This is a genomic window from Vreelandella janggokensis (assembly GCF_031451615.1).
Classification (GTDB): Bacteria; Pseudomonadota; Gammaproteobacteria; order Pseudomonadales; family Halomonadaceae; genus Vreelandella; species Vreelandella janggokensis.
On record NZ_JARWAJ010000002.1, the window covers coordinates 1 to 57,671 of the forward strand.

Here is a 57,671-nt window from a genome sequence, read left to right on the forward strand (position 1 = left end):
GGACCTGTTACCGCTCGACTTGCATGTGTTAGGCCTGCCGCCAGCGTTCAATCTGAGCCATGATCAAACTCTTCAGTTTACAATCATTGTGATCCTTACTTGTCACTCGAAAGTAACAAAAGCGGATCAAACTTGGCTCAAGGTTTTCAAACGTTCTCTCAAGATCCGAAGACCTTGGACGAGTCGCTTGCCTTGATAATTGGTGATTTATCACCCTCATCGGCAAGCGCCCACATGAATTACCTGATCACATTATTAAAGAGCGTTTCGCTTGCGGGCCTCAAAACCTGACGTGGCCGCTGCTAAGCGAGGAAGGCGTATTCTACGCACTTTCCAATGTTTGTCAACGGCTGTTTGGCAGAAGCGAAGGAAATGCTTAACTCAACTTTCTTTCCTGCTATTTGCCTAACTTACTGACAAACCGAGGTTTTTATACCTCATTCACCGCTGGCAACGCTGGGCGTCCCCGGCAGCGGATGCGTACTTTACGGCTTTGCTGACGAGGACGCAAGGGATTATACGAAAAAGTTTTATGGCTAGACACTATCCGCCGTGAAAGCGCTTCGGCGACAAGCCAATTGGCGGTTACACTAACGGCATTTACTTTATTGCCGAGGTCCGTGATGAGCCAGCGTCAGCACCTGTTAACTGTCGATTCATTAAATCGCGAACGCGTTGACCATTTACTGCGCATTGCCGCACGTATGGAGCCGATTGCACAGCGCCGCCAGGTTACCCGTGTTTTAGAGGGGGCAGTTCTTGGCAACCTGTTTTTTGAGGCCAGTACGCGTACCCGCGTGAGCTTCAATGCCGCCTTTTGCCGGCTGGGCGGCAGCGTGTGCGACACCACCGGCTTTACCTTTTCGTCGATGGCCAAGGGAGAGTCGCTGTACGATACCAGCCGCGTGATGAGTGGGTATTGCGACGCCATTGTCATGCGCCACCCGGACCAGGGGTCTGTGGCAGAATTTGCTGCGGCGACAAATGTCCCTGTGATCAACGGCGGCGATGGTCCCGGTGAACACCCCAGCCAAGCGCTACTGGATATCTACACCATCGATAAAGAGTTTCAGCGCTTGGGTAAATCACTGAGCGGTGCCCACATTCTGCTCACCGGCGATTTAAAGTACGGCCGTACCGTGCACTCTCTGATCAAGCTCTTGTCACTCTACGGACCGCTACGCATTACCCTGGTATCGCCGCCGGGCCTTGAAATGCCTGCACAACTGGTAGACCTCGTCACATCTCGTGGCCACCGTATTGAACAGCGCAACTCGCTGGCCAGCGACTTCTCGGATTTGGATGTGGTGTACGCTACCCGGATTCAGAAGGAGCGCTTTACCGACGAGATGAACGAGAGTTTTCAGGGCCTTTCGAATGACTTTATGGTTAACCGCGATTTCCTGGACCAGCGCTGTGGCGACAACACCATCGTCATGCATCCGCTGCCCCGCGATAGCCGCCCTGGAGCAAATGACTTGAACGTGGATCTAAACGGCGATCCTCGGCTAGCCATCTTCCGCCAAACCGATAACGGCATTCCCATGCGCATGGCCATCTTCGCAACGCTACTTGAGGTTGACGAGCTGGTTGAAAAGGAAATGCGCCCCGTACGTTGGTTTGTCCCCGCCCAGACGGGCACGCTCGACCGTTAGCCTACCGTCAGCGGGATATGCGCCCACCGGGAAGTCCTTCCTGGTGGGCAAACCAGCCTTCCAGAATCAACACCGCGGCGATACCGTCGACACTCTCTTCACGGTAGTTGCCACGGTGTCCCGCCGCGCGGGCGATGTGCTTCGCTTCCTGGGTAGAGCCACGCTCGTCGACCATTTCACAAGGCTTACCGAAGCGCCCGTGAAGTCGATTACCGAACTTGCGCGCGCGAAGGCTCATGGCCGACTCGGTGCCATCCATATTGAGCGGCAAGCCGACAACAAATAGATCGGGTTGCCACTCCTTGACAAGGCGCGTCACCAGCTCCCAATCGGGAATACCGTCGCGTGCGGTGAGAGGAGCAAGCTCACGAGCACTGTTCAGCATCTCATTGCCGACAGCCACGCCAATGCGCCGTGTACCAAAATCAAACGCCAGCACAAGGCGCTGACCGCTTTCAGTCATTATGCTCAACCATCAGGCGTGGCCTGCATCACGGGTCATCAGGTTAAGATCCACCCCGAGAATGCCTGCCGCCGCGGCGAGGCGTTCGGCAGGTGGCGTATCAAATAGTACGGATGCCTGACCCTCCACCGTCAACCAGGCGTTTTCTTTTAACTCTTCTTCAAGCTGCCCCACTTCCCAGCCGGCACAACCCAGGCAGACCAGAAACTGTTCAGGGCCTTCACCGTTCGCCAATGCCTGCAAGATATCCATCGACGTCGTGAGCGAAATGTTGTCTTCAACCTGAAGGCTGGAATCCCATGCCTGACTATCCCCGGTATGGAGAATAAAGCCGCGATCTTTATGCATCGGCCCACCGTAATACACCGGCGAGTTGCGGTAGGGGCTATTATCTCCCTCTAATTCCAGTTGCTCGAAGAGCGCATCGAGGGTGATCTCCAAGGGGCGGTTGGCAATCACACCCATGCAACCATTGTGATCATGGTCGCACAGGTAGATCAGGCTCCCCGCAAAATTGGGATCGTCCTGGTGCGGCATCGCCATCAAGAAATGATGCTTTAAACTTTGCATGCGTCTCCTGCGGCCAACTGACAACATCAGCCAGCCTAAAAAATCAGTAAATAAGTCGCGACAGAGCAATAAAGAGCCGCTTATGCAGCAAGGCGACGTTCTATGGCGTCCAGCAGCAACCCTGCGATATCCGTGCCACGCTGATCGTCGATTTCGCGCACGCAGGTGGGGCTTGTCACGTTAATCTCGGTAATATAATCGCCGATCACATCCAGACCGACGAACATCAATCCTTTTTCGCGGATCATGGGCTGCACTTGCTCAACAAGCCACTGGTCTCGCCTGGTCAGCTCGCTACTCACGCCGCGCCCACCGGCAGCCAGGTTACCGCGTGTTTCCCCCGCTGAAGGAATGCGGGCCAGACCATAGGGTACCGGTTCGCCATCGACTAGCAGAATCCGTGTGTCGCCTTCCTTGATGGCGGGCAGATAACGCTGCGCCATGATCTGGCGCTGGCCGCGCAGGGTAAGCTGCTCGATCACGGCACCGATATTGCGCCCCTCGGGACCAATGTGAAAGATACCGGTACCGCCCATGCCATCCAATGGTTTGAAGATCACATCGCCATGCTCGGCGTGAAAGGCGCGCAACACGTCGGCCCGGCTGGCCACAAGCGTCGGCGCGCAGCACTGCGGAAACTGCTGGGCAAATAGCTTTTCATTACACTGCAACAGGGCATCTGTCGGATTGACAATCAACACGCCCTCTCGTTCAGCAAAGCCGAGCAGATGAACCGCGTTGGTAAAATCCGCATCCACCGGCGGGTCTTTGCGCATCAATACCGCGTCAAGCTCATTGATCGGCCGGGCTGAGGGTTCACCCAGTTCATACCAATGCGCGGGATCTCGATAAACCGTCAGCGGTCGCATGCGCGCGTATGCCTGCCCTGCATTCAAGAAAAGATCTTCCTGCTCCATGTAATGCAACGTATAGCCGCGGTCCTGGGCCGCCCATAGCATCGCCATGGTGGTATCTTTCTTGTAAGCGATGTCGCTGATGGGATCCATCACGACACCAAGGTGCAATGTTGACTGACTCATCGGGGCACAATCCATACATGAACATATAGGTGGGCAGTATGCCGCACTGCTTCTCAGGCTCCAACCGCGAGACGTATTACTCGCTGAGCGCACCGGGCACTAGGCGTATGGCGTTAGGCTCAAGCTTAATCAGCTGTTGCTTGTAAAGTCGCCCAATCGCCTGCTTGTAGGCGCTCTTGCTCACACCCAGCCGCGCCTTGATATCGTGAGCGGTACTTTTATCCCCCAATGCCAGGTAACCGCCGCTCTCGCGCAGCGCCTTGAGCACTTGGTCACCTACCACGTCCAAGCGGGCAGCGCCGGGCGGCAGCAGCGAAATATCCACCCGTCCGTCTTCACGACGCTGCTTGACATACCCTGTTAACGACTGGCCGCGACGCAGCGGCTGGCTGATATCGTCCTGGTAGATCAACCCCCAATAGCGGTGATTGACGACGACTTTCATGCCCAGATCGGTGCGGTCGGCGACCACTACGGCCACTTGGTCACCCGTATCCAGTGCCCAGGCATCATCGGTTAAAAACCGATCCAGGCGCATGGTGGCCACGGGCCGCCCCTGATCGTCGCTATACAGCATAACCAACACGCGTTTGCCGGGGTCGGGGCGAAAACGCTGCTCGCTGTAGGGCAGCAGCACATCCTTGGAGGGCCCCCAGCGCAAAAAGGCGCCAGTGTTGTTCACCGCGGTAACGGTTAAGTAGGCCACTTCACCCAGTTGAGCAGATGCATCGCTGGCGGGTCGGGAGGAAGAGTGAGGCTCACGGACCATGGGTGCCGTCCTTACAATAAATAGGCTTTCATTATGGGGGCTTGGTAACGCAAGGCAAAGTAGTAGAGAGGAAGGCTTACAAATCGCCTAGGTAATGCTGAAGAAGGGTTAACGCCACCACCGGCGCCGTCTCCGTACGCAAAACCCGTGGGCCGAGTGTTAGCGGTTTAAAGGCAGCATTTTGGGCGGCATCAATATCACTCTCGCTCAAACCGCCTTCCGGGCCGATAAGCAATGCAGCCGACGTGGGACGGTCTTGGCGATCGAAGGCATGGCCAGTCGCCAGATGCAGCATTAAACGCAGCGGCTCCTGGCGCGCCTCAAGCCATGCCTTGAGGGTGATGGGCGGGTTGACCGGCGGCACGAACGCACGCCCGCTCTGCTCACAGGCGCTGGCAGCCACCGCCTGCCAATGGGCCAGCTTTTTGGCTTCCCTGTCGCCTTTAAGGCGCACATCACCCCGCTCGGTATACAGCGGAGTGATGGCAGACACGCCAAGCTCGACGGCCTTCTGAATGGCATAATCCATCCGGTCGCCTTTGGAAATTGCCTGGCCTAGATGCACGGCCAGCGGCGATTCACCGTTACCCGGCCAAACAGCCTCAATACCCACCGTTGTCTGCTTGCGGCCTACGTCGACAAGGCGCACACCCGCCTCATGGCCATTGCCATCGAACAGCACCAGGGGCGAGCCTTCACCCAACCGCAACACCCGTGTCACATGTCGCGCAGGGCCTTCCGGGAGCACCACCTCATCGCCTGGGCGAAACACCCCGGGGACATAAAGGCGCGGCATTTTCCCGTGCCGGGCGTACCAGTCGGTCGCCAACATCATTTAGTGCGTATTCGCTTCAGCCTGGTCAGCTTGTTGTTTCTCGCGTTGCTTACGCTGCGCGTACATCGCTTCAAAATTCACCGGCGCCAGCATCAGCGGCGGGAAGCCACCACGGTTGACCAGATTATCCACGCATTCGCGGGCGTAGGGGAACAGCAGGTTCGGGCAGAAGGCACCCAAGGTTTGATCCAACTGGGCACCTTCGATACCGGAGATACGGAACAGGCCTGCCTGCTCAACTTCCGCCAAAAAGGAAGTCGTACCGGTTTCTTTGTCGTTAACCTGCGCCGTCACTTTAACGACCACTTCATACTGGTCATCGGCAATTTTTTTGCTACTGGTATTAAGGTCGAGGTTGACCTTGGGCTTGAACGCGTCCTGGAACACCGACGGCGAATTGGGCGCTTCAAACGAAATATCTTTTACGTAAATACGTTGCAGCGAAAATTTGAGCTGCGTTTTGTCGTCGGCTTGCGCGCCAGCCTGCGGGGTGTTGTTATCTTCCGCCATGTGAGAACTCCTCGTTGTTGATGCAATAGTCAGTGCAATCGTTCATGCAATAAGTAACGTGCGTATCGACGCTTACTTTTTAACCACCGGAAGGCCGTCAGCCTGCCACTGCGCCATGCCACCTTTTAATTTAAAGGCGCGTTCAAAGCCTGCTTTCGCAAGCTTCGCCTGGGCAGCACCTGAACTTTGTCCATGTTTACACGCCACAATGATCGGCTTGTCTTTCACTTTATTCAGCTCATTCATGCGGCTATCAAGGCTGCTCTGGGGCATATTCCGCGCACCGGCAATATGCCCCGTTTTAAAGTCTTTACTTTCACGGATATCCAGTACAACGGCGTCTTCACGGTTAATGAGCTGCGTGGCCTCAGTGGCCGTTAGCGCATGGGTTGAGGCGCTGCGTGTTTCGTACACAATCCACGCAATCAGCGCCAGCACAAACGCCCCTACCAATAGGGGGTGATTCATTACGAATTCGAACAGCTGATCGATCATCGCGACACAATCTCTTGGTCAATACAGAAAAAAGCGGCATTGCCACCATTAGAACGCGACAAGTATACACGTCTGACGCCAGCGCGCGCAGGCCGCGAATAAAAACGAGCACCAGCGCGGCCATGCGTGAAACGTCAACAGGCCCTATTCATGACGCTCAGCCACTGGCTGCGTTATGATGCCCCAAGCATGCATTAGTCGCGACCCCGATTGGCTTTATGCCGTCCGGTTCGCCACTCATCAGGAGAAATTTTATGGACACTGCAAGCACTCCCCGCCCCGTCGCGTTAATTATTTTAGACGGCTACGGCCACAACCCCGACAACGCGCACAATGCAGTAGCTGCCGCCAACACACCGGTAATGGATAAACTCTGGGCTGACCGACCACATGCCTTTGTCCACACGGATGGGCGCCACGTCGGGCTACCTGACGGGCAAATGGGGAACTCCGAAGTGGGCCACATGAACCTGGGTGCCGGCCGCATTGTTTACCAGGACTTTACCCGCATCACCAAGGCAATTGAAGACGGCGACCTGGACACCATTGACGTGCTGACCCTGCCCATCGACGAGGCAGTGACCAACGGACGTCCCGTTCACCTGCTGGGGCTGCTTTCGCCCGGTGGCGTTCACAGTCACGAGGACCACTTTATCGCCATGGCGGAGCTGGCGGCCCGCCGCGGCGCCCAGCGTATCTATGTTCACGCCTTCCTGGACGGCCGGGATATGCCGCCACAAAGCGCGTTGCGCTCCATAGAGCGTGCCAACGCCCGTCTGGCTGAGCTGGTAGGGGCTGACAACGGCTTTGTTGCCTCGATCATCGGTCGCTTTTACGCCATGGATCGCGACAACCGTTGGGAGCGTGTTGAGCAAGCCTACCGCCTGCTCACTGACGGCCACGCCGACTACTATGCCACCAGCGCTGAAACGGCGTTGCGCGATGCCTACGACCGTGGTGAAACCGATGAATTTGTGGCCGCCAGTAGCATTCCGCTGAGTGACGGCTCCCAAGACAAGGCCATCACATTACAGGATGGCGACGCGGCAATATTCCTTAACTTCCGCTCGGACCGCGCTCGCGAACTGACCCGCGCCTTCGTCGAGCCTGACTTCAATGGTTTCGAGCGGCGCGTCTGTCCCAAGCTCGCGGGCGATGGGCTGGTCATGATGACCCAGTACGCCGCCGATATTCCCGCACCAGCCGCCTTCCCGCCCTCGGACCTGAACGACACTCTGGGGGAAGTCGTGGCCAAACGCGGCTTGAAACAGCTGCGCATCGCCGAAACTGAAAAATACCCCCATGTCACCTTCTTCTTTTCGGGCGGCAATGAAGCCGAATATGAAGGCGAAGAGCGTATTCTCGTCCCCTCACCGCGCGACGTGAAAACTTACGACGAAAAGCCCGAAATGAGCGCCGTCGAGATTACCGACAAGTTGGTTGAGGCCATCGATAGCGGCCGCTTTGACCTGATGGTATGCAACTACGCCAACGGCGATATGGTGGGCCACACCGGTGACTTTGACGCCGCAGTAAAAGCCATAGAAACCGTCGATACCTGCGCGGGACGCGTGGTCGAAGCCATTGAGCGCGCGGGCGGGGCCTGCCTGATTACCGCCGATCATGGCAACGCCGAGCAGATGGTCCACCCCGAGACCGGCGCACCGCAAACCGCCCACACCACCTTTATGGTGCCACTGGTTTACATTGGAGAACGTCCAGGGGCGCTGGAGGATGGACGGCTATGTGATCTTGCCCCGACGCTTTTGCGCATGATGAATCAAGAGGTTCCTCAAGCGATGACCGGCCACCCATTGATCACCTTCGGTTAATCCGCTTGATGCGACGACTTGTCAGCATAGCGGCTGGGATAGCGCTGTTATACGCTACGCACAGCACTGCCCAGCCCAGCGAAACCCAGGCACGCCAGCAACTGGATAACCTCGGCCAGGCGATCGAGGCGCTTTCCGAGCGCTTGAGCGAAACCGATGAAGCTCGCGAAGGGGCCAAACGCGAGCTGCGCGAGGTTGAAACCGAGCTCGCCGAGACCCATCAACGGCTCGATCAGCTACAAAGCGAGCGCCGCAAGCTCAATGAGGAAACCAATCAGCTTCGCAAGCATCGCGACCGCCTTGAGGCAGACCGCGAAGTTCAATCAGATGCCCTCGGCCAACAGCTGGCAGCGCTTTACCGGTTGGGACCGACTCCCCAACTCAAACTGCTGTTAAATCAGGGCGACCCCGCCGAACTTGACCGCATGCAGGCTTACTTGAATCGGCTTACCGAGGCGCGTCAGCAGCGCATGGCCGAGATAGCCCGGTTGGATAGTGCGCTGGCCGACACCCAACAAGCACTTGCCGAGCGCGAGGACCGACTGGACGCTCTGTCCGAAGAACTGGAAGCCGAAAGTGCACGGCTCGCCGAACGCACCCAGGAACGTCGCGGCGTCGTAAACAGCCTAGATGACCGCTATGGCAGTGAAGCCGAGCGTCTGGCCGCCCTGAATGATGACCGAGAGCAGGCCGAACAGCGACTGCGCGAGATTCAGGCCGAGCTGGCACGCCTTGACGAGCCTGCGCCGACGACCCATATTGCCCGTACTCAGGGGGATCTGCCCTGGCCGGTCCAGGGCGATATCACGGCGGCTTTTCAGCGCCGTGATGGTGTCCATTACAACGGCATCGTCATTCAGGCCACGGCAGGCACCTCGGTTAGCGCCGTGCACCCTGGTCGTGTGGTGTTTGCCGACTGGATGCGTGGATTTGGCAATTTATTGATTATCGACCATGGTGATCAAATCATGACGCTCTACGCCCACCTGCAGCAGTTCACCGCGCGCCCCGGTCAGCAGATCGAGCGCGGCGACGAGATTGGTCGGGTTGGCGATAGCGGTGGTCAGCCACGTAGTGCGCTTTACTTTGAAGTCCGCAGGCGTGGTGAACCAATTAACCCACAACGTTGGATTGCACGCCGCTGACGGGATAAGCTGGGTAATTCTTGTTGTCATTGGGGTAGCGGCGCGCGCTGCCCACCAATATCGTTTCGCGGAGTCTGCATGACGCTATCTGTTACCGAGGGATCGGCCCTTGCCAAACGCCTCTTGGCAACCCTGCTCCCTATCGCTTTACTTTCGGTCCCGTTACCGCTTCTGGCTCAGCCCAGTAGTGACAGCGACGGGACAGTTGATAACGTCAGCGACGACCTGCCGCTTGAAGAAATCCAGACGTTTGCCGAGGTATTTGAGCGCATCAAGCGCGCCTATGTCGAAGACGTCGAAGACCGCACTCTACTCCGCAACGCCATGCGCGGCATGCTGAGCGAGCTGGACCCTCACTCCGCCTATCTGGATAAAGAAGAATATCAAAGCCTGCGCGAATCCACCGAGGGCGAGTTCGGCGGAATCGGCATCGAAGTGGGTATGGAAAACGGCCAGCTTATGATCATAACGCCGATCGACGATACCCCGGCCTCAGAGGCGGGGCTGATGTCCCGGGATATCATCATCAGTATCGATGGCACCCCCACCGAGGGCATGTCCCTGCAAGAGGCCGTGACCTTGATGCGTGGCGACCCCGATACAACGCTGGACATTTCCGTGCTAAGGGCAGGCGAAGAGTCCCCTCGCGAGTTCACCCTTACCCGCGAGATTATCCGTAGCGAAAGCGTCAAACACGAGTTGCTGGAAACCGGCTATGGCTATTTACGCATCAGCCAGTTCCAGTCACGCACGCCTGAGCAGGCCAGGGAAGCCCTGCAGCGCATGGCCCGTGAACAGCCGCTGGATGGCCTGGTGCTCGATTTACGTAATAACCCCGGCGGGGTTTTACAGGCCGCCGTTGGCGTGGCGGACCTGTTCCTGGATGAAGGGCTGATTGTCTACACCGAGGGTCGCATTCCCGACAACGAGCTATCATTCTCCGCCTCGGCTGATACGCCAGCAGAGGATGTGCCGCTTGTCGTGCTGATCAATGGCGGTAGCGCCTCCGCCGCGGAGATTGTCGCCGGTGCCCTTCAGGATCAGCGCCGCGGCGTGATCATGGGCACCGACAGTTTCGGTAAGGGATCGGTACAGCAGATCATGCCGCTGGGCAATGGTGAGGGGTTGAAGCTTACCACGGCGCTTTACTATACGCCGCAAGGCCGTTCCATTCAGGCCCAGGGCATCGAACCCGACGTTGATGTGGTTCGCGGGCGCCTGGAAGTCGCCGAAGGCAGGCGCGAAATCCGCGAATCCGACCTGGAAGGCCATTTACAGTCCCAACAGGCCCCGCGTGACCAGGAAGAGGTGTCACAGCGCCTGCGCGAAGACTACCAGTTGAGCGAAGCACTTAATCTGCTCAAAGCGCTGAACGTGGTCGACCGCCGCCGTCATTAACGGCACGAAGCCGGCAAGCGGCCGCGTTCGCCGGTGGCTTGCCGCATTACCATGCGCTTCAGCGGAGTAAGCCGGTGCAAGCCGCTCATGCCCAGGTTACGTACCAGCGTCAGTGCCGGATCATGGCTGCCGAACAGGGTTTTAAAGCCTTTCATTAATGCCAGCATGGCGCGGTTGTCACCGCGCCGACGGCGGGCATAGCGGCTCAAGGTGCTTAGCTCACCCCACGGTGCCCCCCGCCGCCAGGCCGAGGTGACCTCGTCGGCTAAAACGGCGGCATCCATCAACCCCAGGTTAGCCCCCTGCCCCGCCAGGGGATGAAGGCTATGGGCCGCATCACCCACCAGTGCAAAATGCGGCTGCACGTAATGCACTGCATGGCGTTGGACCAACGCAAAACGGTGCGCTTTATCGCAGACGCTCACCGCGCCCATTCGCTCCCCCAGGGCGTGACCCAGGGCTTCCCCCAACGCCTCTCGGGAAAGCTGGCACAGCGCTTCGGCATGCGCGGGGGTGGTCGACCACACAATCGAGCAGTAATGAGGGTCCCCCTCCACCGTCAGCGGCAAAAATGCCAACGGACACCCGTCGATAAACGCTTGCCGCGCGGTATCACCATGGGGATAGCCGCAGCGCACCGTGGTGACCAGCGCCTCCTGGCCCATCGCCTCGCTGACCACGTCGATGCCCGCCATGTCGCGCAAGACCGAACGCGCACCGTCCGCCGCAACGACCAACGGCGCATGCAGCGATTGGCCATTCGCCAAGCGCAACTGACGCCCCGACGTTGAAGCCTCCAGGGCATCTACCGGCGTGCCGAAAAATATGTTGACCCGGCCCTGGTCTTGAAGCGTTGTGTGCAACGCCGATAACGTCACGTCATTCTCGACGATATGCCCCAACACGGACACGCCCGCTTCGTCGGCGGAAAAGCTTATCTCGCCGCTACCCTCGGCGTCCCATACCTGCATATAGCGATAAGGGGTCACCCGGGCATTAACCATTAATGGCCAGGCCCCGATATGGGTTAACAGTCGCTGCGAGACCGGTGTCAGAGCACTCACCCGGGGCGACGGCAAACCGCTCACCTCGTGCAAGGGGGGCTGTGCTTGCGCTTCTACCAGCGCCACCTGCATGCCGGCGTCGGCCAATAGCAAGCTCAACGTCGAGCCCACCATGCCGGCGCCGACAACGATGGCGTCGAAGCCGTTCTCCACCGGTACACCTGACTCATTGGATGTCTGCATAACACTCCTTCTGCTGGCAGCCCCGGGGGCACTCAACGCTCCAGTCCCATCGCCCGGCGCGCCAGACCTTTACGTAATGGCCCGATGATATTGAGCCCCACCAGGCCGGCGGCTCTGGCATGGGGTAAAAAGGGTAAGTTCATGCCAAACAGGCGAATCAGGCCATCACTAAAACGAATCACATTGGCTCGGTCCTGAGCGCGCTGCCGCTCGAACGCCTGAAGCGTGGTCATGTCACCCAACGGCCGCTTCGCCAACTCGCCTTTCTCAAGTGCCTCGACCAGGTCCATTACCCCACGAAGGGCCAGATTAAAGCCTTGACCGGCCACCGGGTGCAGCGCATGGGCTGCATTGCCCAGCACCGCAAGCCCAGGCCGAACGGGCTCCTCGGCAGTGATTAAGGTCAATGGATAGCTGTGGCGCTGGCCCACTCGGGTAAAGCGCCCGACCCTGTCGCCAAAGGCCGTTTGCAACTGCGCCAGGAAGTCTCCATCGGATAGACCCAGGCGCCCTTGTTCATGCCCGGTGGAATGCGTCCAGATCAGCTCCATCGTCTGCCCTGGCAAGGGTAACAGAGCGATAGGCCCGGCCTGGGTAAACCGCTCATAGGCCACGCCCTGATGTGGCTGGCTAACGCCCACATGAGCAATCAGCGCCGTTTGCTGATAGGCCTCGCGACGGCTGCCAATGCCAAGCTGCTCCTTTAAACCCGACCGCCCGCCGTCCGCCAGCACTGTCAGGGCGCCGTGGAGCCGACTGCCATCAGACAGCATCAAGTCGTGCCCTTGGGGCGTAGGCGTGATGTTGTCGACCTTGGCCGGGCAGTGCCATTCAAGGGGTAATGCATTCAGCCGCTGATGCAGCACGCGCCCCATCCAGGCATTGGGAATCACGTGACCCAGCGCATCCACGCCCAGTTCATCGGCACTGAGCCGGGTTGCCCCGAGCCGCCCCCGTTCACTGATATGGATACGCTTGATGGGCGTTGCCTCGGTTTGCATGGCCTCCCATACGCCCAGCTGACGAAAGCGCTGGGCCGAGCCTTCCGCAATGGCACTGGCACGAGCGTCGAAACTGGGTTGCCAGGCCTCATCAAGTGATTTGGCCGGTAACGGCGCCGCTTCGATAATGGCGACTTTCCAGCCGTAACGCTCAATCAAGGGCGCCAGAGCACAGCCCAGACTTGCGCCGACTAATCCGCCCCCCACAATCACAATGTCATGGGTTACCGTTTGCCCAGACGCTTGCATTGACTCTCTCCCGCTGGTGACACAGGACCACGCTTATTGCGTAACGTAAATTACATAATGCACTGCAACGACTTAATCAGGCGCCATGAGAGCTTCAATATCGGCTACCCGTTTAGGGACCTGGTGGGTCAGTACCTCACGCCCCTGCGCGGTAACCACCACGTCATCCTCAATACGGATGCCGATACCGCGGTACGCGGCCGGAATGTCAGCTTCATCGGGAATATAAAGCCCCGGCTCAACGGTCAGCACCATACCGGGCTCAAGTGGACACGGGGTTTCTGCGTCCAGGCGATAGGTGCCCACATCATGCACATCCAGCCCCAGCCAGTGCGATGTCGAATGAAGATAAAACCGCCGGTAGCGCTGCTCGTCGATGCAGGTTTGCAGATCGCCTTCCAGCAGACCCAGTTCCATCAATCCAGTGGTCAAGTCAGACACAACGCCCTGATGGATTTCGGCGAGGGTGGTGCCAGGCTGAACAGCCGCAACAGCCCGCTCCTGGGCATCAAGCACCACCTGGTAAAGCACTCGCTGAGCATCGCTGAAGCGCCCGGAAACCGGGAAAGTGCGGGTAATATCGCCCGCGTAAAGGTCAAACTCGGCACCGGCATCGATCAACACCAGCTCGCCGTCTGCAAGGGGTGCACTGTTCTCAATGTAGTGCAACACGCAGGCATTGGCACCGCTCCCGACAATCGTGCTGTAGGCGGGTCCGCTGCCACCCTGCCAGACAAACTCATGCTCCAGCTCAGCCTGAAGCTGATATTCGCTTAACCCAGGGCGCGCTACCTGCATGGCGCGCACATGAGCACGGGCAGAGATTGACGCGGCGTGCCGCAACAGGGCGATTTCCGACTCGCTCTTAATCTGACGCATGGCATGTATCAGCGGGCTAATATCCATCCAGCCTTTCAGCATGGGATGACCGCGACGTTGACCCGCCTTGGCCTGGGACAGGGCGTCTTCGGCAATATCGAGGGCATCGCCCTGATCAAGCGGTAAATAGAGCCACTCACGACCCGCTAACAGCTCAAGCAACAATGTCTCGCGTTCGGCGTTCTCGAACGCCTGATCGACGCCATGCATTGTCACGACTCCCTGAGCGCCCAATCGCCGCCCTGTCCAGGCTTCCATGGTGGGGTCACGGTCCTGGCAGAACACCACGCTTTGCCCCGCTTCGCGCCCGGGCAACAGCACCAGCAGGGCATCCGGCTCGCCAATACCGGTCAGGTAGTAGAAATCGCTGCTTTGCCGGAACGCATACTCACTGTCATGAGAACGCGTTACCAACGATGCGCCGGGCACAATAACGGCGGCATTCGGCGGAAGTTGGGCCATGAGGGTCTCGCGCCGCTGGTGGTATTCCGCTGACGGGATAGCCGGAGGGCGAGGCAGTACATCAGGCAACATAGCGTTTTCCAAAACAGATTAATGAACAGGGGTATCAGTTTGCTCGACCTGCGGCTGACCGGGGTGTTGCTCGGTATACAGCAGCATGGCAGCCATCCGCGCGTGCTCGGTCAGCGCAAAGAGGTCATTTTCATTTTCCGGGGAATCATCGATATCCGTCTCGATCTGGCCTAACCCGGCAAGGTCTTCTACCGCTTCACGCAAGGTTTGCGACCAATGCTTTCGCTGTGCGTCATCGGCCACTTCGTCGACCACTTCCATGAAGCCTAGCGTCCACTCCTTCAGGCCCTGGGCCTGCTCAGCCAGGCTGAACAGCTCATCCGGCAACAGGGGCGCATAGTTCATATCACTGGCGCTTAGCGCCTCCAGGGTTTGCCGTCGCCAGCCCAACAGACGTTCAGCACTCGCCGAATCGCGTGGCTGATCCACCCCCAGGCTTAAGCAGACCTCTTCCAGCCAAGCCTGGGCATCCATATCACGCAGCGCGAGCAGTGCGCATAACCGGCCGTCCAGAAAGGCGGGCGACTGCATACTCCCGTGCAACAAAAAAACATCGGCGATATCCGAGAAATCCTGGCGTTCGTCTATTAGCGACATCGTCTTCACTCGTTGATGGGTTTAGGGTCGCTCGGGCTTGCGCGTTGACCCCGCGCAAGCGGCTCTCTTATAGTGAGCGACATCGTCCTTCCTATGCAGTGATGTTAACGCATTGGGCATCCTTTTGACCCGTGCCGGAGCCTGTCATGAGTAACACTAAACGGCCTACTACCGAAATCAGCCTGTTAGGGCGTGATTACGTGATTGCCTGCGACCCCGGTGAAGAAGCCAAACTAGAACGGGCCGCACGCTACCTGGACCGCGCCATGCAAGGGATTCAAGCCCAAAGCAGCCTGCTGGGAAGCGAACGTATCGCGATCATGGCGGCACTTAACATTACCCACGAGCTGCTTGAAGCCATGGACGAACATCGCGCCGGAGAAGCCAGCCTGAACCGGCTTAACGAGCGGCTGGAGCACGCTTTGTCACAAACCCGCACGCCGTAAAGACCGTTTAACGCATGCCTTTGGCATTGGGCCCCGCTCTGTTAGGATGATGACGTTCTCTGGGGTGCGCGCCAGTCGTTACAGTCCCTCGAGCCTATGCGTAATACCTAGGGGGCCAAATGCTAGCCAGGCCCGTGTGCATGTCCGTGCGTCGGAAAGCCTGACGGCTTGGCTGCGGCCACCCACCTGAACCAGTAGGTTCAGGGCCAGAACGACAGCGGCACTCTGGGGAACACTAATGATGAACAGCCTCCACAGCGCTGAAGAAAAACGCGCTTTGCGACGTGAACTGCGTCGGCGGCGTCAATCGCTCTCGCTGCGTGAACAACGCGAAGCAGCCCACCGTCTCTGTCAGCAGCTTAAGCGCCTTCCCGAAATTCACCGCGCAAGACGCATCAGTCTTTACTTACCTGTCATGGGTGAAATCGACCCGACCCCGCTACTTCCCTGGTTGCGTCGACGAAGAGTGTCGGTTTATCTACCCGTTTTACGGCCATTCAGTGCCAATACGCTCTGGTTTGTCGCCTACCATGCCAACACGCCGATGATCAAAAACCGCTTTGGCATCGCCGAGCCGGATACCCGTTTTGCGGCCAAACATCAGCGTCGTTTGCCCGCATGGGCGTTGGATACAGTGATCTTACCGTTGGTCGGCTTTGATGCCCGGGCCAATCGCATGGGCATGGGCGGCGGCTTTTACGATCGCAGCCTTGCCTTTATGCGCCGCCCTGGCCCCAAACCGACGCTGCTGGGTGTTGCCCACGCTTGCCAACAGGTAGATACCCTCCCTGTTGAGCCCTGGGACATACCATTAAACGCCGTGGTGAGTGACCAGCATATCGTTCGCCCAGGATAAGCTACCTAAAAAAATGGGCTGGCCCGTAAGGGCCAGCCCATTGAGCCGGTGACGCTTTCGTACCCCAGCGCTACGGCTTAACCTCCCGAAAGCGCCTGCGCGTAGCCGGTGGCTAATACCCCGAGCGCAAACACAATCATCAGTGTCAGTACCATATCGGGTTTCTTACGCCGCATAGTGCTTCTCCAGCCCCTTTAAAGTTGTCAACTTTAAGGCGTCATCCTGGTTACCTGTCGTTGATGAGCAGCCTAATACTGCCCTGATGACGCCCTTCATCAATATCGCCTGTGACTATAGGGCCAATAGGCTATCGTTGACAACGGCTTAACCCCCTATATGACATTAAAAAATAAACGCACACTGTTTCTTAACAAACTGACTTGTGAAGGGCTGCGCTGTAAGTAACCGCTCACATATTTGGCGACGCAAGATCAAGCCATGAACAGCCGGTAGGCGGGGTTATCGCTTTCCCGCCAATAGCGGTAGCCAATCGCATCCAGATGCTCGGCGACGTGAGAGCGGTCACCGTTAGGTACCTGCATACCCACCAGAACACGGCCATAAGCGGCCCCGTGGTTACGATAATGAAACAGCGAAATATTCCAGTCATGGGGCAGTTGGGTGAGAAAGTTCATCAGCGCCCCTGGACGCTCAGGAAATTCAAAGCGATACAGCTCTTCTTCAAAGTATTCGCTGGGGCGGCCGCCACTCAAATGACGGATGTGTAACTTGGCAAGCTCGTTATCGGTCAAGTCCTCGACCTGATACCCCCCGTCCCGAAGCTTGTCGATGACCAGTTGGCGATCTTCGCCGCCGGGTTTAACCTGCACGCCGACAAAAATATGCGCTTCGCTGTTATCTGCGTAGCGGTAGCTGAACTCCGTGACCATGCGTTTGCCAAGCGTGCGGCAGAACTTTTTAAAGCTGCCTGGCTTTTCGGCAATCGTTACCGCCAGGATCGCCTCCCGCTGCTCGCCAAGCTCGGTCCGCTCGGCAATATGCTGTAGACGGTCAAAGTTGGTGTTGGCGCCGGAATTGATGCACAGCAGGGTTTCGCCTTCCGCGCCGGTTTGCTGAATATATTTTTTCAACCCGGCCAGCGACAGCGCGCCCGAGGTTTCCGCGACGGCGCGGGTATCTTCAAAGATATCTTTGACAGCGGCGCACATTTCATCGGCGGTAACGGTAATCACATCGTCGATAATGTCTTTCACCAGCGAAAAGGGCACTTCGCCAATCTGCGCCACGGCAACACCTTCAGCAAAAACACCCACCTGGTCCAGCACTACCCGTTCACCGGCCTCCAATGCCGCTTTCAGGCAGGCGCTATCTTCGGACTCAACACCGATCACCTTGATATCCGGGCGCAGATATTTAACGTAGGCAGCGATCCCGGCAATCAGTCCACCGCCGCCAACCGGCACGAAAATAGCATCAAGACGCCCCGCCTGCTGGCGCAGGATTTCCACCGCGACAGTGCCCTGGCCGGCGACAATATCAATATCATCGAAGGGGGGAATATAGGTATAGCCGTGCTCCTTGATCAGCTCCTGGGCATGCTCAGCGGCGGCAGCAAAGGCATCCCCCTTGAGGACTACCTTGGCGCCCCGGGCGCGGACCGCCTGTACTTTAATCTCGGGGGTAATCCGTGGCATCACGATCACCGCTTTGACGCCCATCAATTTGGCGGCCATGGCAAGCCCCTGAGCATGGTTGCCCGCCGACGCGGCGATCACGCCTTTGGCTTTCTGTTCTTCGCTGAGCTGGGCCATCTTGTTGTAGGCCCCACGGATCTTGAACGAGAAAACCGGCTGCAGGTCTTCGCGCTTGATTAAAATCTGGTTATTGAAACGACGCGACAAAAAAGGAGCAGGTGAAATGGGCGTTTCACAAGCGGCTTCGTAAACGTGGGCCTGGAGGATCTTTTTGACGGTAGCTTCAAGCATGCGGAAAATTCCAAGAAAGAACATAACCCTGACGGGTGCGGGGAAAGCTCCTATTGGTAGCAGATTACGCCGTTCGACGTCCAGCAGCGTTTTGATCGGCAGGCCGCGTTTAGGCCGTTATAATGGGCACCGAGTCCAATATTCCCTGCGAAAAGGCATACCATGAACCAAGACGAACTCAAGGCCGCCGTCGCCGATAAAGCGATCAGTGAAATTGAACCCTGGCTGGAAAAAGACACCGTGCTGGGAATCGGCACCGGCTCGACGGCCAACCTGTTTATCGACCGCTTAAAGCCGCTACGTGATCAGTTCAAGGGAGCGGTGGCAAGCTCTGAGGCCAGTGCCAAACGCTTGGAAGCATTGGGCATCGAGGTGTTCGAGTTGAATAGCGTTGGAACACTGCCCTTTTACATCGACGGCGCTGACGAAGTGAATGCTCACTTACAAATGACCAAAGGCGGCGGAGCGGCACTCACCCGGGAAAAAATCGTGGCTGCCTGCGCCGAGCGTTTCATTTGCATCGCCGACCAATCCAAATATGTCAGCCAGCTTGGGCACTTTCCACTGCCGGTGGAAGTCATTCCCATGGCACGCTCCTACGTTGCCCGCCAACTCGTCGCCCTGGGGGCTGAACCGGTGTATCGGCAAGGCGTGGTTACCGACAATGGCAACCAGATTATCGACTGCTATGAATTCATGATCGACGACCCGGTCGCCATGGAAGCCACGCTCAACGCCATTGTGGGCGTGGTCACCAACGGTCTATTTGCCGACCGAGGAGCCGACATCCTGCTATTGGGTAACCCGGAGGGCGTTGATCGGATAGCGCTACGCTAGCGACGGAGGTACGAATTCGCACAGCCCGTCCAGCGTCCGCTTGAGGGCGCCCTGCTGAGCACTGATGACCGCCAGGCCGGCCCGGCCTTTTTGCTGCGCCTTGCCGGGATGGTCAAAATAATCAAGCAACGCTTCGGCAAGGGCGTCGGGGCTATCCACCAGGGCGAGGGCACCGGCGGCTAACAGCGGCTCGGCCACATCAGTAAAGTTTTCGATTGAGGGCCCGCTCAGCACAGGTCTGCCCAGGGCAGCGGGCTCCAGCACGTTTTGGCCGCCCAGCGGCACTAAACTGCCTCCCACGTAAGCCACACTGCCCGTCGCATAGAGCAGCGCCAATTCCCCCAGCGTATCCGCCAGGTAGACTTGGGTCTGCTCCGTTACGACTTGCTCTTCGCTGCGACGGCTGAGCAACCAGCCCTTATCGCGACACAGGTAGGCAACCTCATCAAACCGCTGGGGATGGCGGGGTACCAGAACTAAAAGCGCGTTTGGATGGCGTCTACGCAACTGAGCATGCGCCTCTAGTAATAGCGTTTCTTCACCATCACGGGTGGAACCCGCTACCCATACCGGGCGTCTACCCCACTGACGATGTAAGTACTCACCTTCCTTGAGGGCGTCATCTTGAGAGTGAATTTCAAATTTCAGCGATCCCACCACGCTGGTTACCTCAGCAGGGCATCCCAGCGCGTTAAAGCGCTCGGCATCTTCCGATGACTTAGCCGCCAGCCAGCTAATGTTAGCCAAGGCATTAGCCATCAAGGGTTGCCAACGCCGATAACGTTGATAGGCGCGGGGGGATAAACGGCCGTTGACTACCGCTACGGGGACTCCCTGGCAACGGCAGGCGTGTAGCAGGTTGGGCCAGAGCTCGGTTTCAAACAGCATCGCCATCGCGGGTTTTACCCGATCGACAAAACGTCTGGCCGCGCCTGGGTAGTCGAGCGGCAGGAAGCGGTCAACAAGCCGCCTCTGTTCGCTTTCTGGTTGGTCATGGATGAGTGCCTGGGCCTGCTGAGCGCCCGTGGCGGTCATGGTAGTGATCAGCAGGCTGTGCCGGGGATAGCGCTCCAGCAAGCCCTCTATCAGCGGGCGGGCAGCACGCACCTCGCCCACCGAGGCGCAGTGCAACCAGAGGCGCGGCGCTGAGGGCAGTGGATCAAGACACATACCAAGGCGCTGCAGGCGTGAGTAAGTAGGTACTTGCTCCCGCCAGATACGCCACATGATCAATGGCGAAAGGGCATACAGTGCCGTTGAGTAAGCAAGCCGAGGCCAGTTGGGTGCCGCCATTAGCGCTCACGATCCAAGATCGAACTGATCATCGCCGTGGTTGAGACACCATCTTCAAAGCCCAGTACTTTCACCTCACCGCCATTGGCAATCACCGCTTTACCGCCGGCAATATCCTCTGGCCGATAGTCGCCGCCTTTGACGAGGATATCCGGCAGTACGGCTTCGATGAGTGTTTGTGGGGTATCATCGTTGAAGGGGACAACCCAATCCACCGCCCCCAACCCGGCCAACACCTGCATACGGCGATGGAGTGGATTAATCGGCCGCGTCGGGCCTTTCAGGCGGGCGATGGAGGCATCGTCATTGACTGCCACAATCAACCGATCCCCCAACCGTTTTGCCTGTTCAAGATAGGCCACGTGGCCCGCGTGTAAAATATCGAAACAGCCGTTGGTCATGACCACGCGCTCGCCCCGGGTTTGGGCAGCGTGTACGGCCTCAATCAGTTGGGTTGGCTCAATCACCCCGAATTCAGCAAGCTTATCGCCGTGCAGGGCAGTATAAAGCTCGGCGATCGACAACGTTGCCGTACCCGGCTTGGCCACTACCAACCCTGCCCCCAGATTGGCCAGCATCATGGCCTCGGGCAGCTCATGGTTTGCCGCCAATGCCAACCCCATCAGGCCAATCACAGTATCGCCGGCGCCCGTCACATCAAAGACTTCCTGGGCACGAGTAGGCAAATGCAGCGGTTCATGCCCTTCCCGAATCAGCGTCATGCCTTTTTCGCTACGCGTGATCAATAGCGCTTCAAGCTCAAGTTCAACGCGCAGCGCCTCGCCACGCTGAGCGAGCTCCGCATCCGTCCTGCATGGGCCGACGATTGCTTCAAACTCGGTCAGATTCGGCGTTATCAGGCTGGCGCCACGGTATTTGCTAAAATCGCTGCCTTTGGGATCAATCAGCACCCTTTTACCCTGGGCTCGCGCCGAGGCAATCAGCTGTTCCACCTGGTTCAACGTGCCCTTGCCGTAGTCGGACAGAATCATCACGTCGCAATCGGGCAGCGCCTGCTCCACTTGAGCCAGCAAGTCTGTGGTATCGACACCTTCCAGACGCTCCTCGAAGTCCAGACGCAGTAACTGTTGGTTGCGACTCATGACTCGAAGCTTGGTAATCGTGGGTATCTCTGCACTACGCTGAAAGTGAGTGCTTACATTGGCAGCAACTAATTGACGCGAAAGCAGCTCAGCATTTTCATCTTCGCCCACCAGTCCTGCCAGGCCGACCTGTGCCCCTAATGCCGCGATATTCAACGCAACGTTCGCTGCCCCGCCGGGACGATCATCCGCATCCTCGACGCGCACCACCGGTACAGGCGCTTCCGGCGATATGCGCGAGGTGCCACCGTGCCAATAGCGGTCTAGCATGACATCGCCCACTACAAGAACGCGGGCATGCTCCAAGGCGTTTAAATCAACTTTCATCCGTGGTTCCTGTTGTTGGGCGCGCCGCCGTATGTGTCAGCAGTGCCTCTAACTTGGCGATCACGTTATCGGTTTTGATGAGCCCCATGGCGTCGGCGTGGCGAACGCGCTGCCCCCAGCTTACCTCTTCCACCAATTTTTGCTGGTAAGTGTAAAGCGCCTCCGGGTAGGCATTAACGGCAAAATCACGCCATAGATAGGGCGCCGCACGCTGAGGATTGGTCGTCGCGTAAAGCCCGAGTGTCGGGGTCCCCATGGCGTTGGACATATGCGCAGGACCGGTATCCGGCGAAACCACCGCGCGCGCGCCATCAACCAACGCTAAAAGGCCTTTTAACGACGTCTGGCCAATGGCATTGATCACGCTGTCTGGCTGGCAGAGCGCTTCAATTTGCTCTCCAACCTCACGCTCAAGGGAGCTGCCTCCTCCGGTCAACACGCTTTTCAGGCCGTGTTGTACCCACGCATATTCAATGACGCTTGCGTACCCTTCCACCGACCAGTTACGAAAATTGCGAAGCCGCACGTTACTACATGGATTGATCACCAGATAAGGCGCTTCACCGCTGATCAAGCGCGCTTCATCATAAGCGGCAGAGGGTACCGGCAAATTCCACTCCAGCGGTCCCTCTTCGACACCCATCAAACGCGCGAAATCCATGAAGGATTCCAGCACATGAGGGTTGGTCCTGGGCGCAATATGTAGCTGGGTAAACCGGTGCTGGGCATCTTTGGCCCGCGCCTTGTCGTAGCCCACACGCACATTGGCCTTCAGCCCAAGCGATAAAATACTCGCCCTAATGGCTTGCTGCATATGCAAAAGCACATCAAAACGCGTATCCGCCAGCTCGCGCCATAGGGCGCGCATCCCCTTGAACCCCGTCGATTTGTCGTACACAACAAACTCGACCCCGGACAAGCCGGCCAGTAAACTGTATTCACCCTTGCCGATGATCCAGGTAATGCGCGCTTGTGGCCATTGGCGCTGCAACGCTCGCACGGTGGGCACAAGGTTGCAGACGTCTCCTAACGCCGAGAGGCGCAGAATCGCAATATGGTTAGGTTGAGCAGGCAGAGAGGGCTTCATGCGCTTAGCGGCACTCCGGCAAGGAAATAATCTGATTTTACATGATGCAGACAGTTTATGTGACGCTGCCACGTCACACCAACCCGATCCCGCCCTGTTCAGCGCTGAGTACTGGCGATCCCGCGATTTAGTGGTCGGCGAAGCCCCTGGTCGGGGCAGCAGCCTTTTTTTACAGGCCTCCCCTGAAGAGCAATGGGTTTTACGCCCTTACCGGCGAGGCGGTCTAGTCGCCAAACTAAGCCAAAAACGCTATTTCTGGCTAGGTGCTGAGCGCACCCGCGGCTTTCAGGAAATGCGCCTCACGGCCAATTTGTTCGAGCAGGGTTTACCTGTTCCTCGACCTATCGCCACCTGCGTGGTTCGCCATGGACTCAGCTACGAAGCCGCCTTGATCACGCAACGCATCACCGGCGCAAAAGCGCTCGCCGAGTTGATCGTCAGCCACCTGGCAGATGAAGCGCTCTTGCAACGCGTAGGTGCCATGATTCGACGCTTTCACCGGGCCAAGCTTGATCATGTCGATCTGAACGCCCGCAATATTCTGGTCGATGCCAACGGCACGCCATGGCTGATTGACCTGGACCGCTGTCGGTTGCGCCAACCGGGGAAGTGGCAGAGCGCCAATCTGGAGAGGCTTGAGAGGTCCATTCACAAGTTTGATTCCAGTCTATCGATCTCCTCTATTCTGCAAGGATATCGCGCTACGAGTTGATCAAACGCGGCCGTATTGATCCTCGAAGCGAATAATATCGTCTTCACCCAAGTAGCTGCCGGACTGTACCTCGATCAATTCGAGAGGCAGCGTGCCGGGGTTTTTCAGCGCGTGAATCTGGCCGATGGGGATATAGGTCGACTCGTTTTCACACACAAGGTAGGTCGCCTCTCCGTTAGTCACTTCCGCCGTGCCGGATACCACTATCCAGTGCTCTGCTCGGTGATGATGCATCTGTACCGAGAGCTTGGCACCCGGATTCACCGTAATACGCTTGACCTGATAACGCTGGCCCCTATCAACCGATTCGTAGCGCCCCCAGGGACGATAGACAACGCGATGATTGTTGAACTCGTCGCGACCTTCAGCCTTGAGTCGCTCGACGATTTTTTTAACGTCTTGCGTCTTATGCCGATCAGCGACTAATACCGCATCCTTGGTTTCGATAATGACCAGGTCTTCCAAGCCTATCGCAGCCACCAGGCGACTCTCGGAACGCAGCATGGTATTGCGAGTATCTTCCTGGATAACATCACCATGATAGCTGTTACCCGCCTCACACTTATCGCTTAACTCCCATATGGAAGCCCAGGCTCCCAGATCGCTCCAGCGCGCCGCCAAGGGCACGACGGCGGCATGCTGTGTTTTCTCCATCACGACATAATCGACCGAGATGTCCTCGCATCGGGCGAAAGCCTCGTTGTCGATGCGCGTAAAATCCAGGTCATTCTCTAGCTGAGCCATTGCCTGATGGCAGGCATGCAGCATATCGGGGTGGAAGCGCTCCAGCTCTTGCAGGTAGCAGCTCGCTCGAAACAGGAACATGCCGCTATTCCATAGATATTCACCACTTTCCAGGTAAGCAGTCGCCGTCGCCGCATCAGGCTTTTCGACAAAACGCCTGACACCAAAGCCCTGCCCCAGTGATGTCCCCTGCTGAATATAACCGTAACCAGTTTCTGGGAAGGTGGGTACCACACCGAAGGTGACCAAATAATCAAGCTCTGCGAGAGCCTGCGCCTTCTTGATACTGTCATGGAACGGCACAATATCCTGAACCTGATGGTCAGCCGCCAACACAAGCAGTAAAGGGTCATCGCCGTCTTGTGTCGCGGCAATGGCCGCCAATGCAATCGCGGGCGCCGTATTGCGCCCGACCGGTTCCAGCAATATGAGACGATTATCCGACCCTATCTGGCGTAACTGTTCTGCTACCAGAAAACGGTGTTCCTCATTGCATATGACGATGGGTGATTGTGTTTCAAGCCCGTCCAGACGCCCTAGCGTCTTTTGCAGCATGGTAGGCCCACCATCCAGTGACAGGAATTGTTTGGGATGCAATTGACGCGATAATGGCCATAGTCTCGACCCAACACCACCCGCCAGGACAACAGGCAATAATGACATATCAGAATATTCCTAGGGTTATGAGGGCGCCACAGTATTGATTGCCGGGGCTCGAAAAGGTTCGGGGGTATCAAAGGTCTTACTTTTCGTACCAGGCTCAAACCTGCCTGCCGAATGAAACATACCGGATCTTGTTAATTGCCAACATGGGTAAGATGCCTATTGAACCTGAAAGATTCCAATCAAAAATACGGTCCAAGTAGCCACCACAGCGAGCAATCGCCGTCATGTAAAAATCAATATCGTGTCGCATATCCTGCCTAGTTGAAGACATTGAACGGTCGAGCAAGGCTCTTCAATATCTGTGAAAACCGTTTCTGGTGAGTCACTTGGGAACTGACGTCAAAGCATAGTCAGTCATGATATTCCCAGAGCGCAATACTGTTAGCGAGTCGAAGAGCAGCGGTGAGTTGCATCTTCTCAATCCGGCATTCTATTTTCAGGGTCTTGAAGAATGTCTCTATGTTCCAGCGTTGTGCATACGAGTTTATTTTTGTACTGCATCGGCCTGGTTAGCGAAGAGGCGATAGACGACCTTTGATTCGCCCAGTCCTGGAATGCCATGGGTAGGGAGCTATCTTGTATATCTTCAATATCTCCCAAGGTCACCCTAACCTTCGGTTCCATCGTGCATAACCCAGATCACAGCCAGACGTTTCCTACTCCACCCAGCTTTCCATATTTGTGACTTTCCCAACGCTGTTGAAGATACTCAGCAGCGAAATAAAACCGACTATTATTAATACAAATAAAACTAATATAACTGAAAAATTGTGGGTAATTGAAAGGTTGGTGGAGGGCTTATCTGTCAGCTCGATGATCACCCAGGTGATCTCAATATCAGGCACCTGAGTCTGCAAATTTTTTACAACCGGTATGGCATGCGTTGCATAACCTAACGCAGGCAGCCGCATAATGAAGATGAGATCGAGCATACGTGCTTCGCCTTTCGTACCATGAGGTTGCCCGGCTACTTATCAATTGCAAGCTGAGCTCAACCGGTAAAGATATACATTGGGTTAAGCCCGCCATGGTTGGCTTTCATATCCATTACAGCTATCGGACAGTAAGCCGATCTAGGATGGCCAGATAAAGTTTTCAGGGGGTTGATCAGGATCAAGGGGACCAGGCTCGGTTTCCGGCTCACAATGCTGCAGTGCTTCCACCACACGCTCAAGCGCTTCAGCGCCATGCGCATTCTGGGTTACTTTCTCCCACCACTCTCTGTGGACAGCTTTCACTTTCACCGGCACTGTCGGCAAGTCAAGATATTGCGCCATAGCAAGCCGATGTAAACCACGGTTTATTTTTATCAAACGACCATCTCGGCTTACCGCTACGCCTAATTCATCCTTACCTCTATCCCGATTAAAACCATTACGCTTCATATCATTCATAAAATTCAGGTAAACACTAAGATAGCCAAGAATGCGCTCTTCCGAGTCAAGGAGAAAACCTTGCCGATAGGAAGACAGGGGACTCCCTTTATCCGAGCGGGCCTTTAAGCGCTGAAATGTATCGCTCTCAGTTAGGTCATCAGAATGCACATTCAAATCGCTAATGAAACGGTAACGCGAGCCATGGCGCAGATCCCCTCGTTGCAGATCCCAATCACCGTCCCAAATAAACGCCGAAGATGAAGGACGCTTGCGCTTCGGAATTCCCCTCCAATCCCGAATTTTTATCAACTCACGCGGCCTTACGTGAATTATCAGACTATCAGCCAGTTCCTGCTCGACTGGCCGACGCGGTAGGCCCAACTTTTCCAACACAATGCCACCTGGCAGGCATCGCTTCCATATACCAAGAGTCATTCGCTCCACAGGAGCGCCGACCCACGCCTGAAAGCCCTCACGAACCGCCACCTGCACACGAGCACGCTGCACCTGCCAATACATTCGAGCATCAGTTAATGGCAAAAACTCTGGATCTCCTCCCGTTGGTACTGGCAATCGACGTGACACTACTTCCTCCATCTATAAACACAAATACTTGGATTGAGTCTTCAATGTGATTTTTATAACCAGTCTTTTTCTACAGCTGAATTAAACTAATTTAAAATTTTTAAAATTGCAATCCACACGTCCGCTGGTGTGATAGAAGAAATACTTTCCTCTGATGCTAAATATAAACTGTTATCTCTTTCCAGAAACCATTCAGGAAGATATTTTTTAAAAACAACGACTTGTTTTACACCATATATATGCGCAATATGCGAAGGTCCACAGTCATTACTAATAAAGAGCCTACAACCTCCAATCAAACCGAACAAAACTTTAACACTCGGATTATGAAAAACGCAAAAACCTAAACTCTCAAGCTTATCTTTTTCTTCTACTTCTTGAGGACCTGTCAAGAACAAAATTTCGCCAATGCCAGAAAGCGAAATACGTCTCGCTAATTCTACATAATATAACAAAGGCCATTTTTTTTCAGCACCTCCTGCCCCAGGAGCAACTATTATTTTTCCCATCATTTCCTTATCATAAGGAATTTTTTCCCTTACATATGGTTCAGCATCCAATGAAGATGGAATGTCTAGTAAAGATAAGAAGAGATCTGACCTATATAAAGACTTATTCATTTTTTTTGAATATGTATATAGCGCTCCAAATTTTCGAAAGCCTATTCTATTGGGTATACGCAACTTTAACATTTGGAAGGCAGTTCTTATACTGGAAGGCCGCAAGTTAAAACCGACATCAAAATCGTATTTCTTTCTTAAAATTGAAACATCATCATTTTCTATAACTTCAAGCACATCTAAAAACCCGGCTTCCAAGAGAAACTCTGCTCCTAATGTTTTAGAGACTCCTACTAGAACTGCGTTAGGGTATTTCTCTTTAATGGCCGCTAAAAATGGAATATGGACTATATACGCTCCAAAAAAAGGCCTGTTATGCAAAAAAACCACCACACACTTAGATATTAAGCAAATCTTCATATTAAATAATCCTAGCCATCTGATAAAACTAGTTATCCGTATAGACCTTAATATACTTCCAAAAAACACCATTGGCATTCGCCACAGCTATTACTAAACCTCTCCAACCATCCATAAAGCCAAGCTTGATAAAATAAGTACGAATAAAAGCAAAAAAAGATTTAAATAATATACTAGCGGGCGAGTACTTTTTCAGCTTACCAGATTTTGATCGAAGAGAAGAATATCGATTTATTTTTTCAAGGAACTGAGATAAATCTGTAACAGCTTCATGTTCAATGCAGCCAGGAAGACGATAAGTGCTCGCCTTACTATCAATCTTTACTGACTCATGAACCATTGCATCGTTGAAATTATATTCACATCTATTAAACAACCTAACTAGCCAATCGTTTCCCCATCCAGAATACCGTACAGGACGTCCTAACATCCAATTTTCGCGAAGTATTTCTCCAACATCAGATAAGCGTGCGTTTGAAATCCATTCACCTAAAGCATCAATGAGTAGCTTATTCGGTTTTTCATCCGCATCTACTGATAAAATCCAATCGTTTTTAGCTAATGATACCGCATGACGCTTACTTAAACCGAACCCTAAAAAGTCTCCTTGATGCAATGATACATTAGTGTAGCGAGAAGCTATTTTTAAAGTATCATCTGTTGAACCGTTATCATAGATGACAACTTCATCAAAATCACAGAGAGAGTCTAGCGCCGTAACCAAGGTTGCAGACGCATTTCGGGTAATGATAACAACGCTCACCCTTATGGACATCATCAGTAAATCCTTTTTCCAAGCAGAAACAATGTTATGATATCATCAAAACATTAAGTACGGTGGAGTCTTACTTGCACATTATACACGCTAATTTGGCAAAGGGCTTTCGCGGTGGTGAACGACAAACGGTGCTCCTCATTAAGGAGCTTGCAGCCAACGCGAACATCTCTCGTCAGACCCTCGTTTGTCAGCCCGACTCCCCGATGCGCGGTGAGTTGTCCGGTGTCCCAAAATTGCGTATCGTCGCAGCTAAACACCAGTTAATGGGACATCATGCTACAGGTAAAGCCAAAATTGTCCATGCTCATGAGGCAAAAGCAGTACACTGGGCTTGGTTGCATCGGGTGTTATATAAGAGTGAATATATAATCACTCGTCGAGTCGATACTCCAATTAAGCGAAAACCTACCAACCTAATTTTTTATAAGAAAGCACATTCTTGTGTTGCGATTTCCAATATAATTGCAAATGAACTGACTTCATTGACCTCAAAGCATATACCCATTATTCCAAGTGCTTTTACACCTTCATCCCCAAGCCTCGAAATAGCCCAATCGCTTAAGCATCAGTATCCAGGCCGATTTATTATTGGTCATATTGGCGCTGTCGTTGATCGCCACAAAGGTCAACGCATTCTCATTGAGGCAGCAGAATTATTAGAAAAAGAATATCCAGAATTGTTATTCATCTTTTTTGGGAAGGGTGAAGATGAAAGTGCACTTCGAAAAGAGAGTAGTCACTTGTCAAATGTTAAGTGGATGGGATTTAAATCAAACATTTTAGATTATATTGAAGCATTCGATCTTTTTGCATTTCCATCACGTAACGAAGGACTAGGGTCAATTTTACTTGATGTCATGAATGCAAAAGTGCCTATAATTGCTAGTAATACAGGCGGAATTCCGGATATTGTAAAACATCAAAAAACCGGAATATTAGTTCAACCTGATAACGCAAGAGCATTTAAAGAAGCTATTGTTATGCTATATAAAGACGAAGACCTAGCAAACCATATTTCCGAAAACGCCTTCCTTAGGTTAAAGAAATATAGCTCAAAAAGCATGGCTGACTCTTACTTAAATATTTATTTAAAATAGCTTCCTCTCTACTACAGCGACATATTTATTGAAAAGCAGCTCTTATTGAAAAGAACATTATATAATTTTGAGGCCAATATTTGTAGCCAACAAAATCTGCGTCACTTCCACTAAAGTTTTCATAAAGTCTCTAAATATTTAAATGGCGTACAATCACTAACAATGACCACTAACTTTTATCATTTTATTGCCTTCATATGCTGTTAAAGGTGCAACATCTATACTAAGGTGATATATTTTGTTAAGTCTCTATTACCTCATAGCCTTTTCGCTCTCTCAATGCACTACCGAGCCAGCTATGCCTGTAGCCTACATCATCACAGGAGACGCATGATCGCGTTTATACGTCAAAAGCCTTCGGCGTGTTTGCCCATTACGATGACAGGCCTCTCCCTTGGCTATGCGATCACCGTGCTGACACGCCTGCCCTGGTGGACCCTGTTCCTGTTTGCCATTACCTGGTTCGCCGTCGGTATAAAGTTACGCTGGGGACGGCCTCTCAATGCACGTTATCGTAACGTATGGCCGTGGTCGCTTGCGCCGTTAAGTCTATGGGGTGTTTATATCTACCTGGCAGACAGCTTCGGTAATGTCGACTTGGGGGCTGTTTTTTTCCATCTCCAGGCAGGCATGGCTGAGCATGGCGGTGCAGGCAAGATGATTACCGCCCTTGTTTATACACTGAGCATGCTTGCTGTATTGGCTTCTGTCACCTGGCTGTCCCGCCATGATCAACGTTGGCGATTGATAGAACGCTTTCTGGCGATTGGGCTTCTCGCCAGTAATCCTTTGCTTTTCGGGCTGGGCCAGCGCAGCGCGGCAGTGGTGGCCGACAACGCTGATTGGCTGGATCAGCGCTATGTAGCCCCACCTACATCTAATCAGAAAGAAGCCCCTAACTTGCTTGTACTTTATTTGGAAAGCATCGAGCGCACTTATGATGCCACCCAGTTTGGCGATGCTTACGATGACCTTAACCGCCTCGGTGAACGGGGCGTTGTCTTTGAGGGTATTCAGCAAATGGAGAATACCGGCTGGACCATGGCCGGTATGATCGCCAGTCAATGCGGTGTTCCCCTGATGCCAGCGGGGCTTCTCCACGACAGTCAGTTCGAACCATTGAAGAGTGTTGTTCCAGGTATTGACTGCCTGGGCGATATTCTAGCCGCCCAAGGATACCGACTCAGCTACCTGGGTGGGGCCAGCACGGAGTTTGCTGGCAAAGGCTTGTTCTACCGCGGCCATCAGTTTCAACGCGTTCAAGGCAAGGAAGAGCTCGTACAGCGACTCGATGACCCGGACTACGTCAACAGTTGGGGAATCTACGATGACAGCCTTTATAACATGACAGTTGAAGAAATTCGTCGGCTTGACGAAGCAGATAACGGCCCCTGGGGGGTAGTGACGCTGAGTATTTCAGGCCATGCCCCCAACGGATTTCCCGCTCAGCGCTGTCGCGAACGTCAAGGCTCTTTTGATGAGCAAGACATTCTTTATTCAGTTGAGTGCTCTGCCTGGCTGGCACGCGATCTGATTAATCGCCTGAACAATGAAGGGTTATTGGATGACACCGTCGTGGCGATCATGAGTGATCACCTCACCATGCGCGTATCAGTATGGGACGAGCTGACCACGATGGATCGTGAAAACACCTTCATGCTACTGGGTGACCATTTGCCTCCCCAGCGAATTCAGCGAAATGCCACCATGCTGGATGCCTTCCCCACGATTCTTGAGGCTCTCGACTTCACATTGGATGGACACCGAGCGGGGCTGGGCGTCTCGCTGCTGAGCGATCAGGAAACCCTGGTGGAGCGTCATGGCCTGGATACTTTGAACGAGCACTTACGAGAGGAAACCGCCCTGCAGCACCGACTGTGGGAGGGGCTGGCACCCCAGCGTCAGGAACCCAGTCCCTCTCCACAGGAGCAGGTGATTGAAACGCCGGCAGACCGAACCGATGAAGTCGACATTATGCGTTAACGATCACTTTTTCGCGCTGCCGGTCGGCCAAAATTGCCTGATAGACGGATTCTACGTGTAACTTATTCAAGCAGTTAGTATGGCCCAATGGGCAGGTACGCTCAAAACATGGGGAGCAGGAAAGTTCAAGATAATGAATCACCGCATTATCGGTAAGCGGTGGTGTGTAAGCAGGCGAAGAAGAACCATAAAGCGCATGTATCCGCACACCGACTGCGGCCGCTACGTGCATAAGACCCGAATCATTGGTCACGACCTGGCGACAGTCGGCAAGCAGGTCCACCGCATCTGCCAGGGCCGTTTTACCACATAGATTGTGGGCCTGGGGGAGCCCTTTCACAATCGTGTCAGCGCCTTCATGGTCTTTGGGACCGCCAAAAACACGTATTTCATAGCCATCGGCAATGAGCTTTTGAGCTAATTGTCGAAAGTAGTCGAGTGGCCACTGTTTCGCCGGTCCATATTCAGCCCCCGGCATCATGCCTATCGCCGGACGGGATGAAAGCATATTGGCCAGTCGTAAATTGACCAGATTGTCCCGGTCAATGGTCAGGCGCGGCTTGGGGATCGCAAAATCCCCTGTCGCCGCCTCATCAAGCGGCAAGCCTAACGAGACAAATCGCTTCACGGTTTGATCCAATACTTGCTTATCCAGCTTGCGGCGCTCTTTCAAGAGGCCATAGCGATGCTCTCCGAGAAATCCGATACGCTCAGGAATACGTGCCATAAAGGGCACCAATGCGGCTTTCCAGGACCGGGGCAGCACAATCGCCCGATCAAAACGTCCTTTCAGGCGATTGGCAAGTTCGCGCCGACTGACAAGACCAAACTCGCCGTGGCCTACCGCCAGGGGCAGCACCTCATCCACCTCGGGCATTCGTTCCAGAATAGGCTGTGACCATGCGGGTGCGACCACCCCGATGGTGGCATTGGGATAACGTGCTTTAAGGGTCATGAACAGGCTCTGGGCCATCACCATATCGCCCACCCAGGAAGGCCCGATAACCAGTAGCCGCATGGCGGAATTAGCCATTGAGCCACTCCAGATACGCTTTGACCCCCTGGGCAACCGTTTTGAATTCAACATCGCAACCGGCTTCCCGCAGATTGCTTATGTCAGCACGGGTATAGCTTTGGTAACGCCCTTTCAGTTCTTCCGGGAAATCGATGTAATCGATTTGCCCCTTGGCGTAGAAATCGATGACCGCTTCACCAATCGCCTTAAACGGTTCCGCGCGGCCGGTACCCAGATTGAAAATACCTGAGGCACCTGGGTTATCCAGAAACCACAGGTTTACGTCGACAACATCGCCTACATACACAAAGTCACGACTCTGCATACCGGCCTCATAGCCATCATAGGCACCAAACAGTTTCAGGGTTTCACCATTACGGATTTGCAGGTGGTGATGATACGCCACGCTGGCCATCTTGCCTTTATGCTGCTCTCTGGGGCCATACACATTGAAATACCGAAACCCCACAACCTGGGTTGTCAGCTCATCCCAGCGAGTACGCACGTGTTGATCGAACAGCAGCTTGGAGTAGCCATACACGTTGAGCGGTTTTTCACACTCAGGCACCTCCTTGAATACCTCGCTACCGCCATAGGTGGCAGCTGATGAGGCATACAAGAAGGGGATTCCCCGCAGCTCGCAGTAATTTAGCAGTACTTTGGAGTACTCGAAGTTATTTTCCATCATATAGTGGCCGTCCCATTCCGTCGTATCGGAACAGGCGCCCTCATGGAAAATAGCATCGATCTTGGGTAGATCGACGCTCTCTCCCCGCAATGCCGCTTTTACCCTGGCGAGAAAATCGTCTTTATCAAGATAATCCGCCAGGGTGCAGTCAGCCAAATTGACGAATTTGGTGCCATCGCGCAAATCATCAACCACCATTACATCGTTCCGGCCGCGGGCGTTCAGCGCTTTGACCAAGTTGGCCCCGATAAAACCGGCACCGCCTGTTATGACAATCATTTCATTCTCCTTACCAAAAACGGCTCTGTTGGCTCTCGTGCCTATAACCTATCTGCTTGGGATTGTATACTTGACGGCTTATGAATTCATGGCCAACGGTGCTTTCCGCGATGAGTGTCTCGACAAACCAATCGACGCCTGATGTGTCGACCTTTCAAGGCTTGATCCTTGCGCTGCAACAGTATTGGGCAGAACAAGGCTGTGTCATTCTCCAGCCGCTCGATATGGAGGTTGGTGCAGGCACTTTTCACCCCGCTACCTTCCTGCGTGCCATTGGGCCGGAGACCTGGAACGCTGCCTATGTCCAGCCGTCTCGCCGCCCTACAGACGGCCGCTACGGCGAAAATCCCAACCGCCTGCAGCATTACTATCAATTTCAGGTGGTCATGAAGCCGTCACCCAGCAATCTCCAGGACCTGTACCTTGGCTCATTGAAACGCCTAGGACTGGACCCGCTGATCCATGACGTGCGCTTCGTCGAGGACAACTGGGAATCCCCTACCCTCGGCGCCTGGGGGCTTGGCTGGGAAGTCTGGCTGAACGGCATGGAAGTCACCCAGTTTACCTATTTCCAGCAGGCCGGCGGTATCGAATGTTACCCGGTCACCGGCGAGTTGACCTACGGGCTTGAGCGCATCGCCATGTACCTGCAAAACGTCGACAGCGTCTATGACCTGGTTTGGGCCATTGCCCCCGACGGCAGCGAAGTCAGCTACGGCGACGTTTACCTGCAGAATGAACGCGAACAATCCGCCTATAACTTCGAACACGCTGACGTTGAACAGTTATTTGCTAACTTTGACCATCAGGAACAAGAGTGCAGCAAATTGCTGGCAGCCAGACTTCCACTGCCCGCTTATGAACAGGTGCTGAAGGCGTCGCATACGTTCAACTTGTTAGACGCGCGTCACGCCATTTCGGTCACCGAGCGTCAACGCTTTATTCTACGCGTTCGGACCATGGCACGGGACGTCGCCACTGCCTATTTTGAGTCGCGCAAAGCTGAAGGTTTCCCCATGGCCCCGGAATCACTGCGCAACGAACTACTCGCCGATCAGGGAGACGCATAATGGCTGTTGATACGCTTCTACTGGAACTGGGCGCTGAAGAGCTTCCGCCGACGGCCCTGGATGCGCTTTCAGATGCCTTCGCGGCCGGGATCGAAAAAGGCCTGCAGGAAGCTGACATTCCCTTTCAGGGCGTTACGGCTTATGCGACACCCCGCCGTCTGGCGGTGCAGGTGAAAAACCTAGCCGACAAACAACCTGACCGTGAAGTCGAGCGCCGTGGTCCAGCCCTGGCAGCCGCCTTCAAAGAGGGAGCGCCCACCAAGGCGGCAGAAGGCTTTGCGCGCTCCTGCGGTGTCAGCGTGGATGAATTGATCCACCTGGAAACCGACAAGGGCACCTGGCTTGGCTTTCGCGAACATCAGCCGGGTGAAAGTGTACAGACGCTACTGCCCGATATTCTGCGCAAAGCGATCAGCGCGCTGCCCGTGCCCAAAAACATGCGCTGGGGTACCTCGCGAATAGAGTTCTCCCGCCCGGTTCATTGGCTTGTGGCCCTTTACGGCAGCGATGTCATTGCTGCCGAGGCACTGGGTTTGCAAGCCAGCCGTACCACTTATGGTCATCGCTTCCACGCCCCGGATGCCATTCAGCTCGAGCATGCCGATGCTTACCTTGGCGCACTGGAAGACGCCTTTGTGCTGGCCGACCGTCAACAGCGCCGGGAGCGTATCCGCGAGCAGGTGCTGGCAGAGGCGGAAGTACAGGAAGCCAACGCGGTAATCGACGAAGACCTTTTGGTCGAAGTCAGCGGTCTGGTTGAGTGGCCCGTGGCACTGACTGGCAGCTTTGACGAACGCTTCCTGGAAGTGCCTGCCGAATGTCTGGTTTCCTCAATGAAGGCCAACCAGAAGTACTTTCATTTACTGGATGATCAGGGCAAGCTCAAGCCACTTTTCATTACCATCTCGAACATCGACAGCGCTGATCCTCAGCAGGTGATTTCAGGTAATGAAAAGGTCATTCGCCCGCGCCTGGCCGACGCGGCGTTTTTCTACGACACCGACCGTAAGCGTACCCTTGCTTCGCGTATTCCCCAGTTGGAAAGCGTGGTCTTCCAGCAGCAACTCGGGACCCTGGCCGACAAGGCACGCCGCAGCAGTGCTATCGCAAGCCACATTGCCGAAAGGATTGGCGGTGACGTCACCCATGCCCAACGCGCCGTTGCACTTGCCAAGTGTGATCTGGTGACCGAGATGGTACTGGAATTCCCTGAGCTTCAGGGCATCATGGGGCGTTACTACGCCGAGCAGGATGGCGAACCCGCTGACGTTGCCCAGGCACTTGAAGAACAGTACCTGCCTCGCTTTGCGACCGATGCCATTCCCCATAGTGCGACAGGCAAGGCGCTTGCTCTGGCTGACCGTCTGGACACCCTGGTCGGCATTTTCGGTATTGGTCAGCGGCCGACTGGCGCCAAAGACCCCTTTGCATTGCGTCGCGCCTCTATCGGTGTGCTGAACATCCTGGTCAAAGGCGAGCTCAATCTCGACCTTCGTGAGCTGCTTAACGTGGCCGCTGAACAGTACCAGGATCTCCACAAGGCGGAAGGACTAATCGATGATGTCCTGACCTACATGCTCGATCGTTTCCGCGCCTGGGGCCAGGAAGAAGGCATCACCGCCGAAATGTACCTGGCTGTTCGCGCCCGCCCGGTGACCAAGCCGCTCGATTTCGCTCGCCGCCTGCGTGCCGTCAAAGCTTTCGCCCAGCGTGATGAGGCGGCTGCCCTGGCCGCAGCCAATAAGCGTGTTTCTAATATTCTCAGCAAGCAGGAACATGACGGCAGCACTCAGGTCGATCAAAGCCTGCTGCAAGAGCCGGCGGAACAAGCATTGTTCAATGCAGTAACCCGCAGCCAGCATCAGGTGACTCCGCTGTTTGCCGCTGGTGATTACCAGCAGGCGCTTGATGCGTTGGCAACGTTGCGCGAGCCGGTGGATAATTTCTTTGATCAGGTGATGGTGATGGCCGATGATGAATCCATTCGCCGTAATCGCCTTGCATTGCTTGCCAGTCTTCAGGCGCTATTCCTTGAAGTGGCAGACATCGCCCAATTGCCTCAATAACGCCAACCCAGTATCTGATACGGTTTGAAACACGGAAAGCCCGGCACCCAGGTTGCCGGGCTTTTTTATACCCACAGCACTGTTTCACGTGAAACATTCGCGCTTTTATTGATCCGCTTTTAATCTAAGGCTAAAGCGAAAGCACCACCATCACCCAAGGATACCTATGCTGAGTGCTCACCAGTTGGTCATTCTCGATCGCGACGGCGTTATCAACCATGACTCTGACGCCTACATCAAATCTTTGAGCGAATGGGTCCCCTTACCCGGAGCTATCGAGGCCATCGCCAAGCTATCCCGCGCGGGCTTCACGGTTGCGATTGCCACTAACCAATCGGGCATTGCCCGGGGTTTTTACGATGAATCGACGCTGCAAGCCATGCACGACCATCTTCAAAGTCAGGTAAATGCCAAAGGTGGCCAAATTACCCATATCGCCTACTGCCCACATGGACCAGACGATCACTGCGATTGCCGCAAACCGTTACCCGGCCTGCTTGCTGAAATACAGGAAAAACTGGAATTGGAGAGCCTTGAGGGCAGCTGGATGGTCGGTGATAGCCTGAGAGATCTTCAAGCAGGTGAAGCGGTTGGCTGTCGACCGGTACTGGTCAAAACGGGCAAAGGGGAAAAAACGCTCTCCAGGAATATAGGTCTGGAGAAGGCACTGGTCTATCGCGATCTGGCAGAGTTTGCTGATTGGCTGTGTGACCAACAACAGATAATTCCTCAGCCATAAAAAAACGCTGCTCCTGAGCGGGCAGCGTTTTTCATCAGGCAAAGCACCGACTGTTTCACGTGAAACAGCGTGCTAGATATCGATATTCGCCGTCAGCGCATTGGATTCAATAAAGTCACGCCGCGGCTCAACTTCATCACCCATCAAGGTGTTGAACATCATGTCAGCCGCCACCGCGTCTTCAATGGTGACCCGCAGCATACGACGACTATCAGGATCCATCGTGGTATCCCAGAGTTGTTCCGGGTTCATCTCACCAAGGCCTTTGTAACGCTGCACAGAAAGGCCACGCTGACCTTCCTGCATCAACCAGGCCAGCACTTCAGAGAAGTGGGCAACCGGCTTCTGGCGCTCGCCTCGAGCGATATAGGCACCTTCTTCAAGAAGGCCGTTAATCGTGCCACCCAGCGCCGCAATGGCGCGGTAATCTGCACTTTCAAAGAAATCCAGACCCCATACATACTCAGTCGTCACACCATGAGCAATGAGCGATACGGCGGGCAGGTGAAGATCACGCTCCGTGTCTTCGTGGAGATAGAACTGATAACGCGGGCCACCTTCATAGGCCACCATGTCATCCATGGCTTTTTGCAGCTCGGCAATCCAGTTTTCCATGGTAACGCGATCTTTAAGGCTTGCTTCACCCTCAAGAGCGGTGGCGTGAACAGCCTGCTTGAGCACTTCGATGGGGTATACCCGTGCAAGGCGGTCAATACGCTTCATCACATTGCGGTACTGGTTAACCAACGATTCAAGCTGCGACCCGGCGATACCCGGCGCATCGGCATTGACATGGAGCCCTGCACCGTCAAGGGCTGTGGTCGTCAGGTAATCAACCATCGCCTGCTCGTCTTTGAGGTAAAGCTCTTGCTTGCCACGCTTGATCTTGTAAAGCGGTGGCTGCGCGATAAACACATGACCGCGCTCGATCAGCTCGGGCATCTGACGGAAAAAGAACGTAAGCAGCAGCGTTCGAATATGCGAGCCATCAACATCAGCGTCTGTCATGATGATGATGGAATGATATCGTAATTTGTCGGGATTAAACTCTTCGCGACCAATACCGCAGCCCAGCGCGGTTATTAGCGTGCCAACTTCCGCTGACGATAGCATCTTGTCGAAACGCGCCTTTTCGACGTTCAGTATCTTGCCTTTAAGCGGCAAAATCGCTTGCGTGCGACGGTCGCGGCCCTGCTTGGCACTGCCACCCGCCGAATCACCCTCCACCAGATACAGTTCCGACTGGCTGGGGTCTTTTTCCTGGCAGTCGGCGAGCTTGCCAGGCAGCCCGGCAATATCCAGCGCCCCTTTACGGCGTGTCATATCCCGCGCCTTACGAGCCGCTTCACGCGCCCGTGCTGCATCAAGCATCTTATTAACGATTGCTTTGGCTTCGTTGGGCTTCTCGATCAAGTAGTCAGAAAATTGACGGCCCATTTCCTGTTCTACCGCGGTCTTAACTTCCGAGGAGACCAGCTTGTCCTTGGTTTGTGAGGAGAACTTCGGGTCAGGCACTTTTACTGAAATAATCGCGGTCAAGCCTTCTCGCGCATCATCACCCGAGGTATTGACCTTGGCCTTCTTGAGCAGACCTTCAGCCTCGATGTAATGGTTCAGCGTCCGCGTTAACGACGCGCGAAAGCCAGCCAGGTGCGCACCGCCATCGCGCTGGGGAATATTGTTGGTGTAGCAGAAAATACTCTCTGTAAAGGTATCGTTCCACTGCATGGCCACTTCCACTTCAATACCGTCCTCACGAACCGCGTTGAAGTGAAACACCGGGTTGAGCACCGATTTATTCTGGTTCAGGTGGTCAACAAACGCTTTCAAACCACCTTCATAATGGAAAAGCTCTTCCTTGCCACTGCGCTCATCCATCAAACGGATGGCAACGCCAGAATTCAGGAAGGACAACTCCCTTAGCCGTTTCGCCAGAATATCGTAGTGGAATTCGATACTGGTGAACGTCTCCGGTGAAGGCCGGAAATGCACTCGCGTACCACTCTTTTCTGTCGTGCCCACAACGGCGAGGGGAGCTTGGGGAACACCGTGGTGATAAACCTGTTCAAAAACGTCTCCCTGGCGCCAGATCGTCAGCCGAAGCTCTTCGGACAAGGCGTTGACCACGGAAACGCCCACACCATGGAGCCCCCCGGAAACCTTATACGAATTATCGTCAAACTTACCGCCTGCGTGCAGGACGGTCATGATGACTTCAGCGGCCGATACGCCTTCACCTTCGTGAATCTCGGTAGGCACACCGCGTCCATTATCGCTGACCGTGACGGATTCATCAGGGTGAATAACCACACGAATTTCGCTGCAGTGGCCAGCCAGGGCTTCATCGATGGAGTTATCCACCAACTCGAAGACCATGTGGTGCAGCCCGGTGCCGTCGTCTGTATCGCCGATGTACATGCCTGGACGCTTGCGTACCGCATCCAGCCCCTTGAGCACCTTGATGCTTGATGAATCGTAAGCCTGCTCGCTCATTGACCACTCCGTCGTGAAGTCTGTCTCTATCCGTGTCGTCTACCCTTCAGGCATTAACTGACTCAATCCATTATCCGCATGTTTCACGTGAAACATCCTTACATGGGTTTGAGCCTGCCATGTTTGCCTTAAAGCATCAGGTTCGACGCTGGTAATAAATACTTGGCACTGCATATCTTCCAGTAATTGACAAAACCTTAACCGATGCAGCTTGTCTAGCTCGGCGGGCAAGTCGTCAATCAAATAGATGCAATGCCGCTGTGACGCTCTTTCCAGAAGCCGACCCTGCGCTAGCTTGAGCGCACTCACCACCAGTTTTTGTTGGCCTCGGGAAAGAACTTCAATCGCAGGTTGCTTATTAAGCTTGATGCGCAAGTCTGCTCGCTGAGGGCCTTGCTGCGTAAAGCCCATTTGCTGATCGGTTGAACGGCTAGCCTGCAGTACATCAACCAACGACCTTCTTTTATCCCAGCCTCTCGCATAGTGAAGCGTTAAACCGGGTAGTGGGAGTAGCCATTCGAGGGTTTCTTCAAATACAGGGAGAAAATCAGCGAACCAGTCCCGTCTTAGCGTATCTATTTGCTCACCCCAGTTAGCAAACTCTTGCTCCCAGATGGCAAACTCCTGAGGCTCTATTCTACCATGCCTCAACAAGGCATTCCGATGTTTCAACGCTCGACGCGTTCGCTTCCATATTTCGAGAAAACCATGTTTCACGTGAAACACACCCCAGTCCAGGAATTCACGACGACCTGAGGGGGAACCTTCCAAAAGGCGAAAAGCATCAGGATTGATGAGTTGAAGCGGCATGGCTTCCACCAGATCCGCTAGGCGGGCGTTCTTATCACCCTTGATACGCAGTTCCAGCTCGCTGGTGGCGCGCAAGCGACGGACCCCTAGTGCAACATCAGGCTCTCCGGACAAACGGCCATACAGCGTTACGTGGGGCGCATCCGTTTGAATCGCATGCTTGAGCTGACGTGTCCTGAATGACCTGCCCATGCCCAGGATATGAATGCCTTCCAGCAAGCTTGTTTTACCGCTTCCGTTAACGCCATTAATCACGTTGATACCGGGCGACGGTGCCATATCCACAGGCTGCAAGTTGCGAAGACCATCGAAATTAAGCTGAAGAAGACCCATTCACCCGTCACTTATTTTGTGCGCCCTGAAACGTAGCGACGGCGCCCATATGCGCCGTCACTCGGTAAATTATCGCCAACTGAGAACTTTATAGACGCATCGGCATGACAACGTAGAGTGCGTCACCCCCACCCGGCTCTTCCAGAAGCGCACTGCTATTGGGGTCTGCAAGGGTGATTTGTACGCGGTCTTCATCCAGTACGCCCATCACATCGACCAGATAGCCGACGTTAAAACCAACTTCCATGGCCGAGCCCGTATATTCAACGGCAATGTTCTCTTCCGCTTCTTCCTGTTCAGGGTTATTGGCCATTACCTTGAGGTTATTTTCCTCGAGATAAAGGCGTACACCACGGTACTTCTCATTGGACAGGATAGCGGTGCGGGAAAGCACTTGGCGGAGTTCGGCGCGCTCAGCAATTAAAACCTTGTCACCGTTGCGCGGTACCACACGCTCATAGTCGGGGAATTTTCCATCAATCAGCTTGGACGTGAACGTAAAATCACCGGTGTGCGCCCTCACATGCGTGGATCCTAATGTCAGGCTCACCGGCTCATCGCTATCGTCAAGCAAACGGGACAATTCGAGAATCCCTTTACGGGGAACAATGAGCTTCTGTGACTGATCAACGGTCACGTCCACCGGCCGCGAACACATCGCCAGGCGATGCCCATCAGTCGCCACGGTGCGCAGGAGGTTGCTCTGAATCTCGAGCAGCATACCGTTCAGATAATAGCGAACATCCTGCTGGGCCATGGCGAAGGATGTCGCTTCGATCAGGTGTTTCAGTGTACCACGCGGAACACTCAATTCCTGGCTGCCTTCGGCATCTTCAATAGACGGAAATTCAGCTGCGGGAAGCGTCGACAGTGTGAAGCGAGACCGACCACTCCTCAGGACAGCGCGACCCTCTTCAACCGCTAGCTGTATATCTGACTGATCAGGGAGCGACTTACAAATATCCATCAACTTGCGGGCCGGCACGGTTGCCGAGCCTTCCTGATCCACCTGACTGGCGACAGTACGGCCAACCAATTCGACTTCCAGATCAGTGCCCGTCAGGGCCACCTGGTCACCGTCTACCTGGATCAGCACATTCGATAAAACAGGCAATGTCTGACGGCGCTCTACCACCCCTGCTACCAAGGTAAGCGGACGTAGCAGCGCCTCTCGGGAAATCGAAAATTTCATCAATACTCCGTTGTCTATCCTGAAAGACCTGCTGAAACAGGTCCGTCCTGGTTGATTAACTGGTCAGTAGGCGTAACAGGTTCTTATAGTCTTCGCGAATATCGGCGTTTTCTTCCTGCAACACTTTCACCTTGCGGCAGGCATGTAACACCGTCGTGTGATCACGACCGCCAAACGCATCGCCAATCTCAGGCAGACTGTGATTGGTCAATTCCTTGGCAAGCGCCATGGCAACTTGACGGGGCCTTGCAACCGACCGGGAACGCCGTTTGGATAATAAATCGGCAACCTTGATTTTGTAATATTCCGCTACCGTTCGCTGGATATTGTCGACGCCCACCTGCTTGTCTTGTAGCGCCAACAAGTCTTTAAGCGACTCACGTATAAAGTCCTGGGTAATGGTCTTGCCCATGAAGTGCGAGTCAGCAATCACTTTTTTGAGGGCACCTTCAAGCTCGCGCACGTTCGATCGAATCTTCTGGGCAATAAAGAACGCCGCATCATGGGGCAAGTCGACTTTGGCCTGATCCGCTTTTTTCATCAAAATAGCCACACGGGTTTCCAACTCAGGCGGCTCAATAGCGACAGTAAGGCCCCACCCAAAGCGTGATTTCAGGCGTTCTTCGACACCACTGATTTCCTTCGGGTAGCGATCCGACGTCAGAATCATTTGCTGACCGCCTTCCAATAACGCATTAAACGTATGGAAGAACTCTTCCTGAGAGCGCTCTTTACCGGCAAAAAATTGAATATCGTCAATGAGTAACGCATCAACACTACGGTAAAAACGCTTGAAGTCATTGATGGCATTGAGCTGTAGCGCCTTCACCATATCGGCCACGAAACGCTCCGAGTGAAGGTAGACCACACGCGCATTTTCACGGCGCAACGCCAGACCATTACCTACGGCATGCATCAAGTGGGTTTTACCCAGACCAACACCGCCATACAAGAATAGCGGGTTATAGGCCCCACCCGGATTTTCGGAAACCTGGCGAGAAGCCGCGCGCGCGAGCTGGTTGGATTTACCTTCCACGAAAGTATCAAAAGTAAAGTTAGGATTTAGCCCGCTGGTATGCTTGAGCCCACCCTCAACCTGAACCTGGCGCTCGTTCGAACGCCGGTCTGAACCACTTCCCTCCTCGCGTAGCTGATCGATTTCACGCTCGTCAGCAATGTCGCCCCGTGGCGGCGTATGAACAGCCGCCGACGCACGCGGTGCCGGAGAGGCCGAGACCGGATTACCCAGATCACGGGGTTGGGGGGCAGGTGCTGCTGGCCGTCGACTACCTACCGTGAGGCTAACCTTGGGAGGTTTCGAAGGGGCAAGCTCGCGCATCAGTTCGCTAATCCGCTTGGCGTACTTGTCACTCACCCAATCGCGCACAAAGCGGTTAGGCGCCAACAAGCGCAGCTCGTTAGCCTCACTATCTTCAGCCTGCAGTGGACGTATCCACGTGTTGAACTGCTGCGAACTCAGCTCGTCCTGCAGGTAATCCAGGCACTGTTGCCAAAGCGCGAGTGACACACATCTCACCATCGGTTGAAAAAGGCCGACCATTGTAGCGTCCAACGGCGTGGTTATCCACACAGGACTGGGGCGTTTTAATAAGCTGTGGAAAACTTTTCAGGTGTCGAATTGATAGATATTCCAAGTGCTGATCGACAGCTTACTGTTCATTATCGCTGGGCATTAATTCACAGTTAATCAACCACTTATCATCGTCTTTTCCGCAACTTATACACAACCTCATCTAGCTTTTATATAGTTGAATTTAAAGAAAAATATACAGTTGTTAACAAAATGTATCCCCACTATTAGCCACAAGGCAGCAGAAGACCAATGGCTGGACGCCGGTGCACTTCCCGGCAAGCACCATTGCGTGCTCCCTGACAGGCACCTGCGTGGACAGGCGGTATTTTTTACAAGGAAAAAATTGCACGTAACCCGGGAAGCCTCTACAATTTCCGGTCTTGAATTGAATCTCCCGGCTAGTTCCTCACTGGACCGGGTCTTTTGGAATTTATTTTCCGTCCTAACCACGTGGGAATAACGAGTTATGAAACGCACTTTTCAACCTAGCGTTCTCAAGCGCAAGCGCGCGCATGGCTTCCGTGCTCGTATGGCAACCAAAAATGGCCGCGCCATTATTTCGCGTCGCCGCGCCAAAGGCCGTAAGCGTCTGAGCGCCTGATCTCGGATTGCGTGTGCCACATCAAGGGTTTCCCCGGTGTTTTCGGTTACTTAACGCCGGGGATTACCGCTACGTTTTTGAGCAAGCAGATCTCAAGGTACATGGTAAAGGGATTATGGCGTTAGCACGCCGGAATACCCTCGGGCATCCCCGCCTTGGCCTCGTGGTCAGCAAAAAAAATGTGAAGCTCGCCGTTGATCGAAATCGCTTCAAAAGACTCGTTCGAGAGTCAGTCAGGCTACGTCAAGACCAGCTTCCCGCAGTGGATATTGTGGTACTTGCTCGGCGTGGCGTTCAGGACATGGACAATGACGTTTTATATCGTCAGCTCCATGGCATGTGGAAACGGCTTCGGCGCGACAGCCAGGCAGACAAGGCGCTACCTGCAAGCTCAAAGCACACTACTTGATGGGCACCTCATCGCTCGACCTCGGCCTGCCGCCTGGCAGGCTTTCGTGTGTCATGGGTCGAGTAATTGATACTGCGTCATTAGCATGTTCACCACCCAGCGGGCAGAACCCTCATGGACGTAAAACGACTTATATTACTGATTCCACTTGCCATTCTGGCCTATCTACTGGTTGTACAGTGGAATCAGGATTACGGACAGACGTCTTATCAACCGTCGTCCGAGGTATCGCAAGATCAAACACGCGATAACAACGCATCGTCGGGAAGTGGCGGTACGTCTGGCAATGACGACGCGGAAAACTTGTCGGTTCCCGGAGATAGCACTGCCGCTTCGCAGGACGCGCTAAACAGCGACGAAAGTGATAGCGACAGCCGTGACTTCATCGCGGTGACCACCGACGTGCTGGATGTTCGTATTGATCCACACGGTGGCGATATCGTGTATGCCGCCTTGCCGCAGCATAAACAGGCGCTCGAGTCGGATCGCAGCTATATTCTGCTTTCCGACAATCAAACGCGCAGTTACGTCGCACGCTCGGGCTTGCAACTTAACGGGGAAGCAAATCGCATTGCCTTTACCCCTGAGAAAAGCGAATACCTGCTGGGTGATGACGAAGAACAGCTTGAGGTCAACCTCACCGCCGAGATAAACGGCATTGAGGTCATCAAGCGGCTGACCTTCGAACGCGGCAATTATGCTGTTGACGTCAATTACTACTTGGCCAATAACACCGATGAGCCCGTTAGCGCTCGTTTTATCGGCCAGCTCGCTCGGGATAACAGCCCTGACCCGTCAAGCGGCGTCAGTATGGGCATGAATTCCTACCTGGGTGCGGCGTTTTCGACGCCTGAAGAGACCTACGGAAAGATTGATTTTGACGATATACAAGGCGGCAACTTCAATAATCGAGAGGCACAAGGCGGTTGGATTGCCATCATCCAGCACTACTTTGTCTCGGCCTGGGCGCCTTCTCAGGATCAGCAGAACCTTTACTACGTCTCGACAGACTCGCGCGACCGCAATGTCGTCGCCTTTGCTGGCCCCACCAGTGAGCTGGCGCCGGAAGAAGAAGCTTCCTTGGGCGCCACTCTCTATATGGGTCCCAAGGTCCAGGATCATCTTGAGGAAGTAGCGCCTAACCTTCGCCTGACGGTCGACTATGGCTGGCTGTGGTTCCTGGCAAACCCGCTCTTCTGGCTGCTTGACAAGATTCACGACATTGTCGGCAACTGGGGTTGGTCAATCGTCCTGTTGACGGTGTTGGTGAAAACCATTCTGTTCCCGCTTTCTGCCAAGGCTTACAAGTCGATGGCACGGATGCGCAAGCTTGGCCCCGAGATGCAGCGTCTCAAGGAGATGTACGGCGATGACCGCCAGAAAATGTCTCAAGAGATGATGAAGTTCTACCAGAAGGAGAAGATCAATCCTCTGGGTGGCTGCTTGCCGATTCTGGTACAGATGCCCGTCTTTATCGCCTTGTACTGGATGTTGCTGGAATCCGTTGAACTGAGACACGCTCCCTTCATCTTCTGGGTGCAGGATCTGTCGGTGAAAGACCCATACTTCATACTGCCGATTCTGATGGGCCTTTCGATGTTCGTGCAGCAACAGCTTAACCCAACGCCGCCTGATCCCATGCAGGCGAAGATCATGAAGATGCTACCCATCATCTTTACGTTCTTCTTCCTGTGGTTCCCGGCGGGCCTGGTGATCTACTGGGTGGTCAACAACATTATCTCAGTGGCGCAGCAGTACTTTATTACGCGCAAAATCGAGCAGGACCCAAGTATCGGCAAAGGCATGAAAACCAAAAAATAAAGCCGATACCTTGAACACCCAGACCCCCGCCCTTGCGGGGGTCTGGTGTTTCAGGGGGCAAAAACTCACACTACGCTCACTTGCCACCTGCACCTAAAAGAGAAACGCCATGGCAGACCGACTCTATACCCAAGACACCATCGCCGCCCTGGCCACGCCTCCCGGTCGTGGTGGCGTCGGTATTATTCGTGTTTCTGGCCCAGCCTGCCGCGACATTGCCGTCGCCATGCTAGGCCACTGCCCAGCCCCCCGCTACGCACACTATGGCGCTTTTATGGGCGCAGAAGGCAGTATCGATGAGGGGATCGCTATACTGTTCCCGGACCCTCACTCGTTCACCGGTGAAGATGTGCTCGAACTGCAAGGCCATGGCGGACCGGTGATCATGGATATGCTGCTTGAGCGCTGCGTCCAGTTAGGCGCCCGTCTGGCAAGGCCAGGGGAGTTTTCTGAGCGTGCTTTTCTGAATGACAAGCTTGATCTGGCCCAGGCCGAGGCCATTGCCGACCTGATAGATGCCACCTCCCGCTCGGCCGCCGAAAACGCGGTGCGTTCGCTGCAGGGCGAGTTTTCCAATCGGGTAGCCGCGCTGGTAGAGCGGCTTATCGAACTGCGCGTCTACGTCGAGGCGGCGATTGATTTTCCCGAGGAAGAAATCGACTTTCTGGCTGATGGCCACGTGGCGAGCCTGCTGGACGAGGTAAACCGTGAGCTTATCGACGTTCGGTCTGCTGCTGGCCAGGGAGCCTTGATGCGTGAGGGCATGAGCGTTGTCATTGCCGGGCGTCCCAACGCGGGTAAGTCGAGCTTGCTCAACGCCCTGACCGAGCAGGACACCGCCATCGTCACGGATATTGCCGGTACCACGCGGGATGTGCTGCGCGAACATATCCACATCGACGGAATGCCGCTGCATGTGATTGATACCGCAGGGCTGCGCGATACGCCGGATGCCGTTGAGCAGATCGGCGTCGCACGGGCCTGGGCAGAGATCGAAGGCGCCGACCGCGTGCTGCTCCTGGTCGATGCGTCAACGACCGATGAAACCGACCCCATGGCAATCTGGCCTGAATTTGTCGCCCGGCTGCCGGACCAGCAGCGCCTGACGCTGGTACGTAATAAAATCGACACCAGCGCCGAACAGGCCGGCATAGACTTATCCACAACCCCACCCACGGTGCGTCTTTCTGCAAAGACAGGGATAGGTGTGGATAACTTGAAAGCGCACCTGAAAGATATCATGGGCTTTTCAGCGACCACCGAGGGGCGTTTTTCGGCCCGCCGCCGCCACCTGGATGCGCTTGACCGGGCAATGAACGCCCTTGAAACCGGCCGCCGACAGCTCGAAGGCAATGGCGCCGGTGAATTGCTGGCGGAAGATCTACGCGATGCGCAGCAGGCGCTAGGTGAAATCACCGGTGAATTCAGCGCCGATGATCTGCTGGGTGAAATTTTCGGTAGCTTCTGTATCGGCAAATAAGCTCTCCCAGACAGCGCTACTCCCCTACCAACCAAGACGCGCAATAGCGGCTCTGTGTGCCCAGAAGTGGTGTCAGCTGGGCCATCGCGCCGGCCAGGCGTTCGTCCAACCCCCAGGGCGGGTTGATCACCAACATTCCACTTCCGTACATACCGCGCTCCTGGGTGTCCGCGTCTCGCAGGCACAATTCGCTACGCCAGATTTTACGGATGCCGCTGCGCTCAAGCGCTTCCAAAAGCACCTTGTGGTTGTTGGCAGGCAGCAATGGATACCAGATCAACACCACCGCGTGACGCGCTTTCGCAAGCGCCACATTAAGGGTATCCGCCACCAACTGATACTCGTCTTTACGCTCGTAGCTTGGGTCAATCAGCACACAGACACGAGGCGTTGCAACAGGCAGACGCTGGCATAATCCCTGCAAGCCATCGCCATGAATGCGTTCTACGCTTTCTGCTAGCGCCTGATCATCGAAATGCTGGTGCTCGCCAGGGTGCAACTCAAACCCGTACAACCGCTCCCTGGCACGAAGCGCCTGGCTGATCCACCAGGGAGAGCCGGGGTAATGGGCCAATTCGTTGGGATGGCGCTGCGCACGGGACAGGGCATCCAGCCAGCTGCACAGCAGCGGGTCGGACACCGATTGAGCTGCTTCCCAGAGAGGCCAGACACCATCCCGATACTCCTTCAAGCGCTGGGTTTCTTCGCTCGACAACGGGTAAAATCCGCGACCCGCGTGGGTATCGATATATGTCACCGGTGAAGGTTTGCGCAGCAGATACTCGATGGTTGCAAATAACGTCAAATGCTTATGTACATCGGCAAAATTGCCAGCATGATATGCGTGTTGATATGACAACATGATAATTCGACAACTCATAAAAAAGCCCGCCGTATCAGCATAGCGGGCATTGGGAAGGCTTCACAGCAACATTGCTTAGCCGCCTTGGCGTTGACCTTCTCCGGTGGGCGTTAAGGTAATTTCGACACGGCGATTCTGGCTGCGTCCGCTTTCAGTCTCATTACTGGCCACCGGCTGGGATTCACCATAGCCTCGAGTACTTAGACGCATTGAGGACACGCCATTCTGGTTCAAGTAGCTACCTACTGCCTGAGCCCGGCGCTCAGACAGTCGCTGATTATAGGCTTCGTCACCGGTGCTATCAGTATGGCCCGCAATGTTGATCCGGGTGTCAGCATATTCACTGACCACATTGGCCACTTCGTTTAACGAGCTGCGGGCCTGGCTGGTCAATTCAGCGGAATCAAAACCGAAAGTCACGCTGCTGGGCATATTCAGCACGATATCGTCGCCGCGGCGATCAATTTCAATGCGCGAACCTTCCAGGTTTTGGCGCAGTTGCTGCTCCTGGCGGTCCATATAAGCCCCTATGCCAGCACCCGCTGCGGCACCTACCGCCGCCCCAATCAGCGCCCGATCTCGGCGGCTAGTGCTACCATCCCCGGACAGCGCACCGGCAGCCGCGCCTACAACGGCACCAATACCTGTGCCGGTTGCCGTCGATGAGCGCTGAGTTTGACCGCCGCCGTAAGGGTCCGAGGTTGCACAACCGGCAACCAGCACAGCGGCCGCTAACGGGGTCAGTAGTCGAGAAATACGCATCGCTCACTCCTTAACATTGTCATCTACTTATGAAGTTACTCGTCGCTTATCAAAGCCAGCAACTCGTTCAAGAATAATAGACCTTGAGGCGATGCTTGCAGTCTTTTGGGCATTTCCATCAAAAGTCCTTTTTTCTCGGCATTGTGTAAACGCGCCAACAACACCTCAACCGGCAACCCCGTATGCGCTGACCACATGGAAACAGGAACCCCTTGGGTCAGACGCAGCGCATTCATCGAGAACTCCAGCGGCAGTTCGTTTGCAGCAATAGGCTGCTTGCCTGCAATAAAACCGCGCGGATCATTTACGCGTCTTAAATAGGCATCTGGCTGACGCGTTTTCCAACGCCGCTCAATATGCCATTGCCCCTGTGTATCAACATGGCTCAACTTCCCGTGAGCGCCCGCCCCGATGCCCAGGTAATCGCCAAATTGCCAATAATTGAGATTATGCAGGCTCTGTCGATCAAGGCGCGCGTAAGCGGAAATTTCGTAACGTTCCAGTCCCGCCTGCTGTAAACGTGAATGGCCCTGATCCTGAATGTCCCAAAGGGTTTCTTCATGGGGCAAGGTCGGCGGATGGACATAAAACGCCGTGTTGGGCTCTAGTGTCAATTGATACCAGGACAAGTGTTCAGGGGATAACGCCAGCGCTTGCTCAATATCCGCCATCGCCAGTTGAGACGTCTGCTGCGGCAGGCCGTGCATAAGGTCAATATTGAGGTTATCAAAGCCCGCCTGACGTGCCTGCCTGACGGCGCTGACGGCCTCTTCACCACCATGAATTCGACCCAATGCCGCCAGCTGGTCTGAATGAAAGCTTTGCACCCCGAGCGAAAGCCGGTTAATACCGGCATCTCGGTAACCGGTAAAGCGGCTTTGCTCAGTCGTACCCGGGTTGGCTTCAAGGGTGATTTCAATCGCCTCTGAAAATGGTAAGCGAGCACTCACTTCGCTTAAAAGGCGTCTATAGAAACCTGGCGAAAGCAGGCTTGGGGTTCCACCGCCGATAAATATGCTCTGTATGGTTCGCCCCGCCGCCAGCTCAAGATCGCCATCAATATCCTGTAACAACGCCTTAAGGTAAGCGGTTTCCGGCAATTCATTGCCCTGGGGCTCATGGGAATTAAAGTCACAATATGGGCATTTTCGCACGCACCACGGCGTATGGATATACAGCGATAACGGTGGCAACGGCTCAGCCATGGGCCACCTTCAACACGTCAACTAACCCGCTCAGAGCACGACCACGGTGGCTCAAGCGATTTTTCGTTTCGCTGGGTAATTCCGCCACGCTTGAACTCTGATCGGGCAGCCAGAATAGTGGGTCATAGCCAAAGCCGCCCTCACCGCGCGGGTGTGCCAACACTTCGCCTTCCCAGCTACGCTGCACAATAACGGGCACCGGGTCTTCAGGGTGTCGCAGGTAAACCAGAACACACCAATAACGTGCCGTTCGCTGCCCTTCCGGGCAATCCTGCAAGGCTTCAAGCAACTTGGCATTATTACGCTGGTCGCTTTTGGGTTCGCCTGCATAACGGGCGGAATAGATGCCCGGTGCGCCCTGTAACGCATCAACCTCTAGACCTGAGTCATCGGCAAGGGCCGGTAATCCACTTTGGCGGCTCGCTTCACGAGCTTTAATAAGCGCGTTTTCCACAAAGGTCACGCCCGTCTCCGCCACGTCGTGGACACCGTAATCAGCCTGGGTACGCACATCGAACCCAAGTGGCGCTAATAATTCATTGAATTCTTTCAATTTACCAACGTTTCCGCTGGCAAGCACAAACGTTTGAGTACTGGTCATCCGGCGAGCTCCTAAGGTGAACGATCAGTTTACGCATGCCAGAGGCTCGACTGAAGGGACCTTAATGTAACACCATGTAGCTTATATCAAATATAGTTGAAGTATTAGAAAAATAATAATTCTTTATATTCAATTTCTTATCGTATAAAAACCATTTCAGCTCACCTTATTTGATGGCTTTTTAGTAACAAATATTTACATTTAACAGTTAATAGACAACACTTAAAAGACCAACCGCTCATTCGTTGTTTCTACGAGGGTGTTCCAATGCCGCAGGCGAAGGCTATTGATACGGTATTTATCGTTACCGAAAAAAGCCCACAATCAAAATTATTTGCGGAGTATCTGGGGACTCATACCGAGTGCCAAGTGCAACTGCTGTCTCCCCATGACCATGTTACGGCACCGGCATCGGGTAATGCCCTGATGTTGATCGACAGCGATCACATCAGCGTTGATACCCTGCCAGACTGGCAGCATCAGCTCCCTGAGACGCTCAATAACGCGCCATTAGCTGCCTTTAATATCCGCGATATGGATCATGCACTTGAAGCGTTGTCCTGCGCGCAGTTGAAAGGGGTTTTCTATCGCCATGAAAGCCTGGATGTCATCTGCAAGGGCATTCATGCGCTGCTCGAGGGCGAGCTATGGATGTCCCGGGAACTCATGACGCGGTTGATCCTGTTTTATCGCAAATATCAAAACAACGCTTTCAGGCCCGCCTGCGGTCTCACAAACCGCGAAATGGAAATTATCTCGCTGTTGAGTGCCGGGGCTTCCAACCATCAGATTGCTGAAAAACTGTTCCTCAGCGAACACACAGTCAAGTCTCACCTTTACAATATCTTCCGCAAAATCAACGTACACAACCGCATTCAGGCGCTAAACTGGATCCATCAGAATTTGGGCCCCATCCTGCCCAACATTGAAACCGCACGCAGTTTGCAGCGTCGCCATTAGCCAACAATAGAACGAAGGGGCATGGTAAATGCCTCCGTTTTTCTAGTTTTTCTCACTAAGTTGGCAGTGTTGACTCTCTTACTTCTGCCGCAGCCAAAGTGCTGAGGCTATTTTATGCATGCTGGGAGAGTTCGCTAAATGGTGAAACACCATCGTGAACCTTCCCTGCGCCCAACTTAGCGCAGGGAAGGTTCATATTGGTTAGATCTGGAAAGGCATACGGAAATTGAGCGTGAAGTCTGGCGCATCGTCGGTCAAGCCGATACCCATACTGGTAACGATCGAGGTGGAATCTGACAAGCCATAGGTAGCTCCGAAATTGAACGAAGCGGCATTGGCGCTACTACCGATGACCGACTGCTCATCCCCTCCCTCGACGGTAACGTTTGTCTCCAGGGAGTGCTGATGGGTAAACGACATGGAAAGACTGAAGCGCTCGTTCAGGGCGAAGGCAGTCCCGAATCCCAGACGAATACTATCTCCCAGATTGATCTCGCCGGGTACTGTCTGATCGCTTGAGTTAATATCGTCAAAGTCTTGGGCGATGTTATGAGTGTAGCCAACATTGGCAAAGATGATGGCCGGGTCAACCGTCTTGAGGAACGAAAACCCAGTGCTGACCCCCCAGACGCCATTGCCGGTTGGAAGCTCGGTTGGCACGGTTAAGTTTTCAGTTCCACCTTCCTCGACATCCACGATTCTGGTATTGGTCCTGATATCGTAAGGATGCCTACCAGTCGGTGCCCGAACAGAGAAATTCCATACTACATCGGGCCGGGACTGGGTTTCTGCCAAGACACGATAGTAGAGGCCAGCACTGATATCCCCCAAATCACCTTGACTGACGGTTTCTTCGACTAGCCCACCTGTCGCACCACCGGCACCGATGGTTTCATAGTGGCTACTACGGTAGACATAAGGGACTACCAGTTCCAGCTCTAGACGGTCTGATACCCCATAACGGGTACTTACATCAAAAGTGGTCGTGTGGCTCTCCACCGTATCCACGCTGATATTACCCAGAAAGATGGCATCCAGCGCCAGGAACCCGCTTAGCGCCAATTCACTACTGTTAGAGTAAGAGTAGCTGATACCTGGCTCGATCGTTAAACGGTCTGAAAAAAGCGCGTGTTCCTCGCGTAGCACGTTCTGGACGCTCTGGCTGGGCTGGGCCTCTCGAACGACCTCTTCATTGGTGCCCTGTGCCATTGCCGCCGTCGACAGGCTACCCGCCGTGCAAAGACATAGCGAAAGTAAGAATCGGTGACCCGCAGACGGAAACTTGCTTGTCGAATTATTATACTGCATTGATGATCCCCTTAAATATGAGCTCGGTAAGAGCCTTTCGCCTCCACTCCTTCGATCGCGAAGGAAGACCCAACTTCTTGATACCCTCAGTCAGCCTAAGAGGCAATAGACATCGTCAGATAAGCATGAAAAAGGCCGAAGATGATCGGCCTATTGCGTATGAAGAAGATAGAAATAGTTCTTGATCACAGGCGCTCCAGTGCGCGAACCGATTTCAACAAACTTTTGAAATCGCGATTGATACCCGCATCCGAGACTTTTCCCAACTGGACATTCAAGCGCGTCATATTACTGATTTGCTGATGGTCACTGGTAAGCTGGATGGATTGATGCAGACCACGTCCCGGGCTTATATCCTGACTTGCCACCCCCGCACCGGGCAGCGTCATCGTCATCCCTATCCCGCCGGCCTGTCTGCCAACCTTCACAAGGGCGCCTCCCTGAGCCAATTCTGTTTTGCCGTTTGCAGGTTGGCTGCTGTCACGTCCGCCACTTTGCCCTACATCAACCCAGAAGGTGTTATTCGCCGTATTGAAATCGCCACCAGCCTGGACCAGCTGTACCACGCCTCTGCCATTGGACAAACCGGTTCCAGGCAGAGAAGTATTGTTCATAGCCTGCTGATATGCAGCGTACTCTTCCGGAGTGGTAGAAGTAATATGGGAGGAAAACGTTGGTGAAGGTCGTCCACCCGCCATATCGATACCCAGATTCGCCCGCGCATGAATGTCCTCACCCAGCGACGTTTTCCAGTTCATCGACATTTCCACACCGAAGAACAGCACCTCGCGGTTATTAACGGCCTTGCCACGCAGCTGCGCTAATTCGGAGTCAGACAGTTGCATGCCGTATTTGAAAGCCGGATCGCTGAAATCAGTCGCCACAGTAGCCGCCTGAACAGCCGGTATGTCAGTCAACAACATTGAAACACCGATTAGCGGCACGGCCATCGCCTCACCCCACCGTCGAATACTTTTATGCCCGTCCATGTTTCCACCCTCACAATTATCGCGCCAGGCGCTTAGAACACCTCAGCATGGCGAAACCCGAAATCCAGCAGTTGTTGCTTGGGGACTGGTGAGAAGACATCCGTGAGTCGGCGGGCCGTCAGCGGCTGAGCCGGATCAAGCAGTACCGTGCTGGTATCGAAGTTCTCCCCTACCACAGCGAAGATGACGTTGTTCCAAGCCTCAACAAATTCGGAGCGGTTCATTACCTTATTACCTAACGCAGGGTCGCCAACGTAGACCCGGTCGCCCTCAACTTTTTTCAGCACCACAAAGTGCTGATAGCCATCCAGATCCAGCAGCACAATGACCGGGATCGACACCGTATCCAGTGAGGGCTCATCAATCTTATAGCCACGACCGCGCAGACCTACCGTTTCCACATAATTATTGAGATCGAGCAACGAGAAGCCCAACCGTCTGGCCTGATCGGCATTGGCAATTTCAAACAAGCCCTGTAGAACCGTTTCTTCAGTAACATCAGACCGGCCATAGGCGTACTTGAGGATAGTGGCTAGCGAAGCCGCACCGCAGGAAAAATCCGTCTCCTGAGCCACGAGGTTCTCGAATTTCAACTCCCTCATGGACATCACTTGTTTGGTCACCTGGGTACCGGGTACGACGTTACCCATTTGGATCGACGCCGCTGCAACAGGATTAGCAACACCCAAAGCCGCCATAGACAAAGCCGCAAATCGCAGGGAAGCCCAAAAGGTCTTCATACTCGCCTCCGGCACGCTGCTAAATTCGAAAACCCGGCCCGCCAAATGGCGAGGCCGGGAACGAACTGAGTATCAACTCACTTGGCGCGAGCGATAGACAGCGTATTGCTCTGCATGTTGAGGTTGCCGGATGCGATGTTGACGCCGATATTACCGCTTGCGCCACCAAAGCTGTTGTGCAGCTCAGCAGTATTGGTATTGACGTCAAGGTTACAACCACAACCAACAGTGTCATTATCCAAATCGTTATCGTAGACGGACTGGACACCAACAACGGTCGCCTCGGCAGAGCTGTTCTGACCCAGCGCCAGCGCCATGCTGTTATGCTGGGCATTACCGAAGCCAGAGGCAGCATTCACACCGAGGTTGCCAGAAGCACCTCCAAAGGAACCACTGATCTTGGCATTGTTTTGGGTTGCGTCGTTATCGAAATTGTTGTTAGAGGATGACTGAAGTGAGAAGTTTGCGGCCTTGGCAAATACCATGGCTTCGTCGGTTGTTACAGATTCTTCAACCGTCGTATCAGTCTTCACCCAATGGCCCAAGATATTCTTATATTCATTTGTCGTAGTGGTAGTGGTAGTAGTCTGTTCACCAGTGCTACCTTTAGAAATAGCCGCATCGTTGGCCTGAGTGTTAAGACCTCCAGCCGATACGTTGACGCCAATGTTGCCACTAGCGCCGCCGCCGCTACCCGTCACCAGTGCATCATTGTCGCTTTGATCGTCATAGACCGTATTGTTATCGGAATACTGCTTACGATCGACGGTAGCAATTGAGAAATGATTCGGGTCCAGAACATCGGCTTTCATATCCAGTTCTACCCAGATATCGCTCTCGATCTCGTGACCAATTTCAACGGTGATATCGTTTTCGACGTCTACGTCCATATAGGCATCGGTATCGAAATCGTTGCTGCTGCCAGAAGCCAATGCATAGGGTGCTGCAAGAAGGGCAGCAATAGCCATGGCGAGCGGTGCTTTTGCGAATGTTTTCATGGTCTTTCTCCTGAATGAACTTGCAAGTAACGCTTTTGGTTTTATCAAGGCACAGCTACCGTTTTTAGCGAGCACCGGATGTCATGCGGACACCAACATGGTTCCCGGTAACGTTGCCCATTCCCGCCGACTGATTCACCTGGATGACACCGCGTGACCCTGCAAACGCCGAATCTTCAATGGCGACTCGCCGTTCTGACGTAGCATCATCTGACTCATCTGTCGGTTCTTGCGTACGGGACTGCACCTGACCCAGCGACTCGCTGTTGAGGGTGCTGCCCCTTATGCCCAGCGCCACACTCAAGGTGTTGCTCTGCACATTTTCCTGCCCCGCGGCCTGGTTGACTGAAATCCAGCCAACCGCCTGGCTCAACGCCTCATCTTTGATGACGGCGGTCGCTTGTTCCGGTGCGAGGCGATTATTCGATGAAACAACCTGAACCACGATGTTGTTGGCCAGGGCATAATCGCCCATGGCAATCACACCGGAGTTGCTCTGAAGATTGCTGTTACCGGCGGCTATATTGATGTTGATTGCTCCCTGAACATTGCTGAGAGAGTTACCATCAATCAGGGAGGCCGCACGGTAAGTGGTATTGAAAACCCGGTGGAAGCTATCGT

54 protein-coding genes, 1 rRNA gene and 1 other RNA gene (1 of these 56 running past the window's edge) are annotated in these 57,671 nt (G+C 54.5%); 19 read left to right on the forward strand and 37 right to left on the reverse strand.

From position 1 onward, the window contains the following. A 16S ribosomal RNA gene (locus QC816_RS06715) occupies positions 1-79 on the reverse strand; the annotation flags it as partial. Between the two features lie 499 nt (positions 80-578). Here QC816_RS06715 and QC816_RS06720 point away from each other — a divergent pair. Next, positions 579-1,655, forward strand: a complete 1,077-nt coding sequence (locus tag QC816_RS06720) for an aspartate carbamoyltransferase (protein WP_264825019.1) — start codon at positions 579-581, stop codon at positions 1,653-1,655. A gap of 7 nt (positions 1,656-1,662) precedes the next feature. On the opposite strand, the gene ruvX is transcribed toward QC816_RS06720, so the two are convergent. From ruvX to QC816_RS06755, 7 genes are all read right to left on the reverse strand, one after another. Continuing rightward, positions 1,663-2,118 carry a Holliday junction resolvase RuvX gene (gene ruvX, locus QC816_RS06725; protein ID WP_085919127.1) on the reverse strand — a complete coding sequence of 152 codons (456 nt, stop codon included), beginning with the start codon at positions 2,116-2,118 and terminating at the stop codon, positions 1,663-1,665. Positions 2,119-2,130: 12 nt separating this feature from the next. Then, complete coding sequence (locus tag QC816_RS06730; RefSeq protein ID WP_309781433.1) at positions 2,131-2,688, reverse strand: YqgE/AlgH family protein; 558 nt, start codon at positions 2,686-2,688, stop codon at positions 2,131-2,133. Positions 2,689-2,768: 80 nt separating this feature from the next. Next, positions 2,769-3,728 carry a glutathione synthase gene (gshB, locus tag QC816_RS06735; protein ID WP_309781434.1) on the reverse strand — a complete coding sequence of 320 codons (960 nt, stop codon included), beginning with the start codon at positions 3,726-3,728 and terminating at the stop codon, positions 2,769-2,771. Between the two features lie 76 nt (positions 3,729-3,804). Next, on the reverse strand, positions 3,805-4,497 hold the full coding sequence (locus QC816_RS06740) for a CvfB family protein (protein WP_309781435.1): 693 nt from the start codon (positions 4,495-4,497) through the stop codon (positions 3,805-3,807). 76 nt (positions 4,498-4,573) lie between these two features. Continuing rightward, positions 4,574-5,329 (reverse strand): 16S rRNA (uracil(1498)-N(3))-methyltransferase, encoded by a 756-nt coding sequence (locus tag QC816_RS06745; protein ID WP_085919229.1) that lies wholly within the window; start codon positions 5,327-5,329, stop codon positions 4,574-4,576. Positions 5,330-5,332: 3 nt separating this feature from the next. Further along, positions 5,333-5,842 (reverse strand): protein-export chaperone SecB, encoded by a 510-nt coding sequence (secB, locus tag QC816_RS06750; RefSeq protein ID WP_309781436.1) that lies wholly within the window; start codon positions 5,840-5,842, stop codon positions 5,333-5,335. A gap of 72 nt (positions 5,843-5,914) precedes the next feature. Next, positions 5,915-6,337: a rhodanese-like domain-containing protein gene (locus tag QC816_RS06755; RefSeq protein WP_309781437.1), complete on the reverse strand. Its 423-nt coding sequence runs from the start codon at positions 6,335-6,337 to the stop codon at positions 5,915-5,917. Positions 6,338-6,591: 254 nt separating this feature from the next. Between QC816_RS06755 and gpmI the strand changes: the two genes are divergently transcribed. The 3 genes from gpmI (at position 6,592) to QC816_RS06770 (ending at position 10,712) form a co-directional block, all read left to right on the forward strand. Beyond that, entirely contained in the window at positions 6,592-8,169 is a 1,578-nt protein-coding gene (gene gpmI, locus QC816_RS06760) for a 2,3-bisphosphoglycerate-independent phosphoglycerate mutase (RefSeq protein ID WP_309781438.1), read from the forward strand. Between the two features lie 8 nt (positions 8,170-8,177). Then, positions 8,178-9,314, forward strand: coding sequence for a murein hydrolase activator EnvC family protein (locus tag QC816_RS06765; protein WP_309781439.1), 1,137 nt, complete (start codon positions 8,178-8,180; stop codon positions 9,312-9,314). A gap of 78 nt (positions 9,315-9,392) precedes the next feature. After that, positions 9,393-10,712: a S41 family peptidase gene (locus QC816_RS06770; RefSeq protein WP_085919135.1), complete on the forward strand. Its 1,320-nt coding sequence runs from the start codon at positions 9,393-9,395 to the stop codon at positions 10,710-10,712. On the opposite strand, the gene QC816_RS06775 is transcribed toward QC816_RS06770, so the two are convergent. From QC816_RS06775 to QC816_RS06790, 4 genes are all read right to left on the reverse strand, one after another. Then, the gene (locus QC816_RS06775; protein ID WP_309781440.1) at positions 10,709-11,959 is read right to left on the reverse strand and encodes a UbiH/UbiF/VisC/COQ6 family ubiquinone biosynthesis hydroxylase; all 1,251 of its coding nucleotides are present in this window, start codon (positions 11,957-11,959) and stop codon (positions 10,709-10,711) included. The genes QC816_RS06770 and QC816_RS06775 overlap by 4 nt on opposite strands. A gap of 32 nt (positions 11,960-11,991) precedes the next feature. Then, the gene (gene ubiH / locus QC816_RS06780; protein WP_309781441.1) at positions 11,992-13,209 is read right to left on the reverse strand and encodes a 2-octaprenyl-6-methoxyphenyl hydroxylase; all 1,218 of its coding nucleotides are present in this window, start codon (positions 13,207-13,209) and stop codon (positions 11,992-11,994) included. Between the two features lie 72 nt (positions 13,210-13,281). Then, positions 13,282-14,622 (reverse strand): Xaa-Pro aminopeptidase, encoded by a 1,341-nt coding sequence (gene pepP, locus QC816_RS06785; protein ID WP_264825007.1) that lies wholly within the window; start codon positions 14,620-14,622, stop codon positions 13,282-13,284. Between the two features lie 18 nt (positions 14,623-14,640). Next, positions 14,641-15,219, reverse strand: coding sequence for a UPF0149 family protein (locus QC816_RS06790; protein ID WP_085919139.1), 579 nt, complete (start codon positions 15,217-15,219; stop codon positions 14,641-14,643). 146 nt (positions 15,220-15,365) lie between these two features. Here QC816_RS06790 and QC816_RS06795 point away from each other — a divergent pair, with 146 nt between their 5' ends. The 3 genes from QC816_RS06795 (at position 15,366) to QC816_RS06805 (ending at position 16,521) form a co-directional block, all read left to right on the forward strand. Next, positions 15,366-15,665 (forward strand): cell division protein ZapA, encoded by a 300-nt coding sequence (locus tag QC816_RS06795; protein ID WP_085919140.1) that lies wholly within the window; start codon positions 15,366-15,368, stop codon positions 15,663-15,665. Positions 15,666-15,718: 53 nt separating this feature from the next. Beyond that, positions 15,719-15,901: non-coding RNA, 6S RNA (ssrS, locus tag QC816_RS06800), on the forward strand. Positions 15,902-15,906: 5 nt separating this feature from the next. Next, positions 15,907-16,521, forward strand: a complete 615-nt coding sequence (locus QC816_RS06805; protein WP_085919230.1) for a 5-formyltetrahydrofolate cyclo-ligase — start codon at positions 15,907-15,909, stop codon at positions 16,519-16,521. Positions 16,522-16,952: 431 nt separating this feature from the next. On the opposite strand, the gene ilvA is transcribed toward QC816_RS06805, so the two are convergent. Further along, positions 16,953-18,467: a threonine ammonia-lyase, biosynthetic gene (ilvA, locus tag QC816_RS06810; protein ID WP_085919231.1), complete on the reverse strand. Its 1,515-nt coding sequence runs from the start codon at positions 18,465-18,467 to the stop codon at positions 16,953-16,955. Positions 18,468-18,629: 162 nt separating this feature from the next. Between ilvA and rpiA the strand changes: the two genes are divergently transcribed. Further along, positions 18,630-19,304 carry a ribose-5-phosphate isomerase RpiA gene (gene rpiA, locus QC816_RS06815; RefSeq protein WP_309781442.1) on the forward strand — a complete coding sequence of 225 codons (675 nt, stop codon included), beginning with the start codon at positions 18,630-18,632 and terminating at the stop codon, positions 19,302-19,304. On the opposite strand, the gene waaA is transcribed toward rpiA, so the two are convergent. Genes waaA through QC816_RS06830 form a run of 3 tightly spaced genes read right to left on the reverse strand, consistent with a single transcriptional unit; the run spans position 19,296 to position 23,114 of the window. Then, positions 19,296-20,597, reverse strand: coding sequence for a lipid IV(A) 3-deoxy-D-manno-octulosonic acid transferase (gene waaA / locus QC816_RS06820; RefSeq protein ID WP_309781443.1), 1,302 nt, complete (start codon positions 20,595-20,597; stop codon positions 19,296-19,298). The genes rpiA and waaA overlap by 9 nt on opposite strands. After that, positions 20,597-22,027, reverse strand: coding sequence for a bifunctional D-glycero-beta-D-manno-heptose-7-phosphate kinase/D-glycero-beta-D-manno-heptose 1-phosphate adenylyltransferase HldE (hldE, locus tag QC816_RS06825; RefSeq protein WP_309781444.1), 1,431 nt, complete (start codon positions 22,025-22,027; stop codon positions 20,597-20,599). The genes waaA and hldE overlap by 1 nt, the downstream gene beginning before the upstream one ends. After that, positions 22,017-23,114 (reverse strand): glycosyltransferase family 9 protein, encoded by a 1,098-nt coding sequence (locus tag QC816_RS06830; protein WP_309781445.1) that lies wholly within the window; start codon positions 23,112-23,114, stop codon positions 22,017-22,019. Before QC816_RS06830 ends, hldE begins: the two co-directional genes overlap by 11 nt. On the opposite strand from QC816_RS06830, the gene QC816_RS06835 reads away from it, so the two are divergent. Next, a complete protein-coding gene (locus QC816_RS06835) occupies positions 23,113-23,826 on the forward strand; it encodes a 3-deoxy-D-manno-octulosonic acid kinase (protein ID WP_309781446.1) in 714 nt (237 codons plus the stop codon). The genes QC816_RS06830 and QC816_RS06835 overlap by 2 nt on opposite strands. Here QC816_RS06835 and QC816_RS06840 read toward each other — a convergent pair whose 3' ends face one another. The 6 genes from QC816_RS06840 to QC816_RS06860 all read right to left on the reverse strand — a co-directional run bounded on the left by QC816_RS06840 (position 23,827) and on the right by QC816_RS06860 (position 28,955). After that, positions 23,827-25,233, reverse strand: coding sequence for a mannose-1-phosphate guanylyltransferase/mannose-6-phosphate isomerase (locus QC816_RS06840; protein ID WP_309781447.1), 1,407 nt, complete (start codon positions 25,231-25,233; stop codon positions 23,827-23,829). 353 nt (positions 25,234-25,586) lie between these two features. Next, on the reverse strand, positions 25,587-25,724 hold the full coding sequence (locus QC816_RS18295) for a hypothetical protein (protein WP_422823734.1): 138 nt from the start codon (positions 25,722-25,724) through the stop codon (positions 25,587-25,589). A gap of 168 nt (positions 25,725-25,892) precedes the next feature. After that, the gene (locus QC816_RS06845) at positions 25,893-26,168 is read right to left on the reverse strand and encodes a hypothetical protein (protein ID WP_309781448.1); all 276 of its coding nucleotides are present in this window, start codon (positions 26,166-26,168) and stop codon (positions 25,893-25,895) included. A gap of 141 nt (positions 26,169-26,309) precedes the next feature. Further along, positions 26,310-27,197 carry a hypothetical protein gene (locus QC816_RS06850; protein ID WP_309781449.1) on the reverse strand — a complete coding sequence of 296 codons (888 nt, stop codon included), beginning with the start codon at positions 27,195-27,197 and terminating at the stop codon, positions 26,310-26,312. A gap of 86 nt (positions 27,198-27,283) precedes the next feature. Then, positions 27,284-28,177, reverse strand: coding sequence for a glycosyltransferase family 9 protein (locus QC816_RS06855; protein ID WP_309781450.1), 894 nt, complete (start codon positions 28,175-28,177; stop codon positions 27,284-27,286). Positions 28,178-28,205: 28 nt separating this feature from the next. Next, on the reverse strand, positions 28,206-28,955 hold the full coding sequence (locus QC816_RS06860; protein WP_309781451.1) for a glycosyltransferase family 2 protein: 750 nt from the start codon (positions 28,953-28,955) through the stop codon (positions 28,206-28,208). Between the two features lie 71 nt (positions 28,956-29,026). Here QC816_RS06860 and QC816_RS06865 point away from each other — a divergent pair, with 71 nt between their 5' ends. Next, positions 29,027-30,052 carry a glycosyltransferase family 4 protein gene (locus QC816_RS06865; protein ID WP_309781452.1) on the forward strand — a complete coding sequence of 342 codons (1,026 nt, stop codon included), beginning with the start codon at positions 29,027-29,029 and terminating at the stop codon, positions 30,050-30,052. A gap of 330 nt (positions 30,053-30,382) precedes the next feature. Beyond that, complete coding sequence (locus QC816_RS06870) at positions 30,383-32,035, forward strand: sulfatase-like hydrolase/transferase (RefSeq protein WP_309781453.1); 1,653 nt, start codon at positions 30,383-30,385, stop codon at positions 32,033-32,035. On the opposite strand, the gene waaF is transcribed toward QC816_RS06870, so the two are convergent. Continuing rightward, a complete protein-coding gene (gene waaF / locus QC816_RS06875; protein ID WP_085919159.1) occupies positions 32,025-33,068 on the reverse strand; it encodes a lipopolysaccharide heptosyltransferase II in 1,044 nt (347 codons plus the stop codon). The two genes, QC816_RS06870 and waaF, sit on opposite strands and share 11 nt — an antisense overlap. Beyond that, on the reverse strand, positions 33,061-34,017 hold the full coding sequence (gene rfaD / locus QC816_RS06880) for an ADP-glyceromanno-heptose 6-epimerase (protein ID WP_199284384.1): 957 nt from the start codon (positions 34,015-34,017) through the stop codon (positions 33,061-33,063). The genes waaF and rfaD overlap by 8 nt, the downstream gene beginning before the upstream one ends. A 110-nt stretch (positions 34,018-34,127) precedes the next feature. Here rfaD and glyQ point away from each other — a divergent pair, with 110 nt between their 5' ends. The 3 genes from glyQ to gmhB all read left to right on the forward strand — a co-directional run bounded on the left by glyQ (position 34,128) and on the right by gmhB (position 37,892). Then, the gene (gene glyQ, locus QC816_RS06885) at positions 34,128-35,087 is read left to right on the forward strand and encodes a glycine--tRNA ligase subunit alpha (RefSeq protein WP_309781454.1); all 960 of its coding nucleotides are present in this window, start codon (positions 34,128-34,130) and stop codon (positions 35,085-35,087) included. After that, complete coding sequence (glyS, locus tag QC816_RS06890; RefSeq protein WP_309781455.1) at positions 35,087-37,153, forward strand: glycine--tRNA ligase subunit beta; 2,067 nt, start codon at positions 35,087-35,089, stop codon at positions 37,151-37,153. The genes glyQ and glyS overlap by 1 nt, the downstream gene beginning before the upstream one ends. A gap of 166 nt (positions 37,154-37,319) precedes the next feature. Then, the gene (gene gmhB / locus QC816_RS06895; RefSeq protein WP_309781456.1) at positions 37,320-37,892 is read left to right on the forward strand and encodes a D-glycero-beta-D-manno-heptose 1,7-bisphosphate 7-phosphatase; all 573 of its coding nucleotides are present in this window, start codon (positions 37,320-37,322) and stop codon (positions 37,890-37,892) included. Positions 37,893-37,964: 72 nt separating this feature from the next. On the opposite strand, the gene gyrB is transcribed toward gmhB, so the two are convergent. The 4 genes from gyrB to dnaA form a co-directional block, all read right to left on the reverse strand. Further along, positions 37,965-40,385, reverse strand: coding sequence for a DNA topoisomerase (ATP-hydrolyzing) subunit B (gene gyrB / locus QC816_RS06900; RefSeq protein ID WP_268901871.1), 2,421 nt, complete (start codon positions 40,383-40,385; stop codon positions 37,965-37,967). Positions 40,386-40,424: 39 nt separating this feature from the next. Then, positions 40,425-41,528 (reverse strand): DNA replication/repair protein RecF, encoded by a 1,104-nt coding sequence (gene recF / locus QC816_RS06905; protein ID WP_309781457.1) that lies wholly within the window; start codon positions 41,526-41,528, stop codon positions 40,425-40,427. 88 nt (positions 41,529-41,616) lie between these two features. Then, complete coding sequence (dnaN, locus tag QC816_RS06910) at positions 41,617-42,720, reverse strand: DNA polymerase III subunit beta (RefSeq protein WP_066315588.1); 1,104 nt, start codon at positions 42,718-42,720, stop codon at positions 41,617-41,619. Between the two features lie 55 nt (positions 42,721-42,775). Then, positions 42,776-44,248 (reverse strand): chromosomal replication initiator protein DnaA, encoded by a 1,473-nt coding sequence (gene dnaA, locus QC816_RS06915; protein ID WP_085919166.1) that lies wholly within the window; start codon positions 44,246-44,248, stop codon positions 42,776-42,778. A 532-nt stretch (positions 44,249-44,780) separates the two neighbouring features. Here dnaA and rpmH point away from each other — a divergent pair. From rpmH to mnmE, 4 genes are all read left to right on the forward strand, one after another. Further along, entirely contained in the window at positions 44,781-44,915 is a 135-nt protein-coding gene (gene rpmH, locus QC816_RS06920; RefSeq protein ID WP_066315595.1) for a 50S ribosomal protein L34, read from the forward strand. 13 nt (positions 44,916-44,928) lie between these two features. Next, positions 44,929-45,324: a ribonuclease P protein component gene (gene rnpA / locus QC816_RS06925; protein ID WP_309781458.1), complete on the forward strand. Its 396-nt coding sequence runs from the start codon at positions 44,929-44,931 to the stop codon at positions 45,322-45,324. Positions 45,325-45,438: 114 nt separating this feature from the next. After that, a complete protein-coding gene (gene yidC, locus QC816_RS06930; protein ID WP_085919168.1) occupies positions 45,439-47,145 on the forward strand; it encodes a membrane protein insertase YidC in 1,707 nt (568 codons plus the stop codon). A 109-nt stretch (positions 47,146-47,254) separates the two neighbouring features. Beyond that, positions 47,255-48,625 carry a tRNA uridine-5-carboxymethylaminomethyl(34) synthesis GTPase MnmE gene (mnmE, locus tag QC816_RS06935; protein ID WP_309781459.1) on the forward strand — a complete coding sequence of 457 codons (1,371 nt, stop codon included), beginning with the start codon at positions 47,255-47,257 and terminating at the stop codon, positions 48,623-48,625. 16 nt (positions 48,626-48,641) lie between these two features. Here mnmE and QC816_RS06940 read toward each other — a convergent pair whose 3' ends face one another. The 4 genes from QC816_RS06940 to rdgB form a co-directional block, all read right to left on the reverse strand. Then, positions 48,642-49,487 (reverse strand): 23S rRNA (adenine(2030)-N(6))-methyltransferase RlmJ, encoded by an 846-nt coding sequence (locus tag QC816_RS06940; protein ID WP_085919170.1) that lies wholly within the window; start codon positions 49,485-49,487, stop codon positions 48,642-48,644. A 75-nt stretch (positions 49,488-49,562) separates the two neighbouring features. Then, positions 49,563-50,249 (reverse strand): YiaD family glycine zipper/OmpA-like lipoprotein, encoded by a 687-nt coding sequence (locus QC816_RS06945; RefSeq protein WP_085919171.1) that lies wholly within the window; start codon positions 50,247-50,249, stop codon positions 49,563-49,565. 35 nt (positions 50,250-50,284) lie between these two features. Further along, complete coding sequence (gene hemW / locus QC816_RS06950) at positions 50,285-51,454, reverse strand: radical SAM family heme chaperone HemW (RefSeq protein ID WP_309781460.1); 1,170 nt, start codon at positions 51,452-51,454, stop codon at positions 50,285-50,287. Next, positions 51,447-52,055, reverse strand: a complete 609-nt coding sequence (rdgB, locus tag QC816_RS06955; protein WP_309781461.1) for an RdgB/HAM1 family non-canonical purine NTP pyrophosphatase — start codon at positions 52,053-52,055, stop codon at positions 51,447-51,449. Before rdgB ends, hemW begins: the two co-directional genes overlap by 8 nt. A gap of 267 nt (positions 52,056-52,322) precedes the next feature. Here rdgB and QC816_RS06960 point away from each other — a divergent pair, with 267 nt between their 5' ends. Beyond that, entirely contained in the window at positions 52,323-53,015 is a 693-nt protein-coding gene (locus tag QC816_RS06960) for a LuxR C-terminal-related transcriptional regulator (protein ID WP_309781462.1), read from the forward strand. A gap of 201 nt (positions 53,016-53,216) precedes the next feature. On the opposite strand, the gene QC816_RS06965 is transcribed toward QC816_RS06960, so the two are convergent. The 5 genes from QC816_RS06965 to QC816_RS06985 all read right to left on the reverse strand — a co-directional run. Then, on the reverse strand, positions 53,217-54,323 hold the full coding sequence (locus tag QC816_RS06965) for a hypothetical protein (RefSeq protein WP_309781463.1): 1,107 nt from the start codon (positions 54,321-54,323) through the stop codon (positions 53,217-53,219). Positions 54,324-54,508: 185 nt separating this feature from the next. Continuing rightward, the gene (locus tag QC816_RS06970) at positions 54,509-55,312 is read right to left on the reverse strand and encodes a hypothetical protein (RefSeq protein WP_309781464.1); all 804 of its coding nucleotides are present in this window, start codon (positions 55,310-55,312) and stop codon (positions 54,509-54,511) included. Between the two features lie 32 nt (positions 55,313-55,344). After that, the gene (locus tag QC816_RS06975; protein WP_309781465.1) at positions 55,345-56,052 is read right to left on the reverse strand and encodes a C39 family peptidase; all 708 of its coding nucleotides are present in this window, start codon (positions 56,050-56,052) and stop codon (positions 55,345-55,347) included. A 77-nt stretch (positions 56,053-56,129) separates the two neighbouring features. After that, complete coding sequence (locus QC816_RS06980) at positions 56,130-57,050, reverse strand: hypothetical protein (protein ID WP_309781466.1); 921 nt, start codon at positions 57,048-57,050, stop codon at positions 56,130-56,132. Positions 57,051-57,114: 64 nt separating this feature from the next. Next, positions 57,115-57,671 carry the 3' portion of a hypothetical protein gene (locus QC816_RS06985; RefSeq protein ID WP_309781467.1) on the reverse strand. 115 nt of this gene lie beyond the right edge of the window, so 557 of the gene's 672 nt are visible here — the last part of the coding sequence; its start codon lies beyond the right edge, outside the window — the gene reads right to left on this strand; it ends in the stop codon at positions 57,115-57,117.

Excerpts from the sequence above, each read along its gene's own strand:
- ruvX (WP_085919127.1), bottom strand. The coding sequence starts at position 2,118 with ATGACTGAAAGCGGTCAGCGCCTTGTGCTGGCGTTTGATTTTGGTACA.
- QC816_RS06730 (WP_309781433.1), bottom strand. The coding sequence starts at position 2,688 with ATGCAAAGTTTAAAGCATCATTTCTTGATGGCGATGCCGCACCAGGAC.
- gshB (WP_309781434.1), bottom strand. The coding sequence starts at position 3,728 with ATGAGTCAGTCAACATTGCACCTTGGTGTCGTGATGGATCCCATCAGC.
- QC816_RS06740 (WP_309781435.1), bottom strand. The coding sequence starts at position 4,497 with ATGGTCCGTGAGCCTCACTCTTCCTCCCGACCCGCCAGCGATGCATCT.
- QC816_RS06745 (WP_085919229.1), bottom strand. The coding sequence starts at position 5,329 with ATGTTGGCGACCGACTGGTACGCCCGGCACGGGAAAATGCCGCGCCTT.
- secB (WP_309781436.1), bottom strand. The coding sequence starts at position 5,842 with ATGGCGGAAGATAACAACACCCCGCAGGCTGGCGCGCAAGCCGACGAC.
- QC816_RS06755 (WP_309781437.1), bottom strand. The coding sequence starts at position 6,337 with ATGATCGATCAGCTGTTCGAATTCGTAATGAATCACCCCCTATTGGTA.
- gpmI (WP_309781438.1), top strand. The coding sequence starts at position 6,592 with ATGGACACTGCAAGCACTCCCCGCCCCGTCGCGTTAATTATTTTAGAC.
- QC816_RS06765 (WP_309781439.1), top strand. The coding sequence starts at position 8,178 with ATGCGACGACTTGTCAGCATAGCGGCTGGGATAGCGCTGTTATACGCT.
- QC816_RS06770 (WP_085919135.1), top strand. The coding sequence starts at position 9,393 with ATGACGCTATCTGTTACCGAGGGATCGGCCCTTGCCAAACGCCTCTTG.
- QC816_RS06775 (WP_309781440.1), bottom strand. The coding sequence starts at position 11,959 with ATGCAGACATCCAATGAGTCAGGTGTACCGGTGGAGAACGGCTTCGAC.
- ubiH (WP_309781441.1), bottom strand. The coding sequence starts at position 13,209 with ATGCAAGCGTCTGGGCAAACGGTAACCCATGACATTGTGATTGTGGGG.
- pepP (WP_264825007.1), bottom strand. The coding sequence starts at position 14,622 with ATGTTGCCTGATGTACTGCCTCGCCCTCCGGCTATCCCGTCAGCGGAA.
- QC816_RS06790 (WP_085919139.1), bottom strand. The coding sequence starts at position 15,219 with ATGTCGCTAATAGACGAACGCCAGGATTTCTCGGATATCGCCGATGTT.
- QC816_RS06795 (WP_085919140.1), top strand. The coding sequence starts at position 15,366 with ATGAGTAACACTAAACGGCCTACTACCGAAATCAGCCTGTTAGGGCGT.
- QC816_RS06805 (WP_085919230.1), top strand. The coding sequence starts at position 15,907 with ATGAACAGCCTCCACAGCGCTGAAGAAAAACGCGCTTTGCGACGTGAA.
- ilvA (WP_085919231.1), bottom strand. The coding sequence starts at position 18,467 with ATGCTTGAAGCTACCGTCAAAAAGATCCTCCAGGCCCACGTTTACGAA.
- rpiA (WP_309781442.1), top strand. The coding sequence starts at position 18,630 with ATGAACCAAGACGAACTCAAGGCCGCCGTCGCCGATAAAGCGATCAGT.
- waaA (WP_309781443.1), bottom strand. The coding sequence starts at position 20,597 with ATGGCGGCACCCAACTGGCCTCGGCTTGCTTACTCAACGGCACTGTAT.
- hldE (WP_309781444.1), bottom strand. The coding sequence starts at position 22,027 with ATGAAAGTTGATTTAAACGCCTTGGAGCATGCCCGCGTTCTTGTAGTG.
- QC816_RS06835 (WP_309781446.1), top strand. The coding sequence starts at position 23,113 with ATGCGCTTAGCGGCACTCCGGCAAGGAAATAATCTGATTTTACATGAT.
- QC816_RS06830 (WP_309781445.1), bottom strand. The coding sequence starts at position 23,114 with ATGAAGCCCTCTCTGCCTGCTCAACCTAACCATATTGCGATTCTGCGC.
- QC816_RS06840 (WP_309781447.1), bottom strand. The coding sequence starts at position 25,233 with ATGTCATTATTGCCTGTTGTCCTGGCGGGTGGTGTTGGGTCGAGACTA.
- QC816_RS06845 (WP_309781448.1), bottom strand. The coding sequence starts at position 26,168 with ATGCTCGATCTCATCTTCATTATGCGGCTGCCTGCGTTAGGTTATGCA.
- QC816_RS06855 (WP_309781450.1), bottom strand. The coding sequence starts at position 28,177 with ATGAAGATTTGCTTAATATCTAAGTGTGTGGTGGTTTTTTTGCATAAC.
- QC816_RS06860 (WP_309781451.1), bottom strand. The coding sequence starts at position 28,955 with ATGATGTCCATAAGGGTGAGCGTTGTTATCATTACCCGAAATGCGTCT.
- QC816_RS06870 (WP_309781453.1), top strand. The coding sequence starts at position 30,383 with ATGATCGCGTTTATACGTCAAAAGCCTTCGGCGTGTTTGCCCATTACG.
- waaF (WP_085919159.1), bottom strand. The coding sequence starts at position 33,068 with ATGGCTAATTCCGCCATGCGGCTACTGGTTATCGGGCCTTCCTGGGTG.
- rfaD (WP_199284384.1), bottom strand. The coding sequence starts at position 34,017 with ATGATTGTCATAACAGGCGGTGCCGGTTTTATCGGGGCCAACTTGGTC.
- glyQ (WP_309781454.1), top strand. The coding sequence starts at position 34,128 with ATGAGTGTCTCGACAAACCAATCGACGCCTGATGTGTCGACCTTTCAA.
- glyS (WP_309781455.1), top strand. The coding sequence starts at position 35,087 with ATGGCTGTTGATACGCTTCTACTGGAACTGGGCGCTGAAGAGCTTCCG.
- gmhB (WP_309781456.1), top strand. The coding sequence starts at position 37,320 with ATGCTGAGTGCTCACCAGTTGGTCATTCTCGATCGCGACGGCGTTATC.
- gyrB (WP_268901871.1), bottom strand. The coding sequence starts at position 40,385 with ATGAGCGAGCAGGCTTACGATTCATCAAGCATCAAGGTGCTCAAGGGG.
- recF (WP_309781457.1), bottom strand. The coding sequence starts at position 41,528 with ATGGGTCTTCTTCAGCTTAATTTCGATGGTCTTCGCAACTTGCAGCCT.
- dnaN (WP_066315588.1), bottom strand. The coding sequence starts at position 42,720 with ATGAAATTTTCGATTTCCCGAGAGGCGCTGCTACGTCCGCTTACCTTG.
- rpmH (WP_066315595.1), top strand. The coding sequence starts at position 44,781 with ATGAAACGCACTTTTCAACCTAGCGTTCTCAAGCGCAAGCGCGCGCAT.
- yidC (WP_085919168.1), top strand. The coding sequence starts at position 45,439 with ATGGACGTAAAACGACTTATATTACTGATTCCACTTGCCATTCTGGCC.
- mnmE (WP_309781459.1), top strand. The coding sequence starts at position 47,255 with ATGGCAGACCGACTCTATACCCAAGACACCATCGCCGCCCTGGCCACG.
- QC816_RS06940 (WP_085919170.1), bottom strand. The coding sequence starts at position 49,487 with ATGTTGTCATATCAACACGCATATCATGCTGGCAATTTTGCCGATGTA.
- QC816_RS06945 (WP_085919171.1), bottom strand. The coding sequence starts at position 50,249 with ATGCGTATTTCTCGACTACTGACCCCGTTAGCGGCCGCTGTGCTGGTT.
- hemW (WP_309781460.1), bottom strand. The coding sequence starts at position 51,454 with ATGGCTGAGCCGTTGCCACCGTTATCGCTGTATATCCATACGCCGTGG.
- rdgB (WP_309781461.1), bottom strand. The coding sequence starts at position 52,055 with ATGACCAGTACTCAAACGTTTGTGCTTGCCAGCGGAAACGTTGGTAAA.
- QC816_RS06960 (WP_309781462.1), top strand. The coding sequence starts at position 52,323 with ATGCCGCAGGCGAAGGCTATTGATACGGTATTTATCGTTACCGAAAAA.
- QC816_RS06965 (WP_309781463.1), bottom strand. The coding sequence starts at position 54,323 with ATGCAGTATAATAATTCGACAAGCAAGTTTCCGTCTGCGGGTCACCGA.
- QC816_RS06970 (WP_309781464.1), bottom strand. The coding sequence starts at position 55,312 with ATGGACGGGCATAAAAGTATTCGACGGTGGGGTGAGGCGATGGCCGTG.
- QC816_RS06975 (WP_309781465.1), bottom strand. The coding sequence starts at position 56,052 with ATGAAGACCTTTTGGGCTTCCCTGCGATTTGCGGCTTTGTCTATGGCG.
- QC816_RS06980 (WP_309781466.1), bottom strand. The coding sequence starts at position 57,050 with ATGAAAACATTCGCAAAAGCACCGCTCGCCATGGCTATTGCTGCCCTT.